Annotated in this window: 45 protein-coding genes and 1 pseudogene (1 of these 46 cut by a window edge); 22 read left to right on the top strand and 24 right to left on the bottom strand. The window is 71.4% G+C overall.

Features of this window, described 5'->3' with window-relative positions:
• The 3 genes from AB0C26_RS02155 to AB0C26_RS02145 all read right to left on the bottom strand — a co-directional run.
• Positions 1–1,411, bottom strand: the 5' portion of a protein-coding gene (locus AB0C26_RS02155) for a DUF5682 family protein (RefSeq protein WP_360240097.1). Its footprint begins 1,040 nt before the window's first position; 1,411 of the gene's 2,451 nt are visible here — the first part of the coding sequence; its start codon is at positions 1,409–1,411; its stop codon lies beyond the left edge, outside the window.
• Positions 1,404–2,465 (bottom strand): AAA family ATPase, encoded by a 1,062-nt coding sequence (locus AB0C26_RS02150; RefSeq protein WP_360240094.1) that lies wholly within the window; start codon positions 2,463–2,465, stop codon positions 1,404–1,406. The genes AB0C26_RS02155 and AB0C26_RS02150 overlap by 8 nt, the downstream gene beginning before the upstream one ends.
• Before the next feature lie 94 nt (positions 2,466–2,559).
• Entirely contained in the window at positions 2,560–5,334 is a 2,775-nt protein-coding gene (locus AB0C26_RS02145; RefSeq protein ID WP_360240091.1) for a DUF5691 domain-containing protein, read from the bottom strand.
• A gap of 91 nt (positions 5,335–5,425) precedes the next feature.
• On the opposite strand from AB0C26_RS02145, the gene AB0C26_RS02140 reads away from it, so the two are divergent.
• Both AB0C26_RS02140 and AB0C26_RS02135 read left to right on the top strand, forming a co-directional pair.
• Positions 5,426–6,070 (top strand): NAD-dependent epimerase/dehydratase family protein, encoded by a 645-nt coding sequence (locus AB0C26_RS02140; RefSeq protein ID WP_360240088.1) that lies wholly within the window; start codon positions 5,426–5,428, stop codon positions 6,068–6,070.
• A 99-nt stretch (positions 6,071–6,169) separates the two neighbouring features.
• The gene (locus tag AB0C26_RS02135) at positions 6,170–6,880 is read left to right on the top strand and encodes a MarR family transcriptional regulator (protein WP_360240085.1); all 711 of its coding nucleotides are present in this window, start codon (positions 6,170–6,172) and stop codon (positions 6,878–6,880) included.
• A gap of 110 nt (positions 6,881–6,990) precedes the next feature.
• On the opposite strand, the gene AB0C26_RS02130 is transcribed toward AB0C26_RS02135, so the two are convergent.
• The gene (locus tag AB0C26_RS02130; RefSeq protein WP_360240082.1) at positions 6,991–8,028 is read right to left on the bottom strand and encodes a glutathione S-transferase C-terminal domain-containing protein; all 1,038 of its coding nucleotides are present in this window, start codon (positions 8,026–8,028) and stop codon (positions 6,991–6,993) included.
• Positions 8,029–8,244: 216 nt separating this feature from the next.
• On the opposite strand from AB0C26_RS02130, the gene AB0C26_RS02125 reads away from it, so the two are divergent.
• From AB0C26_RS02125 to AB0C26_RS02115, 3 genes are all read left to right on the top strand, one after another.
• On the top strand, positions 8,245–9,345 hold the full coding sequence (locus tag AB0C26_RS02125; RefSeq protein ID WP_360240079.1) for an ionic transporter y4hA: 1,101 nt from the start codon (positions 8,245–8,247) through the stop codon (positions 9,343–9,345).
• 615 nt (positions 9,346–9,960) lie between these two features.
• Positions 9,961–12,900 carry a discoidin domain-containing protein gene (locus tag AB0C26_RS02120; protein WP_360240076.1) on the top strand — a complete coding sequence of 980 codons (2,940 nt, stop codon included), beginning with the start codon at positions 9,961–9,963 and terminating at the stop codon, positions 12,898–12,900.
• 83 nt (positions 12,901–12,983) lie between these two features.
• Entirely contained in the window at positions 12,984–13,535 is a 552-nt protein-coding gene (locus tag AB0C26_RS02115) for a DUF305 domain-containing protein (RefSeq protein WP_360240073.1), read from the top strand.
• A 41-nt stretch (positions 13,536–13,576) separates the two neighbouring features.
• Here AB0C26_RS02115 and AB0C26_RS02110 read toward each other — a convergent pair whose 3' ends face one another.
• On the bottom strand, positions 13,577–14,926 hold the full coding sequence (locus tag AB0C26_RS02110) for a DUF1996 domain-containing protein (protein ID WP_360243463.1): 1,350 nt from the start codon (positions 14,924–14,926) through the stop codon (positions 13,577–13,579).
• A 163-nt stretch (positions 14,927–15,089) separates the two neighbouring features.
• Here AB0C26_RS02110 and AB0C26_RS02105 point away from each other — a divergent pair, with 163 nt between their 5' ends.
• Both AB0C26_RS02105 and AB0C26_RS02100 read left to right on the top strand, forming a co-directional pair.
• On the top strand, positions 15,090–16,124 hold the full coding sequence (locus tag AB0C26_RS02105; protein WP_360240070.1) for a LacI family DNA-binding transcriptional regulator: 1,035 nt from the start codon (positions 15,090–15,092) through the stop codon (positions 16,122–16,124).
• A gap of 48 nt (positions 16,125–16,172) precedes the next feature.
• Positions 16,173–16,697: a nucleotidyltransferase domain-containing protein gene (locus AB0C26_RS02100; RefSeq protein ID WP_360240067.1), complete on the top strand. Its 525-nt coding sequence runs from the start codon at positions 16,173–16,175 to the stop codon at positions 16,695–16,697.
• Positions 16,698–16,862: 165 nt separating this feature from the next.
• On the opposite strand, the gene AB0C26_RS02095 is transcribed toward AB0C26_RS02100, so the two are convergent.
• On the bottom strand, positions 16,863–17,639 hold the full coding sequence (locus tag AB0C26_RS02095; RefSeq protein WP_360240064.1) for a DUF5995 family protein: 777 nt from the start codon (positions 17,637–17,639) through the stop codon (positions 16,863–16,865).
• A 157-nt stretch (positions 17,640–17,796) separates the two neighbouring features.
• Positions 17,797–20,577, bottom strand: coding sequence for an AAA family ATPase (locus AB0C26_RS02090; RefSeq protein ID WP_360240061.1), 2,781 nt, complete (start codon positions 20,575–20,577; stop codon positions 17,797–17,799).
• Between the two features lie 177 nt (positions 20,578–20,754).
• Between AB0C26_RS02090 and AB0C26_RS02085 the strand changes: the two genes are divergently transcribed.
• From AB0C26_RS02085 to AB0C26_RS02075, 3 genes are all read left to right on the top strand, one after another.
• Positions 20,755–21,357, top strand: a complete 603-nt coding sequence (locus AB0C26_RS02085) for an adenylate/guanylate cyclase domain-containing protein (RefSeq protein ID WP_360240058.1) — start codon at positions 20,755–20,757, stop codon at positions 21,355–21,357.
• 140 nt (positions 21,358–21,497) lie between these two features.
• On the top strand, positions 21,498–23,549 hold the full coding sequence (locus tag AB0C26_RS02080) for a DNA topoisomerase IV subunit B (RefSeq protein WP_360240055.1): 2,052 nt from the start codon (positions 21,498–21,500) through the stop codon (positions 23,547–23,549).
• 14 nt (positions 23,550–23,563) lie between these two features.
• On the top strand, positions 23,564–26,083 hold the full coding sequence (locus AB0C26_RS02075; RefSeq protein WP_360240052.1) for a DNA topoisomerase IV subunit A: 2,520 nt from the start codon (positions 23,564–23,566) through the stop codon (positions 26,081–26,083).
• Here the strand turns inward: AB0C26_RS02075 and AB0C26_RS02070 are convergent.
• From AB0C26_RS02070 to AB0C26_RS02060, 3 genes are all read right to left on the bottom strand, one after another.
• Positions 26,080–26,433, bottom strand: a complete 354-nt coding sequence (locus AB0C26_RS02070; protein WP_360240049.1) for a DUF2203 domain-containing protein — start codon at positions 26,431–26,433, stop codon at positions 26,080–26,082. The genes AB0C26_RS02075 and AB0C26_RS02070 overlap by 4 nt on opposite strands.
• Before the next feature lie 819 nt (positions 26,434–27,252).
• On the bottom strand, positions 27,253–27,675 hold the full coding sequence (locus tag AB0C26_RS02065) for a hypothetical protein (RefSeq protein WP_360240046.1): 423 nt from the start codon (positions 27,673–27,675) through the stop codon (positions 27,253–27,255).
• A gap of 240 nt (positions 27,676–27,915) precedes the next feature.
• On the bottom strand, positions 27,916–28,866 hold the full coding sequence (locus AB0C26_RS02060; RefSeq protein ID WP_360240043.1) for a DMT family transporter: 951 nt from the start codon (positions 28,864–28,866) through the stop codon (positions 27,916–27,918).
• On the opposite strand from AB0C26_RS02060, the gene AB0C26_RS02055 reads away from it, so the two are divergent.
• From AB0C26_RS02055 to AB0C26_RS02045, 3 genes are all read left to right on the top strand, one after another.
• Positions 28,865–30,253, top strand: coding sequence for a PLP-dependent aminotransferase family protein (locus AB0C26_RS02055; RefSeq protein WP_360240040.1), 1,389 nt, complete (start codon positions 28,865–28,867; stop codon positions 30,251–30,253). The two genes, AB0C26_RS02060 and AB0C26_RS02055, sit on opposite strands and share 2 nt — an antisense overlap.
• Positions 30,254–30,369: 116 nt before the next feature.
• Positions 30,370–31,119 (top strand): hypothetical protein, encoded by a 750-nt coding sequence (locus tag AB0C26_RS02050; RefSeq protein WP_360240037.1) that lies wholly within the window; start codon positions 30,370–30,372, stop codon positions 31,117–31,119.
• Positions 31,120–31,128: 9 nt separating this feature from the next.
• Complete coding sequence (locus AB0C26_RS02045) at positions 31,129–31,674, top strand: hypothetical protein (RefSeq protein WP_360240034.1); 546 nt, start codon at positions 31,129–31,131, stop codon at positions 31,672–31,674.
• Here AB0C26_RS02045 and AB0C26_RS02040 read toward each other — a convergent pair.
• Entirely contained in the window at positions 31,664–31,873 is a 210-nt protein-coding gene (locus AB0C26_RS02040; RefSeq protein WP_360240031.1) for a hypothetical protein, read from the bottom strand. The two genes, AB0C26_RS02045 and AB0C26_RS02040, sit on opposite strands and share 11 nt — an antisense overlap.
• Positions 31,874–31,929: 56 nt before the next feature.
• Positions 31,930–32,757, bottom strand: coding sequence for a class I SAM-dependent methyltransferase (locus AB0C26_RS02035; protein WP_360240029.1), 828 nt, complete (start codon positions 32,755–32,757; stop codon positions 31,930–31,932).
• A gap of 73 nt (positions 32,758–32,830) precedes the next feature.
• On the opposite strand from AB0C26_RS02035, the gene AB0C26_RS02030 reads away from it, so the two are divergent.
• Complete coding sequence (locus AB0C26_RS02030; protein ID WP_360240026.1) at positions 32,831–34,057, top strand: ROK family transcriptional regulator; 1,227 nt, start codon at positions 32,831–32,833, stop codon at positions 34,055–34,057.
• A gap of 45 nt (positions 34,058–34,102) precedes the next feature.
• Here AB0C26_RS02030 and AB0C26_RS02025 read toward each other — a convergent pair whose 3' ends face one another.
• From AB0C26_RS02025 to AB0C26_RS01990, 8 genes and pseudogenes are all read right to left on the bottom strand, one after another.
• Positions 34,103–35,485, bottom strand: coding sequence for a GH1 family beta-glucosidase (locus AB0C26_RS02025; RefSeq protein ID WP_360240023.1), 1,383 nt, complete (start codon positions 35,483–35,485; stop codon positions 34,103–34,105).
• On the bottom strand, positions 35,482–36,519 hold the full coding sequence (locus AB0C26_RS02020) for an ABC transporter ATP-binding protein (protein ID WP_360240020.1): 1,038 nt from the start codon (positions 36,517–36,519) through the stop codon (positions 35,482–35,484). The genes AB0C26_RS02025 and AB0C26_RS02020 overlap by 4 nt, the downstream gene beginning before the upstream one ends.
• A 20-nt stretch (positions 36,520–36,539) precedes the next feature.
• Positions 36,540–37,532: pseudogene (locus tag AB0C26_RS02015) on the bottom strand (ABC transporter permease); the annotation flags it as partial.
• A gap of 3 nt (positions 37,533–37,535) precedes the next feature.
• Positions 37,536–38,516 (bottom strand): ABC transporter permease, encoded by a 981-nt coding sequence (locus AB0C26_RS02010; protein WP_360240017.1) that lies wholly within the window; start codon positions 38,514–38,516, stop codon positions 37,536–37,538.
• Positions 38,513–39,556: an ABC transporter ATP-binding protein gene (locus AB0C26_RS02005; RefSeq protein WP_360240014.1), complete on the bottom strand. Its 1,044-nt coding sequence runs from the start codon at positions 39,554–39,556 to the stop codon at positions 38,513–38,515. The genes AB0C26_RS02010 and AB0C26_RS02005 overlap by 4 nt, the downstream gene beginning before the upstream one ends.
• A 63-nt stretch (positions 39,557–39,619) precedes the next feature.
• Positions 39,620–41,308 carry an ABC transporter substrate-binding protein gene (locus AB0C26_RS02000; protein ID WP_360240011.1) on the bottom strand — a complete coding sequence of 563 codons (1,689 nt, stop codon included), beginning with the start codon at positions 41,306–41,308 and terminating at the stop codon, positions 39,620–39,622.
• Between the two features lie 123 nt (positions 41,309–41,431).
• Positions 41,432–42,433, bottom strand: coding sequence for a LacI family DNA-binding transcriptional regulator (locus AB0C26_RS01995; RefSeq protein ID WP_360240008.1), 1,002 nt, complete (start codon positions 42,431–42,433; stop codon positions 41,432–41,434).
• 181 nt (positions 42,434–42,614) lie between these two features.
• Positions 42,615–43,460, bottom strand: coding sequence for an NAD-dependent protein deacetylase (locus tag AB0C26_RS01990; RefSeq protein ID WP_360240005.1), 846 nt, complete (start codon positions 43,458–43,460; stop codon positions 42,615–42,617).
• A 93-nt stretch (positions 43,461–43,553) separates the two neighbouring features.
• Between AB0C26_RS01990 and AB0C26_RS01985 the strand changes: the two genes are divergently transcribed.
• The 4 genes from AB0C26_RS01985 (at position 43,554) to AB0C26_RS01970 (ending at position 46,609) form a co-directional block, all read left to right on the top strand.
• Positions 43,554–43,868, top strand: coding sequence for a hypothetical protein (locus tag AB0C26_RS01985; RefSeq protein WP_360240002.1), 315 nt, complete (start codon positions 43,554–43,556; stop codon positions 43,866–43,868).
• Positions 43,869–43,935: 67 nt separating this feature from the next.
• Positions 43,936–44,643, top strand: a complete 708-nt coding sequence (locus tag AB0C26_RS01980; RefSeq protein WP_360239999.1) for a hypothetical protein — start codon at positions 43,936–43,938, stop codon at positions 44,641–44,643.
• Positions 44,644–44,764: 121 nt separating this feature from the next.
• Positions 44,765–45,766: a phosphatase domain-containing protein gene (locus AB0C26_RS01975; protein ID WP_360243460.1), complete on the top strand. Its 1,002-nt coding sequence runs from the start codon at positions 44,765–44,767 to the stop codon at positions 45,764–45,766.
• Positions 45,767–45,934: 168 nt separating this feature from the next.
• Positions 45,935–46,609 carry a hypothetical protein gene (locus tag AB0C26_RS01970; protein ID WP_360239996.1) on the top strand — a complete coding sequence of 225 codons (675 nt, stop codon included), beginning with the start codon at positions 45,935–45,937 and terminating at the stop codon, positions 46,607–46,609.
• Here AB0C26_RS01970 and AB0C26_RS01965 read toward each other — a convergent pair.
• A complete protein-coding gene (locus tag AB0C26_RS01965) occupies positions 46,606–46,893 on the bottom strand; it encodes a hypothetical protein (protein ID WP_360239993.1) in 288 nt (95 codons plus the stop codon). The two genes, AB0C26_RS01970 and AB0C26_RS01965, sit on opposite strands and share 4 nt — an antisense overlap.
• Positions 46,894–47,548: 655 nt before the next feature.
• Between AB0C26_RS01965 and AB0C26_RS01960 the strand changes: the two genes are divergently transcribed.
• A complete protein-coding gene (locus tag AB0C26_RS01960; protein WP_360239990.1) occupies positions 47,549–50,179 on the top strand; it encodes an AAA family ATPase in 2,631 nt (876 codons plus the stop codon).
• A gap of 35 nt (positions 50,180–50,214) precedes the next feature.
• On the top strand, positions 50,215–50,739 hold the full coding sequence (locus tag AB0C26_RS01955; RefSeq protein ID WP_360239987.1) for a YceI family protein: 525 nt from the start codon (positions 50,215–50,217) through the stop codon (positions 50,737–50,739).
• A gap of 89 nt (positions 50,740–50,828) precedes the next feature.
• Here the strand turns inward: AB0C26_RS01955 and AB0C26_RS01950 are convergent, their stop codons facing one another.
• Positions 50,829–52,388 carry a DEAD/DEAH box helicase gene (locus AB0C26_RS01950; RefSeq protein WP_360239984.1) on the bottom strand — a complete coding sequence of 520 codons (1,560 nt, stop codon included), beginning with the start codon at positions 52,386–52,388 and terminating at the stop codon, positions 50,829–50,831.
• Positions 52,389–52,684: 296 nt separating this feature from the next.
• Between AB0C26_RS01950 and AB0C26_RS01945 the strand changes: the two genes are divergently transcribed.
• Positions 52,685–53,524, top strand: a complete 840-nt coding sequence (locus AB0C26_RS01945) for a sigma-70 family RNA polymerase sigma factor (protein WP_360239981.1) — start codon at positions 52,685–52,687, stop codon at positions 53,522–53,524.
• Positions 53,525–53,531: 7 nt separating this feature from the next.
• Here AB0C26_RS01945 and AB0C26_RS01940 read toward each other — a convergent pair whose 3' ends face one another.
• The gene (locus AB0C26_RS01940) at positions 53,532–54,047 is read right to left on the bottom strand and encodes a hypothetical protein (protein WP_360239978.1); all 516 of its coding nucleotides are present in this window, start codon (positions 54,045–54,047) and stop codon (positions 53,532–53,534) included.
• Between the two features lie 151 nt (positions 54,048–54,198).
• Here AB0C26_RS01940 and AB0C26_RS01935 point away from each other — a divergent pair, with 151 nt between their 5' ends.
• A complete protein-coding gene (locus AB0C26_RS01935) occupies positions 54,199–56,523 on the top strand; it encodes an ATP-binding domain-containing protein (RefSeq protein WP_360239975.1) in 2,325 nt (774 codons plus the stop codon).
• A 36-nt stretch (positions 56,524–56,559) separates the two neighbouring features.
• On the opposite strand, the gene AB0C26_RS01930 is transcribed toward AB0C26_RS01935, so the two are convergent.
• Positions 56,560–57,489 (bottom strand): sigma-70 family RNA polymerase sigma factor, encoded by a 930-nt coding sequence (locus tag AB0C26_RS01930; RefSeq protein ID WP_360239972.1) that lies wholly within the window; start codon positions 57,487–57,489, stop codon positions 56,560–56,562.
• Between the last annotated feature and the right edge of the window lie 182 nt (positions 57,490–57,671).

Raw genomic sequence — 57,671 nt, 5'->3', positions numbered from 1 at the left:
CGAGGCGGATGGCGAACTCCGGCTGCCACCGCAGCCGCCACTCCTCGCGGAACGTACCGGTGCCCCGCCGTGTGGCCGTCGGCTCGCCCCAGGGCACGTCGAATGTGCGGAGCCTGTGCAGCAGCCGGCTGCGCCGCAGATCGGTCTCCTTGCGCAGGTCGAGGTCGAGGGCGCGCTCGAGGGCTTCCGGTTTGAGCCGGGCCGCCCGCTGCTGCGCGGCGAGGTCTTTGGCGAGCGGCACAGCCGGCATGTCGTCGGGCACGGCGCCCAGGCGCTCACCCACCACGAGCTTGCGGTTGATCAGCTCGACCCGCAGCGGCTCGCCGTCGCACATCACGGCCTCGGCGGCCTCGGTGACCTCGGCCAGCCCGGCGAGGGGCCGTCCGCGCATGGTCGCCAGCGCCTCGGCCAGCCGCGCCGCCTCGATGACGTGCGCCGACGAGGTCGGCACACCCTCGGCCCGCAGTACGCCGGCCGCGTCGACCAGCCAGCGCGGCACCACCTCGTCGGCCGAGGTGAACAAATGGTGGTACCACCCCGGGGACCGCACGCCGGCGCCATAACCGGACCACGAGGCCAGCCGCCCGTACGTCCACGGGACCCAGGTGAAATCGACCTTGGCTTTCCGGCGCCCCTTGAGCAACGCGGCGTCGTCCTTGATCGCGACCTTCCGGGTCAGCGCGGGCACATGCCAGGCGCCGCAGACGACGGCGATCTCGTCGTACTGCTTGCGGGTCTCTCGCAGGACAGTACGCATGTACGCCTCGCGCACCAGGTCGTCGGGATCCTCGGGAGAGCTGTCCCGGATCGCGGTCATGGCTTCGGCGATCGCCTCGAACGCCGGCATGCCCCGGTGCTCGACGACGTCTTCCCACCAGCGCTCGGGATCGTCGTACCCGGCCGCCGCGGCCAGCTCCCCGATCGGGTCGACGGGCCGGCGAGGGCCCGATTCCCCGTCCGGCGGTGATCCCGAGTGGTCGTCCGGCCCGGCGTCGGCGGGCTCGGACCCGTCCGTGTCCGGCTCCGCGTGGTCATCCGGCCCAGCCGGGTCGGCGTCGGGTTTCGCCGGGGACGGCGTCGGCCCGGGGCTGTCGCCGGTCAGGCGGTAGGCGAAGGGAAGGTCGAAGAAGCGGACCGGCACGTCGTGTTCGACGGCCCATCGGATCGCCTGCCACTCGGGGGAGAAGACGGCGAACGGCCAGAACGCCGCCCGCCGCGGATCGTCGGCGGCGTAGCCGAGCAGCGCGACCGGCGGCTCGAGTCCGTTACCGGCGACCCACCGCACCAGCCCGTCGGCTTCCGGCGGGCCCTCGACCAGCAACACCTGGGGGCGCTGCCGGGCGAGCTCCTGCACCACGGCCCGCGCCGATCCGGGGCCGTGGTGACGGATGCCGTAGAGCCGCTCAGGCATCGCGGGCGGCCCGATAGAAATCGCGCCAGTTGGCGCGCTCGCGCACGACCGTCTCGAGGTATTCGCGCCAGACGACGCCGTCGGAGACCGGGTCCTTGATGACGGCACCGACGATGCCGGCGGCCACGTCGCCCGGGTGCAGACGGCCGTCGCCGAAGTGGGCGGCCAGCGCCATGCCGTTGGTGATGACCGAGATCGCCTCGGCCGTGGACAGGGTGCCGGTCGGAGACTTCAGCTTGGTGCGGCCGTCCTCGGTGAGGCCGCTGCGCAGCTCGCGGAAGACGGTCACCACCCGGCGGATCTCATCGAGCGCCGCCGGAACCTCGGGCAGGTCGAGCGAGCGGCCGAGCTGCTCCACACGCCTGGCCACGATCTCGACCTCGTCGTCGGCGGAGGCCGGGACGGGCAGCACCACCGTGTTGAAGCGTCGGCGCAGCGCGCTGGAGAGCTCGTTGACCCCGCGGTCGCGATCGTTCGCCGTCGCGATCAGGTTGAATCCGCGCTCGGCCTGCACCTCGGTGTTGAGCTCCGGCACCGGCAGCGTCTTCTCGGAGAGGATGGTGATCAGCGCGTCCTGCACGTCGGAGGGCACCCGGGTGAGCTCCTCGAGGCGGGCGATCGAGCCGGTCCGCATCGCCCGCATGACCGGGCTCGGCACGAGCGCCGCGTCGGTCGGGCCCTCGGCCAGCAGCCGCGCGTAGTTCCACCCGTAGCGGATCGCCTCCTCAGCCGTGCCGGCCGTGCCCTGCACCAGCAGCGTCGAGTCGCCCGAGACGGCGGCGGCCAGGTGCTCGGAGACCCACGTCTTGGCCGTGCCGGGCACGCCCAGAAGCAGCAGCGCCCGGTCGGTGACCAGCGTGGACACCGCCACCTCCATGAGGCGGCGCGGGCCCACGTATTTCGGAGTGATCTTCGCGCCGTCGCCGAGCAGGTAGGTGACCACGGCCTGCGGCGACAGACGCCAGCCGGGCGGGCGGGGACGGTCGTCGGTGGAGGCGAGCAGAGCCAGCTCCTCGGCGTACTGATCCTCGGCGTGCGGGCGCAGTGCGGTCACGCGAACTCCTCATGTCTGACGGCCCGTCCGGCCGGTCTTTCCGGTGAAAACGCTACTGGGTACCTCTGACAAAAATTCCGTTGTGGATCTCGGTCTAGGTCGTCAATTCGTCGAACATCTCCTGGCGGAACGTCAGCGTGCGGGCCAGGTCGGCGACCGGTCTGACCCGGGACGCGTCGGCGGGCTCCTGGTCGAGCTGAAGGGCGAGGCGGCCGACCAGATCCGCATATGCCGGGGGCATGGCCAGCGCGGCCGCGCGGCACAGCTCGCCAAGCTGCCAGCTGTGCCGGTCGTTACGGGCCCGGTGGGCGATGGTCTCGAGGACGGCGACCGACAACTCGTCGGGCCAGCGGCCCGGATGAATGGCGAGCAGCCGATTGGCCATCGGGTCCTCGCGGCGCAGCGCGTCGGCCGCGAGCCGGCCCAGCTCGGCGGCCGGCAGCACCAGGTGCAGGTCCCACCGCACCGACTCGCGCAGCGTCCCGCTCACCTCGTTGAGCAGGATCGTTGCCCAGGCGACCTCCTCCTGCGCCACCGCGGCCTTGGCCCAGCCGTGCAGCAGCGGGGACTCCCAGTCGTTGCCCCGCGCGAGCCGCAGCATCGTGGCGGGGTCGGACCACGTGTCGAGCGGCGCCCCGGCGACGATCTCCTCGAGCAGCCAGGCGCTCACACCTGTGCCGCGCGCCGGCGTGGAGGCCACGCCGTCACGCCGCAGACCCGGGTCGAGTTCGCCGGGCGGGGTGACGATCAAACGGTCGGACCCGATCACGCGGCGTTCCCGTCGCACGGCGGCGCGGGCCCGCTGCGCCATCCGGTCGCGAAGGCCGGAGCCGGGCAGGCGGCGGAGCAGCTCGAGCGCGGCCTCGCGGACCTCCTTACGGCGATCGTCGAGGGCGCGCTCGAGGAACGGATCGTCGGCCATGGACAGGCCGGTGGCGAGCGCGGCGATGAAGCGCGCGCGGTCGTCGGAGGAATCCCGCGACCACGTGCTCTCCACCAGCTCGCGGGCGCCACCGGGATCAGTCGCCCGCAGTGCGGTCAGATGGCCGAGCCGCTCGCCGGAGCTGCCCGTCTGCCAGTCGAAGGCGGCGGCCGGTGACGGCGACTGCGCCTCGTCACGCAGCCAGCGCCACTCGTCGCGCATCCCGGCCAGCCACACGCCCCGCGCGCCGGCGACCTGGGCCAGCGCGGGCCGGATGATCGAGTTGCGGCGGCCGGCGTCCAGCAGCGCCGGCAGGGCGACCGGTGGAACGTGCGCGCCGAGCTCGCGCGCGGCCGCGAGCCACTGGCTCAGCAGTTCCTGTGCGAGCTGCGCGCCACCGGGCACGCCCTCGCCCAGGATGCGCATCAGCCTCGCCCCGGCGGGACCCGGCAGCGGGGCCGTGGTCTCGACCGGGGCGGCGGCCACGGCCGGATGGCCGGTGGTGGCGGGCTGGACGCCGGCCCGGCGCCGGGTGAGCGCGACAGCGGCGGTGTCGAGCAGCGGCGAGTCACCGGACCACGGCCGCCGGTTCGTCCCGACCAGTGCGGCCGCGAGCAATTCGGGTGGCAGCTCGGGCCGCCGGGGAGCGCCCGCGGTGGGCATCGGCGGGCCGGCGGCCACGAAACCGCCGTCGGCCCACGCGGCGAGGGGGCGAAGACCGGCGGGCGACCACTCGCCGGCCACTGTCGCGGGCCGGCCGCCGGCCGCGGCGAGCAGCCACCACGGCTCACTGTGGCCGGGCGCCAGCGGCAGGGCGGCGCCCGTGCTGTCGACCAGCCAGCCGTCGTCGCTCGGCGTCACTCCGGAGAGCAGAACGGGAGCGTCGAACCGCCAGGGCTCGGCGGCGACCGTGACGCTGTAGCTCAGGAGCGCGTCGGTGATCGTGGCCGCGCCGTCGGGAGCGCTGAAGGGTTCGGCCGCGCTGTCGCGGCTCGCGACGAGCGCGCGCAGTGGGGCCGCGCCCGGGTAGAACGCCAGCTCGCCCCGGAACTCCGTGCCCGGCACGAGGTCGGAGGTGAGCGGCTGGCCGGGCGCGGCGAACGAGAGGATCAGCGCGAAGTGGCCCCGCGACCCGCGCAGCCACGTGCGCCGGGTGGTCAGCGCGCCGTCGTCGACCTCGACCTGGCCCAGCACCTGCCAGCGGTCGGTGACGTGCGGGCCGGCCAGAACGTCCTCGGTGGCGACGGGAAAGCCGATCCGGGTACGGACCGTGGCGGCGAGCTCGGGTGGCAGCTCGGCGAGGCGGTCGTACCCGGTGACCAGCAGGCGGAGGAGGGCCAGCTCGCCGAGCAGACGGTCGGCCCAGTGCGGCCCGATGCCGGCCACGGTGCCGAGGCGGCGCACGGCGCTCGCTGCGGTGGGCGCCTGCGCGTCGACCAGGCGGGCGGCCATCGCCTCGAACGGCTGATGGCCGGCCCGCTGGGCACCGGCCAGGCCCTGGCGTATCTGATCGTCGAGCCAGCGGCGCAGCTCGGTCATGCCGCCGGCCACCCGCTCGGCGCGCTGCTCGGCCCGCTTGGCCGCGGCAGCCGGATCGGGAGTGGCGGCGGACCGCGGCTTGGCCGTCGCCTTGGCCGCGCGGGCCGCCTGCCATTCCCGGGCGAAATCGGGCGCCGGTGCCGTCGCCACGCCGGTGTCGGCCCAGAGCAGCAGCAGACCGAGGGCGTGCTTGCACGGGATCTTGCGGCTGGGGCAGGAACACCGGTAAGCCGGGCCGGTCAGGTCGACGCACACCTGATAGCCCCGGCACTGTCCCCAGAGGATGTCGTCGAGCCGCCCGGTCGCCGACCACGACAGGGGCGCGGAGAGGCCGCGGCCGGCCTTGATCGAGGCGGCGTCGGGGGCGAGCGTCTCGACTTGCGCGGTGGACCATCGTTCAACGGACACGAGAAAACCCTAGGCCGCGGGTACGACAGTTTTCCCGGCACCGGATCGCCTCGGCGAGTGCCATGATCGAACCGACCGAGAAGGAGAAATGATGAAGGTCGTGGTCTTCGGTGCGACCGGCATGGTCGGTCAGGGCGTCCTGCGGGAGAGCCTGCTGGCGCCGGACGTCGAACAGGTGCTCGCGGTGATCCGTACGCCCACGGGGGTCTCGCATCCCCGCCTGCGGGAGGTCCGGCTGGACGATTTCGCCGATCTGAGCCCCATCCGCGACGAGCTGCGGGGTTACGACGCCTGTTTCTACTGTCTCGGCGTGTCGTCGGTGGGCATGGACGAGGCGAAGTACGCCCGGATTTCGTACGACTATCCGATGGCCGCGGCCCGTACCTTCGCCGAGCTCGACCCGCAGACCACCTTTGTCTACGTGTCGGGCGCGGGCACCGCTCCGCAGGGCCGGCAGATGTGGGCGCGGGTCAAGGGCCGTACCGAGCAAGAGATCATCGACCTGCTGCCCAACGGCTATGCCTTCCGGCCCGGCATCATCCAGCCCACGCGGGGTGTCCGGTCGAAAACCGGCTGGTACAACACCGTCTACACGCTCCTGGGGCCGGTGATTCCGCTCCTTCAGCGGGTCGCTCCCCGCTACGTCACGACCACCGACCGGGTCGGGCAGGCCATGCTGAGGGCGGTCCGGGTCGGCTTTCCCCAGCACATCGTGGAGAACGCCGAGCTGCGCTGATCTCATCGCCAACTCCCTCGACGGAAAGTATCTCGACATCGAGATAAAAGCCCGCTAGCCTCTCGTTGTCAAGAAGCTCGACATCGAGACAATGGTGAGGTGGAGACGGATGGACACCTGGCTGATGACCTGGCCGCAGGGCTCGACCACCCTCACGAGCGCGTGCCGCTCTCGCACCCGTCCGCCGGTGGTTTCCATGGCCCACGCGATGGGGGCCAGACGGCGAGCCGCGACGGCGTCGACTGGATCGTCGACCAATGGGCACACGAGCGTCCCGACCTCGATACGACGGCCATGGCTGTCTTCGACCGGATCGCCGACCTTTCCCGCATCGCCGGTGAGCGGGTGGAACGGGCCTACGCCGAATTCGGGATAGGCCGTCCCGAGTTCGACGTGCTCGCCACTCTGCGCCGCGCCGGCGATCCCTTCCAGCTCTCGCCGGGCGAGCTCGCCGCCTCGATGATGCTGAGCACCGGTGGCACCACGGCCCGCCTCGACCGGCTGGAGAAGGCCGGACTCATCGAGCGGCTGCCGTCGCCGAGCGATCGCCGGAGCGTCCTGGTCCGCCTGACCGAGGCGGGCTACGAGGTGGTCGAACGGGCGGTCGGAGCCGGGCTCGCCGAGCAGCAACGCCTTCTCGAGGAGTTGCCCTCCGAGAAGCTCCAGCAGCTCGACGAACTGCTGCGAGAGGTGTTGCGCGTTTCGGGCGGCGCCCGCGTCACCGGTGACGCGCGCTGGTGGGGTCCGGCCCGCGACGGTGGGCCGGGCGACGCGCGCGGCGGACGGGGCCGCGGGCGGGGCCGGTCCTGACCGGCCGGCGCGGCCTTCACCACCGCCGCGCCCTCGACGTCCGATCGGGTGGCTGCCACCGGGCAGCAGCCTGTGCGGTGGCTACCCGGTCGGCAGCCGCCCGGTCGGCATCAGCCGTCGGCGTTCGTGCCGGTGAGGCCGCCGGCGTCGGGGCCGTGTCCAGCGGGGACGGCCTCGGCGGGCTTCGGTGGGGGTGGGGGAGTGCCGTCGCCGAAGGGGCGGCCGCCCAGCTTTTCGCGGCCGTGTTCAGTCAGCCAGTTGGTGAGGTCCGGTCCGGCCGGAACGATTCTGGTGGGGTTGATGTCCTTATGGACCACGTAGTAGTGCTTCTTGATGTCGATGAAATCGATCGTGTCGCCGAAGCCCGGCGTCTGGAAGAGGTCCCTGGCGTAAGCCCACAGGACCGGCATCTCGGTCAGCTTGCTCCGGTTGCACTTGAAGTGGCCGTGATACGCGGCGTCGAAGCGGGCCAGCGTCGTGAACAGCCGCACGTCCGCTTCCGTGATCGTGTCGCCCGCCAGGTAACGCTGGTTCGCCAGAAGGTCCGACAACTTGTCCAGGCGGGCGAAAAGGCGGGCGTACGCCTTCTCGTAGGCCTCCTGCGTGCCGGCGAAACCCGCGCGATAGACGCCGTTGTTCACGTCCGCGAAGACGTACCGGTTGATTTTGTCGATCTCTTCCCGCAGATGCGGCGGGTAGAGCTGCGGCGCGCCCGTGCGGTGGTACCGCGTCCACTCCAGCGACAGGTCGATGGTGATCTGCGCGAAGTCGTTGGTGACGACCTGCCCGGTCGGCACGTCGACGATCGCCGGCACGGTGATGCCCTTGTCGTAATCGGGGTAGCGGGCGAAGTAGGCCTCCTGCAGGCGCTCGATGCCGAGCACCGGGTCCCGGCCGCCCGGGTCGAGGTCGAAGGTCCAGCTGCGCTCGTCGTGGGTCGGGCCGGCGATGCCCATGGAGAGCACGTCCTCGAGGCCCAGCAACCGCCGCACGATGATCGCCCGGTTCGCCCACGGGCAGGCCCGGCTGACGACCAGGCGGTAACGGCCGGGCTCCACCGGATATCCATCGCGGCCGTCCTCGGTGATGCGGGTCGGGATGTACCGCTGGTCCCGGTTGAACTCGCCGGACGGGTTCACGTAAGCCATGCCCTCATCCTGCGACGGCGGCGCGCGGCCCGCAGGCTGAGCCGCCGAATCCGGGCACGGTGGCGCGCGGCGCGCAGGCTGAGCCGCCGAATCAGGGCACGGTGGCGCGCGGCGCGCAGGCTGAGCCGCCAAATTCGGGCATGGCGGCGCAACGGGGCCGCAGACGAAATCCCGGCCCGGGCGGTGCCGGAGCGTCCGGTCTGGCAAAGTTGCCGGGTGGAGGCCAAGATTCGCAGCAATCTAGCTCATTGGACCGTCGTCGTCCCGGTCGTGGCGATCGCCGCCCTGGTGCTCACGTGGGGGCGGGACCTGCCGCCGCCCGCCGTCGTCATCGTCGCCCTGCTGCTCGGCGGCGCTGTTCTGGCTGCGGTCCACCACGCCGAGGTGGTCGCGCACAAGGTCGGCGAACCCTTCGGGTCGCTGGTCCTCGCCGTGGCGGTCACCATCATCGAAGTCGCTCTCATCGTCACGCTGATGATCAGCGGCGGCGAAAAGACGCAGTCGCTCGCCCGGGACACCGTCTTCGCGGCCGTGATGATCACCTGTAACGGGCTGCTCGGTATCTCCCTGCTCGTCGGGGCGCTCCGCCGGCACGTCGCGGTGTTCAACGCTGAGGGCACCGGCGGAGCCTTCGCCACGGTGGCCACCATCGCCACCCTCAGCCTCGTCCTGCCGAGCTTCACGACCAGCCGGCCCGGCCCTCAGTTCTCGCCGGCCCAGCTCGCGTTCGCCGCCGTCGCCTCGATCGCGCTCTACGGTCTGTTCGTCACCGTGCAGACGCGACGTCACCGCGACTACTTCCTTCCGATCACCACGTCGGGCAAGGTGATCGACGCCGAGGAGCACCTCGAGCCGCCGAGCAAGCGGGCCGCGCTCACCAGCGTCGGGCTGCTTTTGGTGGCGCTGGTCGCCGTGGTCGGTCTGGCCAAGGGCGTGTCACCGTCGATCGAGTCGGCGGTGCAGAACGTCGGCCTGCCCAACGGGGTCGTCGGCGTGGTGATCGCCCTGCTGGTTCTGCTTCCGGAGACGATCGCGGCCGTTCGGGCGGCCGCGCGCGACCGCATTCAGACCAGCCTGAACCTGGCGATCGGTTCGGCGATGGCGAGCATCGGGCTGACCATCCCGGCGATCGCGCTGGCGATGATCTGGCTGCCCGGCCCGCTCCTGCTCGGCCTCGGCGGCACCCAGATGGTCCTGCTGGCCCTCACCGTCGTCGTCGGCACTCTCACGATCGTCCCCGGCCGAGCCAACGTCCTCCAGGGAGGCGTCCACCTGGCGCTGCTGGCCGCCTTCCTCTTCCTGGCCGCCAGCCCGTAGCGCGTCTTTGGCCGCCGGCCCGTGATGCGTTTCTGGCCGCCGGCCCGTGATGCGTTTCTGGCCGCCGGCCCGTAGCGCGTTTCCGGCCGCTGGCCCGTCGTGCGTTTTTGGCTGCTCGTAGTGCGCCCAGCCCGGGGCCTTGCCGGGGTTGGCCTTGCCGCAAGTCGGCTTGCCGCAGGGTGGCATCGCCTCGCTGTGGCATGGAAGTCGCGCGTGGTGGATGACGGTGCTCCCCGCGCGCGAGAGTGGGCCGCTCGGATCGTTGCCGAGGCGCGCGAGAGTGGGCCGCTCGGATCGTTGCCGAGGCGCGCGAGAGTGGGCCGCTCGGATCGTTGCCGAGGCGCGCGAGAGCGGGGCGCTCGGATCGTTGCCGAGGCGCGCGAGAGCGGGGCGCTCGGATCGTTGCCGAGGCGCGCGCGAAGGTGGTCAGGCGGGCGAAGAACCTGTTTCGGCGTGAGAAGGCGGTCTAAACCGCGGGAGACAAGAACCTCCGTGCAGCGGGAAATCGCTCTCCGAAGGAGGACCGGAACCGGCGGATTCTATTGACACGCGTGAAACTGCGGGGCAACACTGCGGGCACTGTCGGAGAGCGCTTTCCCATCCCCAGGAGTCCCCTTGCGCACTCGCAAAGTCATCCCCATTGTCCTCTTGTCGCTGGTGGCGGCGTTCCTGACCGTTGCCTCAGGGCCGGCCCGGGCCGCGGCCGACACCCTGCTCTCTCAAGGCCGGCCGACCACCGCCTCCTCGCAGGAGGGTGGGGACACCTCCGCCGCCAATGCCACCGACGGGAACGCCGGGACGCGGTGGTCCAGTCAGTTCGCCGATCCGCAATGGCTGCGGGTCGATCTCGGTGCCGTCGCCACCATCAGCTCGGTGAGCCTTCAGTGGGAGGCCGCCTACGGACGGGCGTACGAAATCCAGACCTCGACCGACGGCACCACCTGGACCAGGGTCTATGGCACCTCGCAGGGCGCCGGCGGGACCGAAACCTTCGCTGTCAGTGGCAGCGGGCGCTATGTCCGCCTCTACGGCACCGCCCGTAGCGGCGGCTACGGCTACTCGCTGTGGGAGTTCAAAGTCTTCGGCACCCCCTCGACGCCCGCCGACGCCTTCACCACCGTCTGGTCGGACTCGTTCGACGGCACGTCCCTGAACACCGGTAACTGGCTCGTCCGTACCGGCACCTCCTATCCCGGCGGCGCCGCGAACTGGGGCACCGGGTCGGTCGAGACGGCCGCCACCTCGAACGTCACGCTCGACGGCGCCGGCAAGCTCACCATCCGGGCCGTCCGCGACGGGTCCGGTGCCTGGACCTCCGGGCGCGTCGAGACGCAGCGCACCGACTTCGAACCGCTCGCCGGGCAGTTGACCCGGTTCTCCGCGGTGATCAAGCAGCCGGATGTGGCCAATGCTCTCGGTTACTGGCCGGGTTTCCGGGCCACCGGCGCCGCGTACCGCGGCAACCACACCAACTGGCCGCAGGTCGGCGAGACCGACATCATGACCGACGTCAACGGCCGTGGTCAGCTCGCGCAGACGCTGCACTGCGGGACCGCGCCGGACGGGCCCTGTGGTGAGTACAACGGCCGCTCCTCCGGGCTCGCCTCCTGCACCGGCTGCCAGACCGGGTACCACGAGTATTCGCAGGTCATCGACCGGACCAGGACCGATGAGGAGATCCGGTTCTATCTGGACGGCCGCCAGACCTGGGTCGTCCGGGAATCCCAGGTGGGCGTGGCGGCGTGGCAGGCCGCCGTACACCACGGCTTCTTCCTCCGCCTCGATCTCGCGATCGGCGGCTCCCTGCCGAACGCGATCGCCGGCCGCACCACCCCCACCGCCGACACGACCTCCGGCGGCGTCCTCAGCGTCGACTCCGTCTCCGTCGCCCGTGCTTCCGGTGTCACGCCCACCCCGATGACCGATCCGGCGCCGCCCGCCGGCCCGTCCGTCGTCAAGGTCACCGGCACCCGGGGCAACTGGCGACTTCAGGTCGACGGCGCGAACTTCCAGGTCAAGGGATTGACGTACGGGCCACCGCAGGCGGCCGCCGACGGCTACATGCGTGACCTCAGGAACATGGGCGTCAACACGATCCGTACCTGGGGAATCGACGACGCCAACACGCCCACACTGCTCGATCGGGCCGCGCGGCAGGGCGTCAAGGTGATCGTCGGGCACTGGCTCAACCAGGGCGCCGACTACGTCAACGACACCGCCTACATGAACTCGGTCAAGAGCGAGATCGTCAACCGGGTCAATGCCCTCAAGAACCAGCCCGGCGTCCTGATGTGGGACGTCGGCAACGAGGTCATCCTCACCATGCAGGACCACGGCCTGCCGGCGTCCGAGGTCGAGGCGCGCCGCGTGGGGTACGCCAAGTTCGTCAACCAGGTCGCGCAGGCCATCCACGCCGCCGACCCGAACCACCCGGTCACCTCGACCGACGCGTACACCGGGGCCTGGTCCTATTACAGGCAGTACGCGCCCGACCTCGACCTGCTCGCCGTCAACTCGTACGGCGCGATCGGCAATGTCTACAACGACTGGGTCGCGGGCGGCTACACCAAGCCGTACATCGTCACCGAGGCCGGACCGGCCGGTGAGTGGGAGGTGCCCAACGACGTCAACGGCGTACCCACCGAGCCCTCCGATCTGCAGAAACGCGATGGTTATACGAACAGCTGGAATGCGATCGACGCGCATCCGACGGTCGCGCTCGGCGCCACCGAGTTCCACTACGGCCTCGAGAACGACTTCGGTGGCGTCTGGCTCAACACCTTCACCGGCGGCTGGCGGCGGCACGGCTACTACTCGCTGCAGCGGGCCTACACTGGTCAGGCTCCCGCGAACACCCCGCCCGAGATCACCTCGATGACGGTGCCCACCTCGGTGCCGGCCGGCGGTGATCTCCCCGTCGCCGTCAACGTCTCCGACCCGCAGGGCGACCTGATCCGCTACAACCTCATGTACTCCGAGAAGCACATCACCGGCGCCACCGGCCTGGCCAACGTCACCTTCACCGAGACCGGACCCGGCTCCTTCACCGCCAAGGCCCCCGACAAGCTGGGCGTTTGGAAGATTTATGTGTACGCCTTCGACGGCCACGGCAACGTGGGCATCGAACAGAAGTCGGTCCGCGTGGTCCCGCCGGTCATCGCCGGCACCAACCTGGCCCGCGGCAAGCCCACCACGGCCTCCAGCTATCAACCCACCGGCACGAACGGACCACAGCTTCCGTCGTACGCCGTCGACGGCGACTACGGAACACGATGGGCCAGTGAGTGGGCCGCGTCCGGGTGGCTCCAGGTGGATCTGGGCTCGGTCCAGCCGATCCGGCACCTCCAGCTGGCCTGGGAGGCCGCCTACGCCACCGGCTACCGCGTCGAAACGTCCACCGACGGCACCACGTGGAGTCAGATCTACGCCACGTCGAGCGGTGACGGCGGATTCGACGATCTGACAGTGACCGGGTCGGGCCGCTACGTGCGAGTAACGGGAACCGCGCGGGCCACCACCTACGGCTACTCCCTCTGGGAACTAGGCGTCTACTGACTTTTCGGCCGGGTCTATTTCGTTACCCGAGATGAATATCAACTCATTGACACCACGACCGGAAAAACGCCAGACTCGCGAACGTGAATGGAATTCCCCGTCTCCTTCTGGCCACCACCCTCGTCCTGGGCGGCTGTTCCGCAACGGGAGACGCCGCTGAGACCCCCGCACCCAGCGCCTCGATCCAGGCCTCGTTCGGTGGCACCGACCTGGCCTGGATCGAGATCAACATCGCGATGGACGAGCAGCTGCTCCCCCTGCTCGAGCTGCCGCCCCGGCGTACCACCGATCCCGACACCCTGGCCCTGACCACGCAGGTCAAAGCGTTCACGCAGGCCGAGCTGGGCACGCTGCGCCAGCTGCACACGCGGGCCGGGCTGCCCGCCGAGAACCCGCACGAGGGCATGCCGATGCCGGGCATGGTGACGCCCGAGCAGGTCACCGAGGCGTCCAAGCTCGCCGGCCCGGCGTTCGACGTAACCGTCACCAAGCGCATCCGGGAACATCTGGTGCAAAGCCAAAACCTGGCCCGCAGCGAGAGCAAATCCGGGATCGAAGGCCAGACCCGGCAATTGGCTCTGCAAATTCTGCGGACCAGGGAAGTGGCGCTGTCCACAATCAGCACCACTGATTGAGAAGGGCGCCGATTTTTGGTTATCGGCGCCCTCGTCGTACGTCAGGGAAGTTGATAGTTCTCGTTGAGGGCGGCGCCGCGGTCCGGCTTGTAGAGGTCGAAACCGCGCGGGTCACATTGCAGGCCGCCGTTGATGCAGTGCCTGGTGAGGGCGGCCAGGGTCGGGGCGTCCCAGGCGTTGAAGACGTCGTAGTGGAACGAATAGCCGCGGCCGCTGGAGAAGTGGACGTTGCGCATGTCGCCACTGACCGGCCAGGCCATCTTGAACTCGATCATCGGAACGGCGACCGGGTGGTCGGCCGGGCAGACGCCGAGGACCGGGTACGCCATGTGGCTCTTGTGGTCGGGCGTGTCCAGGTGCAGGCCGTCCCAGCAGCTCGGGGCCTGCATGCGGGCGTTGAGCTGGGTGCCCGGGGCGCAGGTGGCGGGGATGTCCCAGTTGAAGGAGCTGTCGCCGCACTCGAAGCCCTCGACGGCGCCGGGGCTGTTGCGGAAGTCCTCGAGGGTGGCCTGCGGGCTGCCGACGACGTAGCGCAGGCCGGCCGGGAACGGCCGCACGCTGCGGTAATCGATCACGCCGGACTTGTAGTAGATGACCTGACGGCCGATGGGCTGGACGGCGGTGTCGCCGTTCAGCAGGGTCGGCATCCAGTAGCCGGTCTTGTCACCCGGCGTGATGCACGAGGTGCCACCGGCCTGGAGCGTGGCGAGGGTGGTTCCCGCGTACGTGGTCGTGTTGCCCATGAAGGTGTGTGAGTGCGAGGCGCCCGGCAGCTTGGGGAAGACGATCGGGTCGTCGTTGAGGTTGGAGCGGCTGACCGAGCAGTTGGCCTGGAACTCGTGGTGGGTGGTGGGCGGATTGGTGTCGGGCGGTACAGCGGTTGAGGGGGTCACGCCGGTGACCGGGGGATCGGCCGGGACGTATCCGGGGCCGTCGGTCGGGGGCGGGCTCGTGTACGAGCCGTACACCTGGAACTCGTACAGCGAGTAGCCGTAGCCGGTGCCACGTTGCGTTCCGTAGACGCGGACGTAGCGGCCCTGGCCGGTCACCGGGAGGGTCTGGGTGCCGCCGGCGCCGTTCGCGGTGCTGTAGATCGTGGTCCAGGCGGTGCCGTCGGCCGAGGTCTGGAGCTGGAAGGCTTTGGCGTACGCGGCCTCCCACGTGATCTTCACCGACGAGACGGCGGCCGTGGCGCCGAGGTCGACGCGCAGCCATTGCGGGTCGGACCAGGCGCTTCCCCAGCGGGTGGCCGGGTTGCCGTCGACCGCGGCGGCGGCCGGGGCGCCGCCGTTCTCGGTGGACGAGGCGAGGGTGGGGCGGTTCTGGGAGAGCAGGGTGTCGGCGGCTTCGGCTCGGGGTGCGGCGACGAACACGAGGGCCGCGGCCAACAGGACGGTGGGGATCGCTCTGTGCGGGGTCACAGACTTTCTCCTCTCGTGGAGAGCGCTTTCCGAGTCTGCGCTCCACGCGCACGACCGTCAATGTCCCGTTGGTTCCGGAACCGGCGATCGCGCAGACTCGGGAGAGCGCTCTCCGTGTGCTATAAAGACGGTCATGCGAAGCGGAAGGGCCCCGACCCTGGAGGACGTGGCCCGGGTCGCGGGGGTCTCGCGGGCGACGGTCTCCCGTGTGATCAACGGCATTCGCAACGTCGACCCGCAGCTGCACGAGGTGGTGTGGGAGGCGGTCGGCCAGACCGGCTACGTGCCCAACCGGCTCGCGCGATCCCTGGTCACCCGCCGCACCGGCACGGTGGCGCTGATCGTCTCCGACTCCGAGACCCACGACGACGACCCGTTCATGGGCCGTTTCTTCGCCGACCCCTATTTCGGGCGCGTGGTCGGCGGGCTGATGAGCGTGCTGCGCCGGGAGGGCGTACAGCTGGCTCTGCAGATCGTCGGTACCGACGAGGGCAAGAAGCGCCTCGTCGGCGACCTGCGCAGCGGCCAGGCCGACGGCGCGATCGTGCTGTCCCTGCCGGCGGCCGACCCGCTCCCGCGGATGCTGGCGGAAGCGGACGTCCCCGCCGTGATGATCGGCCGTCCGGCCGAGCCGGTACCGGTCGACTACGTGGACCTGGCCAACGACACCGGCGCCGCCATGGCCGCCGAACACCTGCTGTCCCGCGGCTGCCGCCGCATCGGCATGATCTCCGGCCCGGCCGACGTCCCCGCCAGCAGCGACCGCATCTCCGGCTTCCGCCGCGCCATGGCCCGCCACGGGCACGGCTGGGTGCCCACGGCGGCGGGCAACTTCACCCAGGCCAGCGGCGAGACGGCCATGCGTACGCTGCTGGCGGAGAACCCGGCCCTGGACGGCGTCTTCGTGGCCAACGACCTGATGGCCCTGGGCGCGTTACTGGCCCTCCGCGAGGTCACCCGATCCGTACCCGGCGACATAGCGGTGATCGGCTTCGACGACAGCAGCGCCGCCACCGCCGCCGCCCCCCAGCTGACGACGATCCGCCACCCCCTGGAGGACATGGCCGCCGAGGCGGCCCGCCTGCTGCTGGCCCGCGTCGAGGAACCATCCCTGCGCGTCGCCTCGGTGATCTACGAGCCGTCCCTGATCCGCCGAGGCTCCGCCTGAGATCAAAATGCCTGGACGCCGACCGGTGACGTCGCGTATCCCCACTGCATGGACCGCTACATCATGTCGGCCCCGGACGCCGTCCGGCTCGTGGACAGCCTGGACGCCGCGCAGGTCGAGTTCGCCGTCTCCGGCGGGTGGGCGGTCGACGCCCTGCTCGGCGAGCAGACGAGGGAACACGCGGACCTCGACCTGTTCCTGCCCGCCGAGGACCTGGCCAAGCTGGTCACCGCCCTCGGCCACCACGGCATCGACCGGATCGAGCCCCGCCCCGACACGCGACCATGGAATTTCGTCCTGCACGACGGCCGCCGCCTGCGGGTGGACCTCCACCTCTACGAGCCGCTACCGGACGGAGCCCTGCACTACGGCCCCGCCACCGAGAACTTCTCGTTCCCGGCCGAGGCCCTGACCGGCGTGGGCACGATCGCCGGCCGCCAGGTCCGCTGCGAGACCCCGGCCTGGTCCGTCCGCTGGCACACCGGCTACCCACCCCGCCCCGCCGACCACCACGACGTGCCGCTGCTGTGCCAACGCTTCAACCTCGCCTTACCGCCCGGCTTCCACGCTTGAGGGCGGTCGGACGACCGTCATGCTTCACGCGCCCTCGCGGACGATCTGACGGATACGCTCCCGGCTGTAACCGGTGGCAGCGACGATGTCCACCTGACGCATCCCCGCTTCGCGGGGCGGATTCGTGTGGTTGTGGGCGTGCTCCCGGCGTACGGGGAATTGGGTTTATTGGAGGAAAGCGCCCAGCGGGGAGAGCAGCAGCCGGTTGAGGTCGGTGGCGACGCGGTCGAGGCCGGCTCGTTCCTTGTCGAGGGCGCCCATGTCGTTGCGCAGTCCCCACAGCTTCTGGGCGTTGCGCCAAGCGACATTCCGGGTGTATTCCACCGCCTCGCCCTGCCACCAGTCGTCCAGGCAGCCGTTCATCATGTCGATCAGCAGCTGCCATTTCTCGAGATAGCCGCGGCGCAGGCCGGGGATCGAGTCGGCGAAGATCTCGTTGATGACCAGGTAGTCGTGGTGTTGGTCGCTGTCGTCGACCGGCTCGGTGCCGATGTGGTCGAACGTCGTGACCAGCGCGAACGGCAGGTCGTAGTTGATGTGCGCGTTCACCCCGGCGCAGGCCGACGGCAGCGGACGGCAGTCCGGGCCGGGGATGCGCGCGAACAGGCTGGACCACACCTGCGGGCAGCGTGGGCTCAGGTCGGCGCCGGCCCAGGCGCGTAGCGCGTCGAAGTAGCGTGCCGCGAACTCGACGTCCAGCCGGGACAGGAACGCCGGATCCTTGAACTCGCCGTCGTAGAGCTTCTCGAGAACGCCCTCGGTGATCGTCAGATACAGCTTGTTGAAGTCACAGAGCGGGTTCTCCAGCAGCAACGGGGGCACCCGCGTCAAGATGTCCTGCAGCTTCGTCAGCTGGTCGACAACGGCGGGCACGTCGTCGGGGTATCCCTGCAGGAGATCGGTCATCTCCCGCTGCATGGGTCCCCAGACCGACTGTGTCATCGGTTCCTCCACGGCGATTCTCGGCGGAGGGCCCCCAGCACCATCCCGGTGGCGGTGGCCACCGGGATGGTGCTCCCCCGTGCGGACAGCCTTTCACCGGCTACCTACGTAGGGATCTGTAGAACTACCTATTCGCGCGACGTTTATAACGAACAGGTCACGCCGCGGTCAGAAAGACCCGGCTTGCCTGTACGCGCGTACGCACCTGAAGCTTGTCGAAGATGTGCCCGACGTGCACGCCGACCGTGCGCTCGCTGATGAACAGCCGCTCACCGATCTCACGGTTGGTCAGGCCCTCGGCCAGCGCGGCCAGCACCTCACGCTCGCGCTGGGTGAGAGCGCCCAGCTCATCGCCGGTGTCGGGCTCGGGCGGGGCCATCGGCACCGTGTCCGCGTCGTCGGCCAGGGCCACCCGGTAGCGCTGCGCCACCGAGACGATCTCGGCCGCGAACGGGCGGGCACCCATCGCGATCGCCGTCGCGTACGCCTCGCGCAGCGGCGTGACCGCCGTGGCCCGCTTGACCTTGCGCTGGAGGATGGCCTCGGCCTGGCGCAGCCGGGCGTACGCGGCCGGGTAGGGCTGCTGGCGCTTGTCCCAGGCGCCGGCCGCACGGGCCCAGGGCGTCGGATCGGGGCGGCCCTCGACCCGGCTGATCTCGGCGTTGCAGAGGTCGATGTACGCGTCGACGACGGCCCTGACCTGCACGGCGGCGTTCGTGACCCCGGCCGCCATGCGGTTGACCGACGCCTTGAGCCGGCGCAGGGCCAGCGGGTCGACCGGGTCGCCGGCCGCGTGCGCCTCGGCCTCGGCCCGCAGGCCGTGCCAGGCCAGGATGCCGATCAGGACCAGGTCGTCGGAGCGGGTCTCGAGCAGGCCGCGCTGCACGGCGGCGCGGGCCTCGGGCCAGCGGGCCAGCCACATCGCGTTGCCGGCGCGCAGGGTCAGCATGGGCAGCACGTGCCGGGCGCCACCGCCGGCCAGCAGGGTGGCGACCGCGTCGAGGTCGCGGTCGGCCTGCTCGGCGTCGCCGAAACCGACCCAGAGGCGGCAGCGGGACAGCAGCAGCTCGACCGCCTCGGCCCCGGACGGGCGGTGCCGCATCGCCGTGTCCAGAACGGCGTCCGCCTCGGCCCACTGACCGACCCGGAACAGGCCGTTGGCGGCGATCGCGAGCAGGCGCGACGCGTACGTCCGGCTGGCCTTCTCGGCGCCGCGGCGGGCGACCAGCACACCTTCCTCGATGCTGTTGAGCGGGCCGGCCAGCAGCTCGGCCAGGTGCAGGTAGGCCACGCCGATCTCGTCGGGGTGGCCGCTGCGCTCGGCGATCTCGACCGCCTGCCGCAGCACGGCCAACCCGGCCGCCGGGTCCTCCCGGAAGGCGGCGCTGTAACCGAGGGCGGCGCTGGCCCGGACCAGGTCGGCGCTGTCGGCGCCGGCCATCTCGAGGGCCTCGCGGGCGCGCACGTTGGCGTCGGCGTAGCGGCCCAGGTGGACCAGCAGCTCGGCCAGGTGGGCGGCGGCCGAGGCGCGCCGGGCCGGGTCGCAGTCGGGCGCCTCGAGCGCGAGCACGTACTCGGCCTCGGCCGGCGCCGAGCGGCCGGCCGCGGTCAGGTAGCGGGCGCGGCGCAGGTGCAGGTCGCAGGCGCTGGGCGCGTCGGCCCGGGCGGCCAGGTCGTCGAGGCGGGCCAGGGCGCGCTGGTGCTCGCCGCAGCGGTGGGCCGACTCGGCCGCGTGGGCCAGCAGCTCGGTGCGCTCGGGCGCGTCGCCGGTGGTCAGATCGAGCGCGGTCGACCAGTAGCGATGGGCCTCGGTGAAGCCGTAGAGGGCCTCGGCGTCGCGGGCCGCGGCCACCACCGAGGGCAGGGCCCGGGCCGGTTCGCCGGCGCGCTGCCAGTGGTGGGCCAGGCGGGCGTGGTCGGGGGCGGTGTCGCCCGACTCCAGGGCCTCGGCGTACCGGCGGTGCAGGGCGGTGGCCTCGGCCGGCAGCACCTCGCCGGCCAGGATCTCGGAGACCAGGCGGTGGCGCAGGCGATAGCCGTCCTGCTGGCTGATCACGAAGCGGTGGGCCACGGCGGCCCGGACCGCCTCGATGAGCTGGTCCTCGGGCAGCGGCACGATCCGGGCCAGCACCTGGTGGCCCACCGGCTCGACGCCGGCCGCTATCGCGCGGACCACCGAATAGGCCGCCGGGGGCAGCTCGTCGACGCGGGACAGGAAGATCTCGCGCAGCGTGTCGGAGAGCTCGACGCGGCCGTCGCGCAGGTCACGGGCCAGTTCCTCGGCCACGAACGGGTTACCGCCGCTGCGCTTGTACACCCGCTCGGCGTCCTCGGGGTCGACCCGGCCACCGGCGATCGCGGACACCAGCTCGACCGTCTGCTCGCGGTCGAGGGGGGCCAGGTCGACGACGCGTACGGACCGCAGGCGGCGCAGCTCGGCCAGGACCTTGCGCAGCGGGTGGGCGCCGTGCATGGCCTCGGCCCGGACGGCGGCCAGCACGGCCAGCGGCACGTCGCCGAGGCCGGCGAGCAGGTAGAGCAGCAGCTGACGGGTGCTGCGGTCGGCCCACTGGAGATCGTCGAGGACCAGCAGCAGCCGGCGGCCACCGGCCACCTCGCGCAGCGCCTGGGACACCCGGTCGAGCAGGTCGCCGGCGTCGGCGGGCTGGACATTGTGGTCGAACTGCCGCAGGGCCTGAAGAACCGGGTGCAACGGGGAGGCGTCACCGATGTCGAGACAGGTTCCGGACAGCACGGCGAAGTCCGCGTCGCGCATCGCGGCGGCGGTCTCGCGCAGCAGCCGGCTCTTGCCGACCCCGCTCTCCCCGGTGAGGAACACCGCGGAGGTGCCACCCGGTCCCGCGTTGCGCAGATCGGACTGGATCTGGGTCAGCGTGCCGGTACGCCCGACAAGCGGCCCGTCCTCCTCGCTGGCCATGCAGGGCAGCCTAGTGCGAATCGACCTAGCACGTTGTCGGCGGTTCGGTCTGTTCTGCGTCACATAAGCGACGGGGTCTTGAAGTGTCAGAGATACGTCGTTCAGCAGATCCGCCGGGTGGACGGCGGCTGGCACCGTTCTCCCGGGGCACAGCAAGGAACTGGGGGAGCGTGAGACATGACCGCAATCGCTATGGCGGAGCAGGAGCGGCGTCAAACCGTGTCCGTCCTCTTCATCGACATCGTGGGCTTCACCTCGTTGATCGACGACCTGGACTGCGCGGTGGTCCGTGCGTTGCAGCGCGACTACTTCGGGATCGTCAGTGAAGTGGTCCGCTCCGGCGGAGGAGTGGTGGAGAAGTACGTGGGGGACGCGGTCATGGCGGTGTTCGGCACCGACGAGACCGGGTTCGGCCCGGAGGCGGCCGCCTCGGCGGTACGGGTGGGCCTGTCGGTCCAGGAGGCGTTGAGGGGGCAGCTCCTGGCCGGCAGGTTCGCTGTACGGACGCGGGTGGGCATCGCCACCGGCGACGTGATCGTGGACGTCGCGGCGACCCGCGACTTCGGGCACGGCATGATCAGCGGCAGTGTGGTGGCCACGGCCGCCCGGTTGCAGGCGTACGCGCCGCACGACACGGTGGTGGTGTGCGCGTCGACCCGGGAGGCGTCCGACGAACTCATCGCCTACCAGGAGCTGCCTCCGGTACGGGTGGCGGGCAAGCCGTACCCTCTGGACTTGTTCCGGGCGCTGGAGCCGCAGGGGGCGCTCTGCGTGGCGTAGGTCACCCCGCGTTACCTTTGTCGGTATCGTCCGGTTCTTCGGTGGGCCGGTACCGGCTCGGTTGGCGGGAAGTGTCAGAGGCTCCCGGTAGGCTCGCCGCGACCTGACCACCCACCAAGGCCGATCGGGAGTGCCACCTCGTGACCGCGGAGATCCTGTACGGGGCCGATGACCTCACGCACCTGGAGGGGCTTGACGCCGTCCGGAAGCGTCCGGGCATGTATATCGGCTCCACCGACAGCCGGGGCGTCAACCACCTCGCCAACGAGATCATCGACAACTGCACGGACGAGGGCGTGGCCGGCCATGCCACCAAGGTGGCCGTCACGCTTTACGCCGACGGCTCGGTGCAGGTGGAGGACGACGGCCGGGGCATCCCGACCGACGTCAACGCCAAGTCCGGGCTCAACGGCGTCGAGCTGGTGCTGACCCGGCTGCACGCCGGCGGCAAGTTCGGCGGCGCCGGCTACAAGACCTCCGGCGGCCTGCACGGCGTCGGCGCGTCCGCGGTGAACGCGCTCTCGCTCCGCTACGACGTGCAGGTCAAGCGCGACGGCAAGGTCCACGAGATCTCGTTCCAGCGCGGTGTGCCCGGCTCGTTCGACGGCCCCGGCCCGCAGGCCAAGTTCCACCCCGAGTCGGGCCTGCGCATCGTCCGGCGGATGAAACGCGGCGAGCCCAGCGGCACGACCACCCGGTACTGGTACGACGCCCGCTACTTCGAGGCCGGGGCCAAGCTCGACGCCGACGTGGTCCGGGCCAAGCTGCGCAACACGGCGTTCCTCGTCCCCGGCGTGATGTACACGTTGCGCGACGAGACCGGCGAGGAACCGACCACCGAGACGTTCCACTTCCCGCGCGGGCTCACCGACATGGTCGAGTTCCTCACCCACTCGGGCGACAAGCCGGTCTCGGGCATGCTCCTGGTCAACGGCGAGGGGACGTACAAGGAGAACGCCGCCGACGCGAACGGCGTCATGCAGTCCAACGTCGTGCGCCGGGCCGAGGTGGAGATCGCCTTCAGGTGGGGCACGGGCTACGACCGTACGGTCGAGAGCTTCACCAACACGATCCGCAACGTGCACGGCGGCACCCACCGCAAGGGCTTCGAGCGGGCCCTGGTCCGCGCGCTCGGCGAGGCGATCCGCAACACCCGCGGGCTGCTCAAGCCCAAGGAGGAGGTGCCGGTCCTCGACGACATCCTCGAGGGCATGACGGCGGTCATCCATGTGCGCGTGCCCGAGCCGCAGTTCACCTCGCAGACCAAGGACGAGCTCTCCACCGCCGGCGTCACCCGGGTGCTCCAGGGCCTGGTCGAGGCCCACCTCAAGGGCTGGATCGAGGACCGCAAGACCAAGGCCGAGGCCCGGACGGTCCTGCAGAAGATCGTCGACGCGGCCCGGGTCCGGCTGACCCAGAAACAGCAGAAGGACGCGGCCCGCCGCAAGACCGCGCTCGAGGGCGCGTCGATGCCGCCCAAGCTGGTCGACTGCCGGGCCACCGGCATCGCCCGCAGCGAGCTCTACATCGTCGAGGGTGACAGCGCGCTCGGTACGGCCCGGATGGCCCGCAGCTCCGAGTACCAGGCGCTGCTGCCGATCCGCGGCAAGATCCTGAACGTGCAGAAGGCGTCGCTGCAGCAGGTGCTCGACAACGCCGAGTGCTCGGCGATCGTGCAGGTGCTGGGGGCCGGCTCGGGGCGCACCTTCGAGATGAGCGCGATGCGGTACGGCCGCGTCATGATCATGGCGGACGCCGACGTCGACGGCTCGCACATCCGGACGCTGCTGATCACCCTGTTCGCGAAGTACATGCGCCCGGTGATCGAGCAGGGCCGGCTGTACGCCGCGATGCCGCCGCTGCACAAGGTCGTCACCAAGGGGCGCAACTCCGAGACGATCTTCACGTACACGCAGCAGGAGATGGACACGACGGTCGCCCGCATCGAGCGGGGCGGCGGGTCGGTGCACAAGCCGGTCAGCCGGTTCAAGGGCCTCGGCGAGATGGACGCCGACGAGCTGTGGGACACCACGATGAACCCGGCCACCCGCACCGTCCGGCGCATCACGCTCGACGACGCCGAGCGGGCCGAGGCCACCCTCGAGCTGCTGATGGGCGAGCGGGTCGAGCCCCGCAAGAACTGGCTGATCGAGGCGGCGGGCCGCATCGACCAAGAGACGATCGACGCCTGAGAGGCTCTGTCACAATGGCACGCCGTAAGAACACCGACAACCGCGTCGACCTGTCCGCGTTCGACCAGGCCGGCGCCCGCGTCATCGACAACCCGCTCACGACCGAGGTCGAGGACTCCTACCTGGAGTACGCCTACTCGGTCATCCACTCGCGGGCGCTGCCGGACGCGCGGGACGGTCTCAAGCCCGTACACCGGCGCATTCTCTGGTCGATGTCCGAGCAGGGCCACCGCCCCGACCGCGGGTACGTCAAGTCCGCTCGCGTGGTCGGCGACGTCATGGGTAAGTACCACCCGCACGGCGACGTCGCCATCTACGACGCCCTGGTCCGGCTCGCGCAGGACTTCTCGCTCAACGCGCCGCTGATCGACGGGCACGGCAACTTCGGCTCGCCCGACGACGGCCCGGCCGCGTCGCGGTACACCGAGGCCCGCATGTCGCGTGAGGCGATGCTGCTGGTCGGGGAGATCGGCGAGGGCACTGTCGACTTCAAGCCGACGTACGACGGCAGCGACGTCGAACCCAAGGTGCTGCCCGCCGCGTTCCCCAACCTGCTGGTGAACGGTACGTCGGGCATCGCGGTCGGCATGGCCACGAACATGATCCCGCACAACCTGGGCGAGGTCGTCGGGGCCGCGCGTCACCTGATCACCCACCCGGACGCCGATCTCGACGAGCTGATGCGCTTCGTGCCCGGGCCCGACCTGCCCACCGGCGGTCAGCTGCTCGGGCTCGACGAGGTGCGGCGGGCGTACGAGACGGGCCGCGGCGTGGTGCGCATGCGGGCCAAGGCGCAGACCGGGCTGCTCGAGGGCGGCCGGGGCCGGCAGGCCATCACGGTCACCGAGTTGCCGTACGGCGTCGGCACCGAAAAGATCATCGAGGCCATCACCGACGAGGTGAAGGGCAAGATGATCACCTCGGGTCCCAAGCGCGGCCAGCGTCAGGCGGCCCGGCTCCAGGGCATCGCCGACGTCAAGGACCTGACCGACCGCGAGCACGGCACCCGGCTGGTCATCGAGTGCAAGGTCGGCGTCAACCCGCAGGCCCTGCTGGCCGACCTCTACCGGCTCACCCCGCTGGAGACGTCGTTCGGCATCAACAACCTGGTGCTGGTCGACGGCCAGCCGCAGACGCTGGGCCTCAAGGCGCTGCTCGAGGTCTTCGTGCAGCACCGCTACGACGTGGTCACCCGGCGGACGACGTACCGCCGGACCAAGCGCCAGGACCGGCTCCACCTGGTCGACGGCCTGCTCATCGCCCTGATCGACATCGACCGGGTGGTGGCCATCATCCGTGGCAGCGACGACGCCGCGTCGGCCAAGGCGTCGCTGATGAGCGAGTTCTCGCTCTCCGACATCCAGGCCACGTACATCCTGGACACCCCGCTGCGGCGGCTCACCCGTTTCGACCGGATCGAGCTCGAGACCGAGCAGGAGAAACTGCGCGCCGAGATCGCCGAGCTGTCCCGCATCCTCGACAACGAGGACGTGCTCAAGCAGGTCGTCTCGGACGAGCTGGCCGAGGTGACCAGCTCGTTCGGCGCGCCCCGGCGCACCACGCTGATCGGCGGTGACCTCAAGGAGGTGCTGGCCGCCTCGGTGCCGGCCGGCCCGCTCGAGGTCGCCGACGACCCGTGCCAGGTGATCCTGTCGGCCACCGGCCTGATCGCGCGGACCGCGGCCGAGAGCGAGGAGGCCGCCGAGGGGCGCCGGCGTTCGGGCCGGGTCAAACACGACGCCGTACGGGCGGTGGTGCACTCGACCGCACGCGGGCGGATCCTGCTGATCACGAGCCGGGGCCGGGCCTTCAAGACCGACGTGCTGCCCCTGCCGGTGCTGCCGGAGCAGATCGGTACGGTCTCCCTGCGGGGCGGGGTGTCGGCGTCCGAGCTGGTCCCGCTGGAGAAGGGCGAGCGGGTGGTCGGCCTGGCGCCGCTGGTGGGCGAGGGTCTGGGCATCGCCATGGGCACCCGGCAGGGCGTGGTCAAGGTGGCCGCCCCCGAGTGGCCGGTGCGCTCCGACGAGTTCGAGGTGATGACCCTCAAGGAGGGCGACGAGATCCTGCAGGCCACGTGGATCACCGACCCGGCCGTGTGGCTGACGTTCGTCACCTCGGACGCGTCGCTGCTGAAGTTCCAGGCCAAGAACGTCCGGCCGCAGGGCCTCAAGGGCGGCGGCATGGCCGGCATCTCGCTGTCGTCGGGGGCCGAGGTGATCGGCTTCAACGCGGTGTCGACCACCGACGACGCCCACGGCGAGCCGATGGTCGTGACGTCGACCGGCACTCAGGTGAAGGTCTCGCCGTTCGCGTCGTACCCGGGCAAGGGCCGGGCAACCGGCGGCGTACGGGTGCAGCGTTTCCTCAAGGGCGAGACGAGCCTGACCGTGGCCTGGGTCGGCCCGCGCCCGGTCGGCGCGAGCAAGACGGGCGATCCGATCGAGCTGCCGGAGCCGGACGCGCGCCGCGACGGCTCGGGCGAGGCGGTCCTGATGGGGCCGCAGATCATCGGCCACTTGATCGAGCGAGGCTAGCCCACCGGCAGGCGCCTCCGAGCGGCGAAACCGAGATCACCGCGGTGATACCAGGCGATCTCGGTTTCGCCCTCCAGCCAGCACAGGTCGACCGGCACGCCGTCGAGGTCGGACGGAAAATCGACCAGCAGCGGGGCCAGGCTCTTGAGTACGGCCCCGGTCTGCTGGATCTCGGTCATCAGGTCGTCGAGGCGCGCGGTGGCCGCCTTCCACTCCGGCAGCCCCCGGCCGCCGGCGTTGACCACGGCGCCGACCTCAGCCGCGTCCGCGCGCACAGTAACGATCTCGTCGAGGACGGGCCGCAGGCGGTCGAGTTCCGCGCGCGCCTCGGCCAAGGTGAACAGGCCCATGGCGACAAGCATGTCTCATCGACCGCCACCTCCCCGCAGCGGTTCTCACCGGAACCGCGCTCGCTCTCATCGTCGCCGCGCCGGGATTCGCCGCCTTCACCGAGGCCCTGACCGAAGGGCCTCCGACCCACCCCGCTTCCGGCCACCCACTTCCACCGCCCACGGCCCGGACCGGGTCACCCGGGCGTCGTCCCGTTCGCCGCAGCGCCCCGCGGCCGGCAGCGCCCGCCACCCGACGGCGGAGCGGGAACCGCAGTGGCGCAGCATCGCCGGACCGCGGCGGCGCGACCACAGTGGCGCAGCATCGCCGGACCGCGGCGGCGCGACCACAGTGGCGCAGCATCGCCGGACCGCGGCGGCACGACCACGGCGGCGCAGCATCGCAGGCCCACAGAGGCGCAGCCGGTTGTGGCAGGGGACCACGGCAGTGCCGAACTTCAGAGCGCCGGATCGCAGCGCCGCAAGTCCAACGGGCCACACGCCCGCCAGGCCGCGGAGCCGCCGAACGCGGTGCCGCAAGTTCGCCGGGCCGCGGAACCGGAACGCGGTGCCGCAAGTTCGCCCGGGCCGTGGAGCCGGAACGCAGTGCCGCAAGTTCGCCCGGGCCGTGGAGCCGGAACGCGGTGCCGCAAGTTCGCCGGGCCGTGGAGCCGGAACGCGGTGCCGCAAGTTCGCCCGGCCGCGACGCACAGCGCAGCCGGCGGTCAGGGGCGGGCGCTGCGGCGGCGTTGTGGGGGCGGCCCGCGTTCAGCGTGAGCCACTCGCGCTCGAGCGCCGCGAAGGTCTGCACCTGCGCGGGCGACGGGACAGGAGCGAACGCTACCGAGGGGGTCCGACATTTTCGGCGGTACGCGGACGCCCGGCACCCAGAAGCAGGGAGGGAGCTCCGGCCGCGGCAGGCGGCTGGGTGGGTGGGGACCCCGGCGGTCCGCCGCCGGGCTGTCCCGCGTGGGGAGTGGAGGCTCGCCGGCCGCCGGCGGTCTGGGGAACCCGGGCCAGGTGCAGCGAGCCGTCGAACGAGTTCTCCAGCAGCAGCCGACGGCCGGGCCAGTAGATCCAGAACTCGGGTGACCTCGTGACCATCGCCGGAACCGCCGCGAGGGCGATTCCGGCGTCGAGGCGGACACCGGGAAGCGCGAGGCTGCCCCACGCGATCACGACCCCGCCGCCGTTCTCGAGCAGGGCCGCCTCGACGCCCGCGACGCTTGCCTCGGCCGACTCGATGACCAGCTCCGGCCGCACCTCCGCCCACCGGACGGCCCCGTCGGTACCCCGGGGAAACGACGGAGACCGGCCTCTTCGTACACGACGTACTCGGTCAGTCCCAGCAGTTCGACGCCGGGACGGCCGACCCACTCGATGGCCTTCGGCCCGCCGGAGCGGCCTCGGGCGGGCCGCGCCAGTCCGGGCGGCGGGAGATCCGGCCGGGACCCGTAAATCTGTCCCAGGCGCACGCGACGTTCCTCCGCAAAGTTTTGCCGTTCAGGTTAGTTGTGACTGGGCGATGGCCGCCTTTCCCGGCTCGCTCGACGGGCGCTGTCGACGGGTTCGCTGGGTCAGGAAGACGCAGGCCAGGACGACGGCCGCGGCGGCTAGCGACGCGGGGCTGACCGATTCGCCCAGGAGCAGGGCCGACCAGGCCAGGGTGAGTACCGGCTGGGCCAGCTGGATCTGGCCGACTCGGGCTATGCCGCCGCGGGCCAGGCCGGCGTACCAGGCGAAGAAGCCCAGGAACATCGAGACCGCGGTCAGGTAGGCGAAGGACGACCAGGCGCCGAAGTCGGCGTGCGGGGGAGTGGCCGCGGCGGCGACGATCGTCACCGGGATGGTGACCGGCAGCGAGAGCAGCAGGGCCCAGCAGATCGTCCGGGCGCCGCCCAGGCTGCGGGCGAGGGCGCCGCCCTCGGCGTACCCCAGACCGCAGAGGATGACCGCCGCCAGCAGGAACAGATCGGCGGGGTTGAGGGCGCCGCTGACGGCGCCCGTGGTGACCAGGAAGGCGATCACGGCCAGCAGACCGGCCGAGCTCGCGGCCCAGAAGGCCAGGGGTGGGCGTTCGCCGGCGCGCAGCACGGCGAAGACCGCCGTCATCGCGGGCAGCACGGTGATGACGACGGCGCCGTGGGCCGAGGTCTGCGTGGTCAGGGCCAGCGACGTGAACAGGGGGAACCCCACGACCACGCCGAGCGCCACGATCGACAGCCGGCGCCACTGGTCGCGGGCCGGGCGCGGGGCCCGCGTCGCGAGCAGGTAGGCGCCGGCGAGGGCGGCGGCGCCCACGGCCCGGCCGAAGGCGACGAACCACGGGTCGATCTGCTGCACGGCGACCCGGGTCATGGGCAGCGACAGGCTGAAGGCCAGCACTCCCAGGGCGCCCAGCGCGAAGCCCGCTGTTATCGAACCGGGGCCAGTAGCGCTACTCTCATCTTTCATGAATGACGGTAACGCAGCCGACCGTGTTATCCAAGATCTGCGGGGGCGGGTGCGGGGGATGGCGGCCGGCGCGCGGCTGCCGTCGGTGCGTGCGCTGACCGCCCGGCATCAGGCGTCTCCCGTGACGGTGGCCGAGGCGATTCGGCGCCTGGTGGCGGAAGGCGTGGTCGAGACGAGGTCGGGGCGGGGCACCTTCGTGGCGGCCCACCCCGCGTACCGCGAAAAGCCCGATCTGTCCTGGCAGACGGTCGCCCTCGGGCCACGGCCGTCCGGTGAGAGCGAGATGCAGGCGTTACTGGCGTTACCGCCGGCTGGGGCGATTCCGCTGACCGGCGGTTATCTCGACGCCGATCTGCAGCCGACCGCGGCCCTCGGGGCGGCGCTGGCCCGGGCGGCCCGGCAGCCCGCGAGCTGGCAGCGCGGGCCGGTCGAGGGACGCGAGGACCTGCGCGACTGGTTCGCCCGGCAGGCCGGTGGCGGTCTGCGCGCGGCCGACATGGTGATCTGCCCGGGCGGTCAGGCCGCGCTGTCGACCGCCTTCCGCGCGCTGGCCTCGCCCGGCGACACTGTGCTGGTCGAGTCGCCGACCTATCTCGGCGCGCTGGCCGCCGCCCGCGCTCGCGGGCTCCGGGTGGTTCCGGTTCCCGCGGACCCTTCCGGTGTGCGGCCGGAGCACCTGGCCGCCGCCTTCGCCCGCACCGGAGCGCGGCTGTTCTATTGCCAGCCGCTGTACGCCAACCCGACCGGCGCCACCCTGTCGGCCGACCGCCGGCCCGAGGTCGCCGCGGCCGTCCGCGACGCCGGAGCGTTCCTGATCGAGGACGACTACGCCCGCGACCTGACCATCGACGGCGAGCCGCCGCGGCCGCTGGTGGCCGACGACTCGGACGGCCATGTGGTCTACGTGCGCTCGCTGACCAAGTCGGCCGCTCCGGGGCTGCGGGTGGCCGCGATCGGCGCGCGCGGGCCGGCCGCCGCCCGGCTGCGGGCGGCCCGGCTGCTGGACGACTTCTTCGTGGCCGGCCCGCTGCAACAGGCCACAGTGGAGCTGGTCACCGCGCCGTCGTGGGCCCGGCATCGGCGCGGCTTGCGGACGGCGCTCGCGGCGAGGCGGTCCGCTCTGGTGAGCGCGCTTCACCGGCACCTGCCCGGCATGGTGCCGCCGGCCCTGCCGCGCGGCGGCCTGCATCTGTGGGTGGCCCTCCCGGACGGCGCCGACGACATCGCCACGACGGCGGCGGCCGCCGCCTCCGGAGTGACCGTCTTCCCGGGCCGCCCGTGGTATGCGGCGGAGCCGCCGGGGCCGTACCTGCGCCTGACCTACGCCGCCGCCCCGGCCGAGGAGATGGACGAGGCCGTACGCCGCCTGTCGCACGCGATGGCCTGAGGCTCCGCCGGACGGGCAGGACCGGGCGCCGTTCGGTCCGAAACCGGAACCCCAGCCGTTGCCGCTGTCCGATATGTGCGTTTATCGGGGGAGTGGCTATCGGACGGGGGAAGGTAATGGAGCGCAGACAACTGCTGGCCGGGGCGGCTCTGATCGCCGCCGGTGTGCTGGTTCCGGGTGGGGTGGCCGAGGCGGCGTACGGCAATGAGCCGGTTGTCCTCTACTCGGAAGGCGGCGGCTTCGTGCCGGCCGGCTACGACCAGATCCGGCCGCCGCAGCTGGTCGTCTATCGAGACGGCGCGGCGATCGTCGACGCGGAGCGGCGGCTGCGGCTGCGGCCGAGTGAGACCGACGCCCTGCTGCGGCACTCGGTGCGGGTGCTGCGTGACCCGGCCAACGGCAAGCTGCTGCTCGGGCCGGGCGATCCGCAGATCGCGGACGCGCCGACCAGCCACTTCGAGGCCCGGTCGCGAGGGCGGACGCTGAGGCTCGACGCGTACGCGTTCACCGCCTACCGCGAGCACCACGGTTACGCGGCCGCGACGTACGGCCTCTACGACGACCTCATGGCGTGCAAGGCGCGGGTCCGCAAGCGCGGCACCGTCTTCCGGCCGGACGCCGTCCGGCTGGTCGCGATACTGGCCGGTGGCGGCCCGGCCGCCGAGACCCGGCCGTGGCCGGACGGTGTCACGCCGCCCGCGTTCGGAAAGGACGCGTGGTGGAGCAATCGGGACGTCCGCGGTCGTCAGGCTCGGGCCGTGCTCCGCGCGCTGCCGCGCAAGGACGTGTGGGACTGGCGTTCGTACCGGCTGCCGGACGACCGTGTGGTCAGCGTGACCTGGCGCTACCTGCTGCCGCACGAATAGTTTGGGCCGATGACGGCCGAGCCCTTCGATCTGACCCGGCATCTCGGCGAGGGCTGGTGCGTCACCGTGACAGTGCTGGCCCCGGCCCTGACGCTCGACATGATGGGCGTGCGGGACGTGGCCGAGGCGCCGGACGGGCTCACCCGGGCCAGCCGGCGGATCCCGCGACGACTGCCCGAGGTCATGCTGCTGGCCCGGAGCGCGGGTGAGGGATCGCTGGTGCTTCAGGTGGAGGGCACGCTCGGCTGGATCGGCGCCGACCCGGACATGCTCGGCGAGCTGTCCGAGGCCGGGCGGGCCTGCACGATCCACCGCGACCCCAACAAAATCCAGCTGTCGGTGGCCGAGGACGGCGACGTGGTCGGCGGGATGAGCGCGGTGAGCCTGCGGACGTGGGGCCGCTTCGACGACGCCTGGACCCGTGAACTGGATGAGAAGTGGACGCCGAGCCAGTGTGCGGCGCTGGCCCTGAAAGCGATCACCGGCGTCGAGATCGACGCCGGTGTGCTCGATGGACCGTGGCTCGGGGGATTGACCAAAGGGCCTACTTACTAGGCTCGGGGACGTCGCACTTGATCTTCGGGTTGACGCCCAGCCAGTTGAGCGGCCCGGCCGCCACGGTGACGACGATCGTGCCGAACTCGGCACAGCTCGTGTCGCCGGTGTCCTTGAAGTAGCCGCGCTCGTAGGCGGCCACGCCGCCCAGAACGAGCCAGAGAATGACGATCAGCCCGCCTATCGTTCCGAAGCGCATCGGGGCCTCCTGAGTCTGTGGGGATGACCGCCGACGTACCCCGAAGGCTTTGATCTCTAAACGGGAGTGCGGACCGCTTGGAGGGTGTACGTGTGCGGCAGCCGGTTCGGTTTGTCGCGCAACTGGAACTCACCGTCGCCGATGTCCACCATCGTGCGCTCGAGAGCGTGCCACGGAACGCTGGTGTGCTCGACCAGCCCGGTGATGGTCATCCCGGCCTCGAGCAGGGCCGTCACGATCTCGCCCAGGCCGTGGTTCCACTCGTGGGTGACGCTGTGGGTGAACGCGGTGTCCGTCTCGACGTACGTCCCCGGCTCGTCGTAGATCTGCGGCGCGGCCGTCTCGAAATAGGGCTCGGTCAGCACGAGCAGGTCGTCGTCGCGCTCGTAGTCGAGCGCCCACAGCACGGGATGGCCCTCGCGGATGAACAGGCGCCCGCCGGGACGCAGGAGGGCCGCGACCGTGCGGGCCCAGCGGCGGATGTCGGGCAGCCAGCACAGCGCGCCGACTCCGGTGTAGACGAGGTCGTAGCCGTCGCCCACCGCCTCGACCGCGTCGTAGACGTCGGCCTGGACGAACCGGATGTCGGCCTTGGCGTCGGCGGCGATCCGGCGGGCCTGCTCCAGCGACTTCGGCGAGAAGTCGAGGCCGGTCATCGTGGCGCCCAGGCGGCTGAGCGACACGGTGTCGGTGCCGATGTGGCATTGCAGGTGTACGCCGCGCAGCCCGGACACGTCGCCGAGCAGCGGCCGGTCGAAGCGGACGGTGTCGCTCAGGAACGCCGGATCGTCGCGGAGCCGGTGGGCGTTGTAGCCGGGGGAGGCGGCGTGGGCGGGCGCCCGCTCGTCCCAGTTGGCCCGGTTCACTTCACGGTAGTCGGTCACTCGGGCACGATATGCCGACGCCCTCGACCCGCGCCTTACGTTTTCGCGCGGTGATGGCGTTGAATGTCATGTCATGGAGAGCAGGCGGGCGACCGTCCGGGACGTACGCCGGGCGAACCGGGCGAGTCTGCTGACCGACCTGTTCCGCGGCGGCATGCAGAGCCGCCAGCAGCTCGCCGCCACCACGGCGCTGAGCCAGGCCAGCGTCAGCAACCTGATCGGCGAGATGATCGAGGAAGGTCTCGTCGAGGAGGCCGGCCTGGTCGGCTCGGACGGCGGCCGCCCGCGCGTGCTGCTGCGGGTGCGGCCCGGCTTCCGGTACGTGGTGGGCGCCGACGTGGCCGAGACCCGGGTGCTGGTCGAGCTGTACGACCTGTCGATGTCACGGCTGGCCGCGGCCACCCTCGAGCACGACGACGACCCCGCCCAGGTTGCCGCAAGGCTCCTGGAAGGCCTGGCCACGGTCGTGGCGGAGGCCGGGGTGGCGGTGAAGGACGTGCTCGGCTTCGGGGTGGGCGTGCCCGGCGTGGTCGAGGTGGACGACGGGGTCGTCGACTCGCAGTCGACCGGCTGGGACGCGGTGCCGCTGGGCGCGATGCTGCGGGCCGGAACCGGGGTCCCGGTCTTCGTGGAGAACGGCGCCAAGACCCACGGCCAGGCCGAGATGTGGTTCGGCGCCGGCCGCGGGGCGCGGCACGCGGTCATCATCATGATCGGTACGGGGGTGGGCGCGGCCGTCGTCATGGACGGGCGCTCCTACCGCGGCGCGAACAGCAACGCCGGCGAGTGGGGACACACCACCTTGATGTACGACGGTGAGCAGTGCCGCTGCGGCGCGCGCGGCTGCCTCGAGGCGTACATCGGAGCCGACCGGATCGGCGCCCGGCTGGCCGCGGCCCTCGGGGTGGAGCACACGCCGGAGCTGCTGCCGGAAACGCTCGCGCGCGACGATCTGGAGCCGGCCGCGATCGAGGTGTTCGAGCAGACCGCCGGCTACCTGGGCGCCGGCCTGGCCGACCTGATCAACCTGTTCAGCCCCGAGCGCATCGCCGTCGGCGGAGAGACCGGAACGGCGTTCGCCGACCGCTTCCTGCCCGAGATCCGCCGCGCCGCCGCCCGGCACGCGCTGCGCCGCCCGTACGCGTCCACCAGCATCGACGTCTGCCAACTCGGCCGCGACGCCGTGGCCATGGGCGCCGCCACCCTGCCGATCGCACGGCTGCTGGCCGACGGCGGCCTCCCCGAGCCACCGGCCGAGCCGGTCCTGTCCTTCGCCCCGAGGCAGCGGGCGAGAGGCTGACCTGCGGGCCCGGCCGGTCCGAAAGGGATCGGCCGGGCCCCACGGTCAGTTCGAGCGCAGGGCGGCGATCGAGTCGCGGAGCCAGAGGGCGCTCTGCTTGGGGATGCGCTCCTGGGTTTCGTAGTCGACCCGGACGATGCCGAAGCGTTTGGCGTAGCCCTCGGCCCACTCGAAGTTGTCGAGCAGGGACCAGGCGAAGTAGCCGCGGATGTCGGCGCCCTGGTCACGGGCCGCGGCTACGGCCGCGATGTGGGAGGCCAGATAAGCGGTACGGTCGTCATCGGCGACAAACCCGGACTTGTCGGGTGCGTCGTCGAAGGCGGCGCCGTTCTCGGTGATCACCATGGGCAGACCGGGATAGTCGCGGGCGAGCCGGGTGAGCAGCGAGGTGAACCGGGACGGCGTGATCGGCCAGCCCATGGCGGTCCGGGGCGTGTCCGGCAGGACGGCACGCACCACCGGGGCGCCGGTGGCATCGACCGTGCTCCCGTCGACATCCGTGCCGGCGAAGTCCTGGCCGAAGTAGAAGTTGACGCCCAGCACGTCGAACGGCTGGGAGATGATCTCCAGGTCGCCGTCCTGGACGGGCAGCGCCGAGCCGCGGGCGGCCAGATCGGCCACCACGTCGGCCGGGTACGTGCCGTGCCGCAGCGGGTCCAGATAGAGCCGCAGCCCCATCCCGTCGGCCCGCCGGGCCGCCTCGTGGTCCAGATCCGACGACGACAGTGGGTCGGCCGTGCCCATGTTGAGCGTGATGCCGAACGTGTGCGCGGGCGACCGCATCGCCTGCAGCGCCAGCCCGTGCCCCAGCAGCAGGTGGTGGGTGGCCGCGAGCGACGCGTCGAAGTCGCGGCGGCCCGGCGCGTGCACGCCCACGTTGTAGCCGAGCCAGGCCGAGCACCAGGGCTCGTTCAGGGTCGTGAACGTGCCGACCCGGTCCTTCAGCTTCTCGAAGACGATCGCCGCGTAGTCGGCGAACCGGTAGGCAGTGTCCCGGTGCGGCCAGCCGCCCGCGTCCTCCAGCTCCTGCGGCAGGTCCCAGTGGTAGAGCGTCACCCACGGGTCGATGCCGTTGGCCAGCAGCTCGTCGACCAGGCGGTCGTAGAAGGCCAGCCCGGCCGGGTTGGCCGGGCCGCGGCCGCCCGGCTGCACCCGGGGCCACGCCACCGAGAACCGATAGCTGTCCAGGCCCAGGCTTTTGATCAGCTGCACGTCCTGCGGCATCCGGTGGTAGTGGTCGCAGGCCACGTCGCCGGTGTCGCCGTTGTGCACGGCACCCGGGGTGCGGCTGAAGGTGTCCCAGATGGACGGCGTGCGCCCGTCCTCGTCCACGGCGCCCTCGATCTGGTACGAGGCCGTGGCCACGCCCCAGGTGAACGAGGGCGGCAGGCCGGTGATCAGAGGCGCGAGATCGGTTACGGATGTCAACGGTTCTCCAGGGAAAGGTCGAGGGCGCCGGTGGGAAGGTCGGCCGGAGGGTGAAGCCAGCAGGCCACGGAACGGCCCACGGCGTTGGCGTCGGCGGGCGGCCCGAGAACAGGGATCTTCGTCGGGCACGGCTCGAACGCCTTGGGGCAGCGTGGATGGAACGAGCATCCGCTGGGCATGCCGGCCAGATCCGGGGGCGAGCCGGGGATGCCGGCCAGTTCCCGCTTCGGGCCGCGCAGGGCCGGGAAAGAGGCGAGGAGCCCGGCCGAGTACGGGTGGAGCGCGTCCCGGTAGATCGTCGCCGCCGGCGCCTGTTCGACGATCCGGCCGCCGTACATGATGGCGATCCGGTTGGAGAACTCCACCAGCAGCGACAGGTCGTGCGTGATGAAGATGACCGAGAAGCCGAGCCGTTCGCGCAGCTCGATCAGCTGGCCCAGGATCTGCCGCTGCATCACCACGTCGAGGGCGGTCGTCGGCTCGTCCATGATGACCACCTGCGGTTGCAGGATCAGCGCCATGCCGATCATCACGCGCTGGCGCATGCCGCCGGAGAGCTGATGGGGGTACGCGTCCATCCGGTCCGGCGAGATGCCGACCAGCTTGAGCATCTCGCGGGCGCGGGCGTTGCGGGTGTGTTCGCTCATCTTCGGCTCGTGGGCCCGGAGCACGTCGGTGAGCTGGGTCGAGATCTTGTGTACGGGGTTGAGCGAGTTCATCGCCCCCTGGAACACGATCGCCGTCTCGGCCCAGCGGAACTGCCGCAGCTTGCGGTCGGAGAGCGCCAGGACGTCGTACGGGGAAGCGCCCTCGGGGTGATAGACGACCTCGCCCCCGGTGATGACACCGGGCGGGGGCAGCAGCCGCGTCAGGCCGTAGGCCAGCGTCGACTTGCCGGAGCCGCTTTCGCCGGCCAGGCCGAGGACTTCGCCGCGGTGCAGGGTGAGGCTGACGTCGCGTACGGCGTGAACTGCTTTGTCGCCCAGGCCGTAATCGACGTTCAGATTGCGGATCTCGAGCACGGGCTGGCTCACGAGGGCTCGCCGCCTTTCGACGAAAGAACGGGGGTGAAACCGATCCGCATCCGTACGGTCCGGCCGGCGGCGGTCTTGACCTTGGTCTTGCCGGCGCTGCGCAGGCGCGGGCTGACGAACTCGTCGATGCCGAAGTTGATCAAGGAGAGGGCGGTGCCGAGGAAGGCGATCGCGAGACCGGCCGGCACGAACCACCACCAGGCGTTCTGCGCGAGCGCCTGCTGGCCCTGGGCCCAGAACAGGATCGTGCCCCAGTTCCAGCCGTTGTTCGAGACGATCCCGATGAAGGCCAGGGTGATCTCGGAGAGCACGGCGAAGATGACCGTGCCGACGAAGCCGGAGGCGATCACCGCGGTGAGGTTGGGCAGCAGCTCGAAGCCGATGATGCGCCACGTCTTCTCGCCGGTGGCCCTCGACGCCTCCACGTAGTCGCGCCGGCGCAGCGACAGGGTCTGCGCGCGCAGCACCCGGGCGTTCCACGACCACGAGGTGAGACCGATGACCAGCGCGATCAGGGTGTCGCTGGCGTTGTTCAGGATCGACGTGATGATGATCATCAGGGGGACGGCCGGGATCACCAGGATCACGTTGGCGAACGCGGACAGCACGTCGTCGGTCTTGCCGCCGAGGTAGCCGGCGGTCACCCCGATCAGCACCGACAGCACGGTCGCGATCGTGCCGGCCAGCAGGCCGACGTACATCACGCTGCGGGTGCCGACCAGGATCTGGCTGAACACGTCCTGGCCCAGGTGGGTGGTGCCGAGCCAGTGGTCGGCCGAGGGCGGCTGTACGAGGTCGTTGCCGCGGGCGCCGGGGTCGTACGGCGCCACCCACGGCCCGATGATCGCGAACAGGATGTAGAGCCCGAGGATGGTGAGGCCGGCGGCCGCCTTCTTGTTGCGGATGAAGGTGAACCGCTGCCGCTTGCGCTTGCTCGGGTGCGCTTCTTCGGGCTGGGCCATCGAGCCCTGCCCGGGGATCACCTGCTCGATGCTCGAGGTGGGAATCGTCATCGCTCAGCCCTCCTTGCGGGTGCGCGGGTCGAGGAGCAGGTACGCCACGTCGGCCAGCAGGTTCGCGACCAGCACCGAGATGGTGATGACGAGGAAGATGCCCTGCATGAGCGGGTAGTCCTTGGCCCCCAGGGCCTGCAGGAGCGTGAAACCCAGGCCGGGGTACGAGAACACGATCTCCACCAGCAGCGTGCCGCCGACGATGAAGCCGAGCGACAGCGCGAACCCGGAGACGTTGGGCAGCAACGCGTTGCGGGCCGCGTAGCTGACCGCGACCCGCCGCTCGGACAGGCCCTTGGCGTGCGCGACGGTGATGTAGTCCTCCGACGCCACCGTCACCATCATGTTGCGCATGCTCAGGATCCAGCCGCTGACCGACGAGATCAGGATGGTCAGCGCCGGCAGCAGGCTGTGCTGGATGGCGCTGGGGATGAAGTACTGGTCCCAGGCCGGCACGAGCCCCGAGTCGAAACCGCCGGACGACGGGAAGAAGCTGTCCGGCCCGGCCAGCAGGTAGATCGCGATGATGCCGAGCCAGAAGTACGGCACCGACGAGAAGAAGGTGGTGACCGGCAGCAGGCCGTCGGCCCACGAGCCGCGCCGCCAGCCGGCCAGCACGCCCAGCCCGGTGCCGAGCAGGAAGCTGATGATGGTGGTGACGCCGACCAGCATCACCGTCCACGGCAGGGCCTGCGAGATGACCTGCGAGACCGGGGCCGGGAAGAACGTGAATGACAGACCCAGGTCACCGGAGAAGATCTGCTTCCAGTAGTCCAGGTACTGCTGCCACAGGCTTTCCTGCTTGTCGAGGCCGAAGAGCACGTACAGCGATTGGATCGCGTCGCTGCTGAGCTGGCCGCGGTATTTCGCGATGAGCGACTGTACGGGGTCACCGGGCACCAGGCGCGGGATGAAGAAGTTCAGGGTGATCGCGGCCCAGGCCGTGAACAGATAGAACGCGATGCGCTGGAGGAAGTACCTCACTTGGCCGCCTCCTCGGCGGAGGAGTAGAGCCAGCAGGCGGCCCAGTGGCCGGGCGCGTCGCCGATCTGAAGGGGCACCGGCAGGTCGGTGGAGCAGCGCGGCATGGCGGCCGGGCAGCGCGGGTGGAAACGGCATCCCGAGGGCGGCCGGATCAGGCTGGGCGGCTCGCCGTTGCCCCGGTCCTCGTCGAGGGGGTCCACGTCGCCGATGAGCCGATCGGGATCGGGTGCGGAGTCGATCAGGAGCCGGGTGTACGGGTGAGCCGGTGTCTGCGTGACGGTCTCGCTGTCGCCACCCTCGACCATCCGCCCGGCGTACATCACCAGGGTCTGGTCGGCGAAGTAGCGGGCCGAGGCGATGTCGTGGGTGATGTAGAGGATGGCCAGGTTGAGGCGTTCTTTGAGGTCCCGCAACAGGTTCAGCACACCGAGACGGATCGAGACGTCCAACATGGACACCGGCTCGTCGGCCAGCAGGGCCTCGGGGCGGGCGCCGAGCGCGCGGGCGATCGCCACCCGCTGGCGCTGGCCGCCGGAGAGCTCGTGCGGGAACTTGTCCAGGTAGCGCTCGGGCGGCGTGAGGCTGACCCTGGTCAGCAGGTCGTGCAGGGCGGCCTCGAGGTTCTCGGCGTTTCCGTGGATCTTCAGCGCCCGGGTCAGGTGATAGCGGATGGTGTGCACCGGGTTCAGCGACGCGAACGGATCCTGGAAGATCATCTGGACGCGGGCCGCGTACTCGCGGAAGGGCCGGCCGCCCTTGACCCGGGTGCTCACGCCGTGGAGCCGGATGTCGCCGTCCGTACGGGGATAAAGCTGGGCCAGCAGGCGGGCCACAGTGGACTTGCCGGAGCCGGACTCGCCGACGAGGGCGACCACCTCGCCCCGGCGCAGCGTGAGGTTCACATCGTCGACGGCGTGAACCGCGTCGTGCTCGCGGAAGATCTGTCTGAGTTGCCGGCGGACCGGGAAGTGCTTGGTCAGGCCTACCGCCTCGAGCACCACCTCGCCGGAAGGAGCCTCGGCTTCCTTTGTCGACGTCATGCGCTTGTTCCTTCGTTGAGGTGCCGCTCCCCGCGGACGGTGCGGGGAGCGGCAAGTCGGGCGTCAGGCGCCGGCGGGCTTGAGCTTCAGGACGATCTGCAGGGCGTACGGCTGGGTCGGCTGCGCGCCCGAGTACGGGTCGGCGTCGGTCGGCCAGCCGGTCCAGTTCTTGTCGCTGTAGGCCGCGCCCACGTTGTCGGCGCCGACCGGCAGCATCGGGGCCTGCTCGACGAAGATCTTCTGGATGATGTTCATCTGCTTGGTGCGCTCGACGTCGCTGGTCGCGTTGGCGTACGCCTTGAGCGCGGCCGTCGCCTCCGGGCTGTTGAAGCGGCCGAAGTTGCCCTGCTGGGCGGCGGTGCCGATCGGCTTGGTGAGGGCGCCGTCCATGACCGTCTGGTAGATGTCGTACGGCGTGGCGCCACCGTTGGTCCAGCGCATCGAGGCCTCGAAGGCGCCCTTCTGCACGTTGGCGTCCCACACGTCCTGGTTCGGCTTCTCGACGGTGGCCTCGATGCCGATCTCGGCGAAGTTGCTCTTGATGATCTCCAGCGTGGTCTGGTAGTCCGACCACGGCGCCGGGTCGCTGAGCTTGATCTTCACGGGCTTGCCGCTCGGGTCGCTCAGCGTCTTGCCGTTGAGCTTGTAACCGGCGCCCTGCAGAAGCTTCTTGGCGCCCTCGACGTCGACCGAGAACTCCTTGCCCTTGTACTCCGGGGCGATGTACGCGTCACCGGCGCCCGGCGGCAGGCCGGTCACGCTCTTGATCTCCGGGTGGAAGTAGCCGGCCTCGGCCTGGTTGAAGATGTCCGCCCGGTTGATGACCATGTTCATGGCCTGGCGCAGCTTCGGGTCGTCGAACGGCTTCACCGTGGTGTTGATGTACAGGCCGTGGATGCCGAGCACGCCCGGGGCCCACAGCTTGTGGTGCGCCGGGTCCTTGGCCACGAAGGTCTGCTGCGCGTTCGGGATGAAGACGAAGCTCCACTCCGACTCGCCGTTGGCCAGCGCGGTCGACTGGGCGCTGTTGTCGGCGTACGAGACGTACCGCAGCTCCTTGACCTTGGGCAGGTCCTGCCAGTAACCGGAGTCGCGGACGCTGAGCGTGACGCCGGCCTGGGTGAAGGACTTGAGCGTGTACGGGCCGGAGCCGATCGGGTTCTTGTTGACGTCCGTGGCGGGGTCGGCGATCTTCTCCCAGACGTGCTTGGGGACGATCGGCGTGTTGGCCAGGATCTTGTTCTGGTTGACGAACTGCGACGACTTGAAGGTCAGCTTGACGACGTTGCCGTTCGCGGTGATCTGGTCGTACGGGACGGCGTACTGGTTGAGCGCGTCGTTGCCCTTGATCAGCGTGTACGTGTAGACGACGTCGTCGGCGGTCAGCTTCTGCCCGTCCGACCAGGTGGCGCCGTCGCGGACGGTGATGTCGACCGACTTGTAGTCGTCGGCCCACTTGACCGCGCTGGCCAGCCACGGGGTGGCGGGGTCGGCCGGCTTGACCGGGTTCCACTGGGTCAGCGGCTCGTAGATCATCCACTTGTAGCCCAGCGCGTTGGCCGAGGAGGTGCCGGCGAACGGGTTGTGGTTCTCGGTCTGCGTGCCGTTCGGCATGCCGATCTTGAGGAAGTCGACCGACGACTTGTTCGCGTTGTTGGCGTTGTTCGCGTTCGGCGAGTCGCCGCACGCGGCCAGGCCGCCGGTGGCGACGACGCTCGCCAGAGCGACCGCGAACAGTTTCCTTCTCTGCATCGCTGTATCTCCTCTTATCTGCTGAAAAAAGGGCGTAAGTCATCGCGACGCGTGCCGGAGGCAGGCGTCGATGGGCGCGTTTGTACGGCCGGCCAGCCGGCCGGCGATTTGTGCGGTGACGCTTTAGAGGGTGGTGGAGGAGCGGGGGGTGAAGGTGGTGGGAATGACGGTGGGGCGGTTGGGCAGGGGTGTGCCCTCGAAGTGACCGAGCAGCGCGCGGGCCGCCGCCTCGCCCATCTCGCGCAGCGGCTGGTGCACCGTGCTCAGCGGCGGCTGGGTGTGCGCCGCGGTCGGTATGTCGTCGAAGCCGACCACGGCGACGTCCTGCGGCACCCGCTTGCCGTTCTCGAGCAGCTCCCGCATGGCGCCGATGGCGGCCAGGTCGTTGTGCGCGAAGACGGCGTCGAAGTCCACACCGGACTCCAGCGCGGCCCGGACGCCGGCGGCGCCGGCGGCGGTCGTGAAATCGCCGGGATGCACCCGGTCGGTGGTGATGGGGTGGCCGGCCTCGGCGAAGACGTTGGCGAAGCCGGTGAGCCGCTGCTGGGTGCAGCCGAAGCGGTCCGGTCCGGTGACCATCAGCGGCCGGGTACGGCCGATCTCGAGCAGGTGGCGCGCGGCCGAGCCGGCGCCGTCGTGGTTGGTCGTGCCGATGCTGGGGATCTGGCCGGAGGCTTGGTGGCGGTCGTCGATGAGCACCACCGGCAGTCCCCGGGCGTGCAGCGTGGCGATGTAGTCGAGAGTCCCCTCGGGCTCGATGACCAGCAGGCCGTCGAACGACTTGGCGGACACCTGCGCGCCGAACTGGCGCATCGACTCCTCGCCGCGGTTGCAGGTGAACAGCAGCAGGCCGTACCGCTCGGTCTCGAGCACGTCGACCGCGCCCTGGATGACCTCGCCGATCCACGGCCAGGTGAGCGACGGCACGAGCATGCCGACCACCCGGGTGCGGCCGCGGGCCAGGCCGACAGCGCGGGCGCTGGGCACGTAGCCGAGCTCCTCGATCACCGCGCGGACCCGCGCGGCGGTCGACTCGTCCAGCTCGCCCTTGCCGTTGAGCACCCGGGACACGGTCGTCTTGCTGACCTTGGCCCGAGCCGCGACGTCGGCGATGGTGATCGGCACTTGTCCTCCGTTAGTTCTCGCCGCTGAGGTCACCGGTTCTTTACTCAGAGGTTTCGGAACCGGTTTCGGAAGCGGTTCCGGCAGTTAACGCCAGTGAGGCCGGTCACGTCAACGGGCGTCAATCAATATTTAGGTTTCAGTGCGATTACGGCCGTCGATGGGAGCGCTCCATCGACGGTCATCAGGACGAAACGGTCTCAACCGTCGATGCCAGATGGGGCAGCACGATGCCCAATGGGGCATCGACCACGACCCCCGCGTACGGCTCGCCGCGCGTCACGCCGCGATTGACGATCGCCACCCGGATGCCGTCCTTGACCGCCCGCAGCACGAACCGGCGCCCCGACATCACGGTCAGGGAGGAGCCCAGCACCAGCAGGGTCCGCGCCTCGGCGACCAGGCCGAAACTGCGCGAGACCCGCTCCGGCGGCACCGTCTCCCCGAAGTAGACGACGTCCGGCTTCAGCATCCCGCCGCAGGACGTGCAGTCGACCACCACGAACCCGTCCAGCTCGGTGTCGTCGAGCTCCACGTCGCCGTCCGCGTTCACCGCCGTGGCCACGCCGGCGAACCGCGGGTTGGCCTCCTCGAGCCGGGCCGCCAGCACCCCACGCGGGGTCAGCTCGCCGCAGTCCAGGCAGACGATGCGGGCCAGGTTGCCGTGCAGCTCGACCACGTCGCGGGCGCCCGCCGCCTGGTGCAGCCCGTCCACGTTCTGCGTGATGACACCCTGGACCGCGCCCGCCTCCTGAAGGCGCGCGACCGCCCGGTGGCCGTCGTTCGGCCGGGCGTCGCCGATCGTGCGCCAGCCCAGGTGGCTGCGCGCCCAGTAGCGGCGCCGGGCGATCGGGTCGCGAGTGAACGTCTGATAGGTCATCGGCGTCGAGCGCCGGGCCGAGCCCGACGGGCCCCGGTAATCCGGGATGCCGGAGTCGGTGGAGAGCCCGGCCCCGCTGAGCACCACCACGCCGCCCTCGGAGATCCAGCCCTCGAGCTCGGCCACCTGCCGCACCACCTGTAGGTCCACGAGTCAATAGTCCCTCTTTCGGTGAACAGAGTGTCGGCGGCGTAACTCCTGCGAGGCCGTGCGCGTTTCCGCCCGATTCGGTACGTTGGTCGCGTGGCAGCAGTGACGCGAGTGCTTCCCCGTCAGTGGGACGGGCGCCGCTTCCTGCGCTTCCTCGCCGGGCTGGCGATGCTGGCGCTCGCCTTCACCGTGCCCGCGACCCCGGCGGCCGCGCCGGCTGCGCCTGTCGCGCTTGTTTCGTCCGTACGGGCGGAAGCCGCGAGCGAGACGCGGACGGCGGCCCTCGTCGCCGAGCCCGAGCCGGCGCCTCCCGTGACCGTGCCGGTGCTGATCGCGGCGACCGTGATCGTCCTGCTCGCCGGCGTCGCCCTCCGGGTCCGCCCGGTCCGTGGTCCACCGGCTTTCTGAGCCCTCTGCCGCGCCTGTCGTACGTCACCTTTCCGATATCCGCCCACGAACCGATCGTGAGGTTGCGATGGAAACCGCCCTGGAAAGCTTCTTCGTCTCCCTGCCCCTGGCCGTCGCGCTCTGGCTGCTGCTGTTGCTGGGCATCGCGATCGCCGTCGCCGCCATGGCGATTCCCCGGCACGCGCCGGCACCCTCGCCGGCCGAGGCCGAGGCCGAGCGTTACGCCGACGAGGTCACCGTCGCGGCCGGCCGGGCCGCCGCGGCCGCCGCCCGCAGCCGGGCCGAGTGGGAGGCCGCACAGAGCGAACTGGACGCGGCCTGGGCCGCCTTCGACGCGGCCGACCAGGCCGCCCGGCGTACCACCCGGGCCGGCGCCTACCCGCTGATGAGCCGCCGCCGCAAGCCCGGCGAGAACCAGGTACGCCAGCGCTACCTGCACCACGCGGCCACCGTCGCCTGCCGCAACCGCGAGCTCTCCATCGCCCAGCTCAACGACATCCTGGCCCACCGCGGCTGGAACCCCCGCCTGCACCCGGTGGTCCAGGAAGCCGCCCTGCGCAACGCGATCCGCCACCACCGCCTGGCCGAGTACCAGGCCCTCCAGGAGCGCGAGCGCGCGCTGTGGGAGACCGCCGAGAAGGACGCCGACGCCCTGCGCGTCCTGCGGGCCGAGGCGGCCACCGCCATCGCCCGCGCCGGCCTGCGCCCCCGCCCGGCCGACGAGCAGTGGTTCGCCGACCAGTGGTCCACCGGCGAGATTCCGGCCACCGCTTAGTAATCCGCTGTGGTCTGCGTACGGACCAGGGTGGGCGGGTACCGTAGCCGGGCAGGCCGATTGACAGGGCAGGAGGACCGGCGTGGCGACAACCCCGGCAGCGCAACCGCCGGTGATCCGGATGCACCGGGCCGCCCGGGTGGAGGACGCGCTTCACGAGATCGTCGAGCGCCGGCTGCGCAACCGCGGCTGGCAGCCGGTGATCACCGCCTACACGGGATACGGTGCTCCCGGCTGGGCCCGCGTGATGGCCCGGGTCGTGCTCACCCGCGGCCCGCAGAAAAGCAAGAGGCTGGAGAAGGTACGCGGCTGGCGCAGCTTCACGACCTCACCGGTGAACGGCGCCATCGTCAAGATCCAGGTCGGGGACAGCATCACCGAGACCCGCACCGACCGCAGCGGTTACGTCGACTGCCGGGTCAAGGGTGACCTCGAGCCCGGCTGGGGCAAGGTGCGGCTGTTCACCGAGGGCGCGGCGCCGGCCGAGGCCCCGATCCGGGTGGTCGACCCGGACTGCCGCTTCGGGCTCATCTCCGACATCGACGACACGGTCATGGTCACCGCCCTGCCCCGTCCGCTGCTCGCCGCCTGGAACACGTTCGTCCTCGACGAGCACGCGCGCATGGCCGTGCCCGGCATGGCCGTGCTCTACGAGCGCCTGATCACGGCGAACGCGGGCGCGCCGGTCTTCTACCTCTCGACCGGCGCGTGGAACGTGGCGCCCACCCTGTCGCGCTTCCTGTCCCGCCACCTCTACCCGGCGGGCCCGCTGCTGCTGACCGACTGGGGCCCGACCCCCGACCGCTGGTTCCGCAGCGGCCAGGACCACAAGCGCACCACTCTGCAACGGCTCTCGCAGGAGTTCCCCAAGATCAAGTGGCTGCTCATCGGCGACGACGGCCAGCACGATCAGGAGATCTACTCCGAGTTCGCGCACGCCCACCCGGACAACGTGGCCGCCGTCGCCATCCGCCGGCTGTCACCCACGCAGTCGGTGCTGGCCGGCGCGGTGCCCGGACCGTCCGGTGATCCCGAGGCGGTCGGCTCCGGCGGCAAGACCTGGTTCTCGGCGCCCGACGGCGCCGGCCTCTGGTCGCTACTCCGGGACACCGATGTCGTCTGAGGCGGCGGCTTCGGCCACCCTCTGGTGCAGTCGTTCCCGGATCTCCTCGGGCGTGTACTGCCTCCGGCGGCGCTCCGCCCGCGCGACAACGGCGCCCGTCGCGGCGACTCCCGCCAGACCGGCCAATCCCACTACCTTCCACCAACGCATCACCCGAGGATAGACACCGTGGATGCCGCCATCAGCCTCGACGAGGCCATCGACCTGACGCGCACAGGGGACATCTGGATCTTCCGGGGACGATCCGGTCCCGACCGGGCGATCCAGACGCTGACCAACAGCCCGGTCAACCACGTCGGCATGTCGATCGTCATCGAGGACATGCCACCCCTGATGTGGCACGCCGAGCTGGGCAGGTCGCTGCCCGACCTGTGGTCCGGCACGTTCCAGCGCGGCGTCCAGCTGCACGACCTGCGCGACGCGGTCACGGTGTGGGCCCAGCGCTACGGCCAGCGCGGCTGGCTGCGCCAACTGGAACCCGGCGTCACGCCGGCCATGGAGGACAAGGCCCTGAAGACGGTGGCCCGCCTCGACGGCACCCCGTTCCCGTCCTCGGCCCAGCTCGCCTGGCGCTGGGTACGCGGCCGGGTCCCCCAGGTCCGCCCCCGCTGGCGCCTGCGCGGCGGCCACGGCCCGGCCGACGACGCCGCCCTCGAGACCGCCTACTGCGCCGAGGTGGTCGCGGTGACGTACGAGGACATGGGTCTGCTCCCCAAGGGCCGCCAGCCCAACTGGTACGACCCGGGCCGCTTCTGGAGCGGCGACGAACTGGAGATGTGCGCCGGCTTCAACCTCTCCGACGAGATCCAGGTGTCGGTGCCCTCCTCCTCATCCTCCTCCTAGACGGCGGTTCCGGGCGGCGACTTGAGGTGCTCGGCGGCCTCGCTCAGGTAGCCGCCCCGGTGCTCCCGCCGGGCGATCGCGGCCAGCCGGATCAGATCGAGCGCGAACGCCGCGACAACCTCGAGGTCGCCGACCCCCAGCCCACCGATGTCGGCCCGGCGAATGCCGACCAGGCTGCCGGTGTTCCGATAGAAGTTGATGCCTTGAACCAGCGCCGAAGTGTTGTTCCCGACCCCACGATGGCGAGCTTCACTTTGTCGATCACGCCAGAGGCGTAGAGACACCGCACACCCTCACGATCCCCCAGCCGCCGCGGGGCGCTGGCGCTCTTGGTGTCGCGCCTGGACCTTTGATGGCGGGCCTCCACAGGCGACGTCGCCCTTGTTCCCTCCTGACAGCCTTCGACCCCATCCACCACCAGCCGAGCCATCTTCGTGAGGGGCCGCCTTCGCGCGAGGCCGCCTTTGCGTGACGCTGCCTTCCCGCGGGGCTGCCTTTCCGCGGGGCTGCCTTCCCGCGAGGCCGCCTTCGTGTGGGGCCACTTTTGCGTGGGGCCACTTTTGCGTGGGGCCACTATTGGCGAGGCCATTTTCGCGTGGAGCCACCCCCGCGCAGGGTCGGTCCGCCTGGTTGTGACTTCGCCGGCCGCATTTCGAAGGGCTGGCGGTCGGCAGCGGTGCCGATGGCGGTCGGGACCGGATCCGAGGTGGGGAAGCGGCCTGACCGGGACTGAGTCGTGGCTGGGACTGACTGGGTCGTGGCTGGGGACTGTAACTGGGAACGGAGCGGGCGCCGGGACCCGGGCCTGGGACTGGGGTTCGGGGCTGGGGTGAGGGTCGGGTCAGGCCTGCGACTGGGACCGGGACCGGGAGCGGAATGAGGAACGGCCAGTCTTTCCGGGGGTCGACATCGCGGCTGTCGCGGGGGAGGGTGGACGGCGTGGGCGCCGCGCTGGTCGGCCGGGTGGCTGAGGTGGTCGCGCTCGACCGGCTGCGGGCCGGTGCCGAGCGGGGCGAAGGCGCCGTGGTCCTGGTGACCGGTGAGGCCGGGGCGGGCAAGACGGCGCTGGTCGAGGAGGCCGCCGCGCGGGCTTCGGCCGCGGGGATGGCGGTATTGGCCGGCCGGGCCGATCCGGACGAGGGCGCGCCCGCCTTCTGGCCGTGGACGCGGCTGCTCTCATCGGCCGAGGCGATGCAGCTATCGCCGGCCGATGTGAGAGGGCTGTCGCCGGAGCTGTTGGTGCTGTCGGGGGAAGGGGAATCTGTTGCGGCGGCGCGGTTTCGGGCTGTTCAGCGGACCGTTGTGGCGCTTCGGGAAGCGGCTGAGGTGCGGCCGGCGCTCTTGGTGATCGAGGATCTGCACTGGGCCGACGAAGGGTCGCTGGCGCTCATTCGGGCGCTGGGGCGTGAGATCGGGCGGACGCGTCTGCTGCTGATCGGCACCAGCCGGACGGACGTCGATCTGGACGGGGCCGAAGTGTTCGCCCTTCGACCGTGGGATGTCGGCTCGGTCGGCGCCTACCTTGACGGGCTGGGGCACCGTGCGCACGGCACCTGGGCGGCCGAGATTCATCGGCTCGGTGGGGGGAATCCGCTCTACACCAGGGAACTGGCCCGGCTTCTGGTTCGCGAAGGGCGCCTCGGCCGGCCCGTGGGCGACCTTGAACTGCCGGCGGGTCTGCGGCGGCTCGTGGCGCGGCGGACCGCGCCTCTGAGCGCCGCCTGCCGGGGGATGCTCGGTGTGGCCGCCGCGTACGGGTCCGAGCTTGACGTGGTGGTGCTCGACCGGGCCGTCGAAGGGGGCGGTGGCGAAGTTCTGGCCGAAGCGGTCGCGGCGGGCGTGCTGGTCGACGATCCCTGGGCGCCGTCGCGGGTGCGGTTCGTGCATGAGCTCGTACGGGAGGCGCTCTATGAAGAGCTCGGCCGCGATGAGCGGATCCGGGCGCACGAAGCGATCGCCGGCGCCCTCGACGGCACCAAAGCCGAGATCGCCCGGCATCGGGTGCGGGCGGCGGTCGACGCCGCGTCGCGGGAACGGGCGGTGGCGGCCTGTGTGGCGGCGGCCCGGGAAGCCGTGCGGGGGCTCGACTATCGGGAGGCCGTGCACTGGTTCGGGCGGGCGCTCGAGAACAATCCGGGTGACGCCGCGCTGCGGTTGCAGCGGGCCGAGGCGGCGTACCGGGAAGGCAGTCTCGAAGTCGCCCTCGCCGACTGTGCGGCGATTGTGGACGAGGTGGGTGCGCCGGCGGCGCTGGTGATCCGGGGCGTGGCCGGTCCGCTTGCGCCGGCCCTGATGCGGCTGTGTGAGCGGGCGCTCGAGCGGGATCCGGCCGGGCCGCGACGGGCCGAATTGCTCGCCCAGTACGCGTTTCTGCTGGCCGACGAGCGGGATCCGGCGGCGGCGCGGCGGATCAGTGCGGAGGCGATGCGGCTGGCCGAGGACTCGGGGCGGGCGGACGCCCTGGTGGCGGCCGTCCACGCGCGGCATCAGGTGCTCGATCCGGCGGCCGACGGCGACGAGGTGATCGAGCTGGCCGAGCGCAGCTGCGCGCTGGCCGGGCCCAGCGGGCGGCCGGACGCCGAGTTGTGGGGGCGGGTCTGGCTGCTCGACGCGCGGCTGATCCGGGGCGAGCTGACCGAGTTCGACGCGGAGACGGCCCGGCTGGCGGGGCTGGCCGACCGTCTCGGGTGGCCGGTGGCCCGCTGGCATCTGCTGCGGGCGCGGGCGGCCCGGGCGCTGATCGGCGGCCGCCTCGCCGAGGCTCGTGAGCTGGCCGAGCAGGCCCGGGAAGCGGGGGAACGGGACAGTACGGCGTACCACCTCTACCTGGCTTTCCGATGTGGACTTTCGGAGCACACCGAGGACTGGTCGTGGGCGGATCCGGCGGCCTTCGCCCACGACGACATGCCGATCGCGGTGGCCCAGGTGGGCATCATGGCGCGGGGGACGGGGGACCGGGACGTCGCTACCGAGTGCACGCGCCGGCTCCGGGTCGCCCTCGACCGGCTCCCGGCCGACCCGCGCCGGCCCTTCGTGGTGGTGATGACCGGTGAGCTCGCGGCGTGGACGGGCGATCGGGAACTGGTCCGGGACTGCTATGAGCGGGCATTGCCGTACGCGGGCCGGTATCTGAACTCGATGTCGAGTTGTCAGGGCGCCGTCGACCGGTCGCTCGGGATCATGGCGGGGGCGCTCGGCGCGGCCGGCGAGGCGGAGAAGCACCTGGCGGCGGCGGTCGCGATGGAGGAGAGGATCGGCGCGCCGTCGTTCGCGGCGCTCGCGCGTCTCGCGTACGCCAAGCAGGTGCGGGAGAGCGACCCGCGCCTCAGCCGGAGACTGGCGGCGGAGGCGCCGCAGCTGAAGGGCGCGGCGGAGCTGGCCCGCGACGATCTGACGCCCCGGGAGCGGGAGATCGCGGGGCTGGTCGCGGAGGGACTGTCCAACCGGGCCGTCGCCGAGCGGCTGTTCCTGTCCGAGCGGACGGTCGAGACGCACGTACGCAACGTCCTGGGCAAGCTCGGGCTGACCCGGCGCACCGACCTACGTGCCGCATCTCAGTACCGGCACTGAGGTCCCACGGCGCGCGGGGGGCGAGGCTCGGGGGCATGACAACCGACGTACACACCGAACTCGTCCCTGGCACCTACACCATCGACCCGGCACGCTCGGCGTGCCGGCTGACCGCGACGCATGTCTTCGGCCTCAAGCCGGTCGCGGCGACCATGGCCTTGCGCGGCGGCACCGTCACGGTCGCCACCGATCCGGCCGCGTCCACCGCCTCGGCGATGCTGGAGGCGAAAACCTTCACGTCCGATGATGTACGCCGTAACGCCGACATCACGGGCAAGCGGTTCCTGGACGCCGAGCGCCATCCGGTGATCGGCTTCCGCAGCACCCGCGTCCACCGCGACGCCTCGGGCTGGCTGCTGACGGGGGTCCTGCGGGTCCGCGGCCACGACAGCCAGGTGACGCTGACCGTGGAGACGGCCGAGCCGTCCGCCGGCGGATGCCACTTCATCGCCACCGGTGTCGTCGACCGCGTCGCGGCCGGCGTGAAAACCGGCCGGGCGATCATCGCCCGGCCGGTTCGGATCACTCTTGACCTGTACGCCGCCGCCTCAGCGGCTTGAGCGGCGGCCGTCAACCGGGTGCCGGTGCCGTCAAGCCCGCGCGGGTGGCCGTCAACCGGGTGCCGGTGGCGTCAACGGGCGCCGGTGCCTCAGCGGCTTGAGCGGCGGCCGCCGACGCGGGTGCCGGCACTGAACGCGGCGGCGCCGCCCGACGAGGCGGAGCGGCCCTGTGCGGACGAGCCGGCGCCACGGGACTGGCTGGTGTGCACCGGTGTCGAGCCGGTGCCACCGCGACGGCCGCGGCCGCCGCCGGTGCCCTGCGGCTGACGGCCGCCCGCGCCCTGCTCGGTGCGGGGACGCTGGGCGCGCCCCTCACCGTGGCGGGTCGTGCTCGCCGTCTGCTCCGGGCGGGACTCGGCCGGACGTCCCGCGCCCCGTCCACGGCCCCGGCCACGGCGGCTGCGGCCGGCACCGGCCGGAGCGCCGGCGTCGGTGCCGGGCGCGGTCGCGGCGGGCGCCTCGACCGCCGCCTGGCGCGGGGCGACGAACACGCGCTCGCCCGGGGCCAGCTCGGCCAGCAGCGGGTCGCCGGGCCGGGTGCGGCTGGTCGTCGGGCGGACGCCGGCCTTGCGGGTCAGGTCGCGCACCTCCGACTGCTGGTCGTCGGTCATCAGGGTGATGACCGTGCCGCGGGCGCCGGCGCGGGCCGTACGGCCCGACCGGTGCAGGTACGCCTTGTGCTCGACCGGCGGGTCGGCGTGGATGACCAGGCCGACATCGTCGACGTGGATGCCACGGGCCGCGATGTCGGTCGCCACCAGGGTCTCCGCCGTACCGTCGGAGAACGCCGCCAGGTTGCGGTTGCGGGCGTTCTGGGCGAGGTTGCCGTGCAGCTCGACCGCCGGCACGCCGGCCTGGTTGAGCTGGCGGGTCAGCACCTTGGCCCGGCGCTTGGTGCGGGTGAACACGACCGTACGGCCGGGCGCCGCCAGCAGGTCCACCAGGACCGGGAAGCGGTCGTCACCCCGTACGTGAAGGACGTGGTGGTCCATCTGGACCGGGGTCTCGGTGGCCGAGTCGACCGAGTGCGTGACCGGCTTGTGCAGGAAGCGCTTGACCAGCACGTCCACGCCGTTGTCGAGGGTCGCCGAGAACAGCATCCGCTGGCCCTCGCGCGGCGTCTGGTCCATCAGGCGGCGGACCACCGGCAGGAAGCCCAGGTCGGCCATGTGGTCGGCCTCGTCGAGCACGGTGATCTCGATCGAGTCGAGCGACGCGTGCCCGTTGCGCAGGTGGTCGTCGAGGCGGCCGGGGCACGCCACGAGCACGTCGACGCCGGCCTTGAGGCCCTTGATCTGCGGGTTCGCGCCGACCCCGCCGAAGACGGTGAGGGTGCGCAGGCCGAGCTTGGCGGCCAGCGGGGCCATCGTCGCCTCGATCTGGGTGGCCAGCTCGCGGGTGGGCGCCAGGATCAGCGCGCGCGGGCGGCCCGGCTTGCGGGGCGACTTCGAGGCGGCCAGGCGGGCCAGGACGGGCAGGACGAACGCGTACGTCTTGCCGGAGCCGGTGCGGCCCCGGCCCAGCACGTCACGGCCGGCGAGCGAGTCGGGCAGCGTGGCGGCCTGGATCGGGAAGGGGGTGGTGATGCCGAGGTCGGCGAGGGCCGCGGTCAGCACGGCGGGCACGCCGAACTCGGTGAAGGTGGTCATGTAGCGGTTGCTCCAGATGGGTCGAGGGGTCGTCCTGCCCGGCGCAGACCTTGTTCTCAGTCGCGGCGCGTGGTGGCCGATCCGGCGGACGGTGCGGCTGTGCCGAAGCACCTGGTGGCACTCGTCCAAAGGCGGCCCGAGGCAAGACAGTGCGGACCGCGAGATCAAGTGTACTCCCCCGGTGGATGCAACCGCCCTGCACCCGAACGGGACCCGAATAGCACTCCGCGCGGATCACCTTTCTCCTCAGCGCCGGAACTCCCCCCACCGGCCGGTACGCGAGGAGACCCCCCATGATGAGCGGAGACGATCGCCGTCGCGCCGACATCGTCCAGGAGCACATGCCGCTCGTCGGCCACCTGGTCCGCGAGATGCTCGCGAGGGTTCCGGCCCACGTCAACCGGGACGACCTGATGTCCGCCGGGTACGCCGCGCTGGTGCACGCGGCCCGCGGTTTCGACGACTCACGCGGTGTGCCGTTCGCCCGGTTCGCCGCGGCCCGGGTGCGCGGCGCCCTGCTGGACGAGCTGCGCGGCCTCGACTGGGCCAGCCGTTCGGTGCGCCAGCGGGCCCGGCGCACCGACGCCGCCCGCCAGGAGCTCACCGCCGAGCTGGGCCGCAACCCCACCGCGCCGGAGGTGGCGGACCGGCTGGGCTGCTCGGTCGAGGACATCGAGTCGGCCGACGACGACGTCCAGCGGGCCGTGGTCTTCAGCCTGCAGGGCTTCACCACGGCCGGCGCCGACGACATGGTGACCGAGCCGAGCGCCGGCCCGGAGGAGATGCTGATCCGCCGCGAGCGCCTCGGCTACCTGCGCCACGCGGTCGAGGCGCTGCCGGACCGGCTGCGGGCGGTGGTGCAGGGCTACTTCTTCGAGGAGCGGCCGATGGCCCGGATCGCCGAGGAACTGGGCGTCACCGAGTCACGCGTGTCACAGCTGCGGGCGGAGGCGCTGTTGCTGCTGCGCGACGGCCTCAACACCCATCTCGACCCGGCCCTGGCCGCTCCGGCCAAGGACGGCTGCGTGGCCCGCCGGCGGACGGCCTACTACGACCAGATCGCCAGCCGGGGGACGCTGAAGACGCGCCTGGCCGTCACCGGACCGGACGGACTGCCGGTACCGGTGGCGGCCTAGACAGCGGTTACTGGTTGGCGCAGGTGCCGGCCTTCTTCTGGGCCGCGATCGCCTTGGCCGCGCCCTGCTTGTAGAGGGCCAGGCCCTCCTTGGCGGGCTCCAGCTTCCAGGAGCCGTCCTCGTACACCATGGTGTACGACTGGGCGGCCACGAGCTGCTTGGCGATGACGATCGCGCGGTCCGTGCCCTCCATCCGGGCGCTGGTCAGCTGGATCGCCAGGCCCTTGCGGGAGCAGGCCACGTTCAGCTTGACGTAGTCGTCCTTGCTGATCGCCTGCTTGCCGGCGGCGGTGTACATCTCCCAGGCGCCGGCGAAGTCACCGCCGGAGAAGCGGTCGAACACGGTCTGCGCGGCGGCGCGGGCGCCGTCGATGGTCTTGGCCTCGGGGCCGCCCTGAGCGGCCTGGGCGGCGTTGCCGGCGGGGGCCTCGTCGTCGCCGGTGCAGGCGGTGGTGAGGGTGAGGGAGGCGGCGGCGACGAGGGTCAGCGCGCCGAGACGTCGGAACGGGTGGTTGCGGTTCATGACCGGGTTAATCCAGATCGGCCGTTCTCAGTAACGGCTCGCCGTTAACAGTGACCGATAGCTGACACTTTCCGGAGCGACCGTAACCTGCGCTATCCTGACCGTTTGCTGGAAACGAAAAAAGCGACCACATAGGGTCGCTGACCCGGGAATGATACCACTAAGGGGAGTGGCATTGTCAAGCTCCGCATCGGACGACCTCCGTTCCGAGCAGGCGTACCTCACCACCCTCTACGGCCGGCTGGACAGCCTGCGCGCCCAGGCCGACGATCGGCTCCGGGGCATCCTGCTCGAGTCCGGCGGCACGCCGCAGGGCCGTACCCAGCGTGAGGCCCAGCGCGCCCACTACGCCGAGCAGCTCGCCCAGATGAACGCGGTGGAGAACGGCCTGTGCTTCGGCCGGCTCGACTTCGCCGGCGCCGAGGCGCCGCTCTACATCGGCCGCCTCGGTCTCTCGGCCGAGGAACACGACCGTGACCCGCTGCTGGTCGACTGGCGCGCTCCCGCCTCCCGGCCCTTCTACCTGGCCACCGCGGTCTCCCCCGACGGGGTGACCCGCCGCCGGCACCTGCGCACCAAGGGCCGGGTGCTGACCGGCATCGACGACGAGGTGCTCGACCTGCAGGACGGCGCCGCCGCCGGCGGCCGCGAGGACGTGACGGGTGAGGCCGCGCTGCTGGCCGCCCTGACCGCGAACCGCACCGGCCGGATGCGGGACATCGTCGAGACCATCCAGGCCGAGCAGGACGAGGTGATCCGGGCCGGGCTGGCCGGTGTCATGGTCGTGCAGGGCGGGCCGGGCACCGGCAAGACGGCGGTCGCGCTGCACCGTGCCGCCTACCTGCTCTATACGTACCGGCAGCAGCTCACCAAGCAGGGTGTGCTGATCCTCGGCCCCAACCCGACGTTCCTGCGCTACATCTCGCAGGTGCTGCCGTCGCTGGCCGAGACCGGTGTGCTGCTGGCCACGCTGGGCGACATGTTCCCCGGCGTGCGCGCCCGCGGCGCCGAGCCGTCGGCCGCGGCCGCGGTCAAGGGCCGCCTGGCCATGCTCGACGTGCTGGCTCAGGCGGTCGCCGACCGGCAGACCGTGCCCGAGACCTTCGCCGAGGTCGACCACGACGGCTACCCGCTGCGCATCGAGCGGGCCGTCCTGGAGGACGCGCGGGCCGCCGCCCGCCGCTCCGGCCGCCCGCACAACGTGGCCCGCGCCATGTTCGTGACCGAGGCCATCCACGCGCTGTCGCTGCAGATCGCCGAGCGCATCGGCACCGACCCGCTCGGCGGCGAGAACCTGCTGTCCGAGGCCGACCTGGCCGAGACCCGCCGCGAGCTGCGCGAGGACGTCGACGTGCAGCGGGCGCTGTTCGAGTTCTGGCCGGTGCTGACCCCGCGCCAGGTGCTGCGCGACCTGCTCTCGGACGCCGAGCGGCTGGAGTCGGCCGGTGCCGGGCTGACCGCCGACGAGCGGGCGCTGCTGCTGCGCGACCGCGACGCCAAGTGGACCCCGGCCGACGTGCCGCTGCTCGACGAGCTGGCCGAACTGCTCGGCGTCGACGACACGCTGCGGGCCCGGGAAGCGGCCCGTCAGCGGCGCGAGGCCGTCGACTACGCCGAAGGTGTGCTCGAGATCCTGGCCGGTTCCCGCTCGCTGGACTTCGAGGACCAGGAGGAGGAGATCCTCTCCGCGCTGGACGTGGTCGAGGCGGGCGCCTTCGTCGAGCGGCACGAGGTGCTCGACACCCGTACGGCGGCCGAGCGGGCCGCGGCCGACCGCACGTGGGTCTTCGGTCACGTCATCGTCGACGAGGCCCAGGAGCTGTCGCCGATGGCGTGGCGGCTGCTGATGCGCCGCTGCCCGAGCCGGTCGATGACCGTGGTCGGTGACGTGGCGCAGACCTCCGAGCTGGCCGGCACGACGACCTGGGAGCAGGTCTTCGAGCCGTACGTGGGCCAGCGCTGGAACCTGGTCGAGCTGACCGTCAACTACCGGACGCCGTCGGAGGTGATGGCGGTGGCGGCCGACGTGCTGGCCGCTGTCGACCCGGCGCTGGAGCCGCCCCGCTCGGTGCGGTCGGCCGGCGTCGAGCCGTGGTCGCTGCGGGTGCCGCCGGTCGCGCTGGCGGCTGAGGTCATTGCGGCCGTACGGGTGGAGGCCGCCGAAGCCGGCGAGGGCCGTGTCGGTGTCCTCGTGCCGGAGGGCCGCGAGGCCGACCTGGGCCGGGCCCTGGTCGAGGCCGTGCCCGGCGCGGCCGTGGGGGAGCAGCCCGACCTGCTCAACCAGGTCGCCCTGATGACCGTGCGGCAGGCCAAGGGCCTGGAGTTCGACGCGGTGATCGTGGTCGAGCCCGACGAGATCATCGCCGAGAGCCCGCGCGGCCTGTCGGATCTGTACGTGGCGGTGACCCGGGCCACCCGCCGGCTGGGCGTCCTGCACACAGCCGACCTGCCGAAGGTGCTGAGCTCGCTGGCATGAGAAAAGGGGCCCCGTCATGGGGCCCCTTTTTCCAGGTCAGGCGGCGGTTGCGGGCGTACGCAGAAGGCCGTTGCCGTACTTGGTGTGTCCGTGCGCGTTGGTCAGCTCCAGGCGTGAGCGGACCGACGTGCTGCTGGCGATGTTGGCGTAGTAGTTGGCGCGGCGGCGGGCGACGATGCTCTCCGGGTTGTCCGGCACCGGGGCCAGCTCCGGGTCGAGGTGGGTGTTGAGGCCGTCCTTGAGCAGCGACAGGGCCTCGGCCCGCAGCTGCGACACCCGCGACTCGGTGACGCCCAGGTCGGCCGCGATGTCGGCCATCGGCCGCTCGTGCAGGAAGTACTCGGTGATGACGACCTGCAGGCGCTCCGGCAGCGAGCCGATCGCGTGGTGCAGGTAGCCGATCTGCTCGCGGCGGATCAGCATGTCCTCCGGCCCCGGGTTCTTCTCGGTGACCAGGTCGTCGGCCGAGCTGGTGGTGAAGCCCTGCAGCGACAGCACGGTGGCGCGCTGCACGTCGGTGTCGGTCTGCTTGAGGTCGGTGGCGGTGGTGCCGAGCGCCTGGGCCAGCTCGTCGGTGGTCGGCGTGCGGCCGAGGGCGGTGGTCAGGGCCTGGCGGGTGGTGTCGGTGGCGCGGGCCTTGGTACGCACCGAGCGGGTGGCCCAGTCGAGCGAGCGCAGCTCGTCGAGGATGGCGCCGCGGATGCGGGTGCTGGCGAAGCGGTGGAACGGGATGCCGCGCTGCGGGTCCCAGCCCCGGGCGGCGGTGACCAGGGCGTGCAGGCCGGCGCTGGTCAGGTCGTCGCGGTGGATGTGGTTGGGGATCCGGCTGAGCATGTCCCGCACCAGGTGGCCGACGAGCGGCATGTGAGCGCGGATGAGCTCCTCTTGCTCGGCGGCGGACAGCACCGTGATGGCGGGCGCGTTGTCGGCGTTGATGTCGGCAGCGTTCGTCGCGATGCTGGTCATGTGCGTTTCCCCCATGTGTGTCGGCGGCCCGGTCCATCGGGCTCTCCGGCGTACATGGGGAAGTTCGACCGCCCCCGGTTCCCGGTGCAGTCGTAAAGAGGTGCAGGGTGGTTGCTGTACTACTGGCTCCGCTTCGCTTCGCGGGCGATCGCCTTGTAACCGGTGAGATGGCAGGCGGTTTT

Origin of the sequence: Actinoplanes sp. NPDC048796 (genome assembly GCF_040650035.1) — a bacterium.
GTDB lineage: Bacteria > Actinomycetota > Actinomycetes > Mycobacteriales > Micromonosporaceae > Actinoplanes.
The sequence above is the reverse complement of the archived record's forward strand: the minus strand, read 5'-3'. Positions and strand labels throughout refer to the sequence as shown.

Coding starts and splice junctions, on each gene's coding strand:
- AB0C26_RS02000 (WP_360240011.1), bottom strand. CDS start 41,308: ATGCAGAGAAGGAAACTGTTCGCGGTCGCTCTGGCGAGCGTCGTCGCC.
- AB0C26_RS02070 (WP_360240049.1), bottom strand. CDS start 26,433: ATGGGCCTGTTCACCTTGGCCGAGGCGCGCGCGGAACTCGACCGCCTG.
- AB0C26_RS01930 (WP_360239972.1), bottom strand. CDS start 57,489: ATGACCAGCATCGCGACGAACGCTGCCGACATCAACGCCGACAACGCG.
- AB0C26_RS01940 (WP_360239978.1), bottom strand. CDS start 54,047: ATGAACCGCAACCACCCGTTCCGACGTCTCGGCGCGCTGACCCTCGTC.
- AB0C26_RS01980 (WP_360239999.1), top strand. CDS start 43,936: ATGGAAACCGCCCTGGAAAGCTTCTTCGTCTCCCTGCCCCTGGCCGTC.
- AB0C26_RS02075 (WP_360240052.1), top strand. CDS start 23,564: ATGGCACGCCGTAAGAACACCGACAACCGCGTCGACCTGTCCGCGTTC.
- AB0C26_RS02105 (WP_360240070.1), top strand. CDS start 15,090: ATGCGAAGCGGAAGGGCCCCGACCCTGGAGGACGTGGCCCGGGTCGCG.
- AB0C26_RS02045 (WP_360240034.1), top strand. CDS start 31,129: ATGACGGCCGAGCCCTTCGATCTGACCCGGCATCTCGGCGAGGGCTGG.
- AB0C26_RS02085 (WP_360240058.1), top strand. CDS start 20,755: ATGACCGCAATCGCTATGGCGGAGCAGGAGCGGCGTCAAACCGTGTCC.
- AB0C26_RS02060 (WP_360240043.1), bottom strand. CDS start 28,866: ATGAAAGATGAGAGTAGCGCTACTGGCCCCGGTTCGATAACAGCGGGC.
- AB0C26_RS02130 (WP_360240082.1), bottom strand. CDS start 8,028: ATGGCTTACGTGAACCCGTCCGGCGAGTTCAACCGGGACCAGCGGTAC.
- AB0C26_RS02095 (WP_360240064.1), bottom strand. CDS start 17,639: ATGACACAGTCGGTCTGGGGACCCATGCAGCGGGAGATGACCGATCTC.
- AB0C26_RS02040 (WP_360240031.1), bottom strand. CDS start 31,873: ATGCGCTTCGGAACGATAGGCGGGCTGATCGTCATTCTCTGGCTCGTT.
- AB0C26_RS02050 (WP_360240037.1), top strand. CDS start 30,370: ATGGAGCGCAGACAACTGCTGGCCGGGGCGGCTCTGATCGCCGCCGGT.
- AB0C26_RS02100 (WP_360240067.1), top strand. CDS start 16,173: ATGGACCGCTACATCATGTCGGCCCCGGACGCCGTCCGGCTCGTGGAC.
- AB0C26_RS01975 (WP_360243460.1), top strand. CDS start 44,765: ATGCACCGGGCCGCCCGGGTGGAGGACGCGCTTCACGAGATCGTCGAG.
- AB0C26_RS02005 (WP_360240014.1), bottom strand. CDS start 39,556: ATGACGTCGACAAAGGAAGCCGAGGCTCCTTCCGGCGAGGTGGTGCTC.
- AB0C26_RS01935 (WP_360239975.1), top strand. CDS start 54,199: ATGATACCACTAAGGGGAGTGGCATTGTCAAGCTCCGCATCGGACGAC.
- AB0C26_RS02140 (WP_360240088.1), top strand. CDS start 5,426: ATGAAGGTCGTGGTCTTCGGTGCGACCGGCATGGTCGGTCAGGGCGTC.
- AB0C26_RS01950 (WP_360239984.1), bottom strand. CDS start 52,388: ATGACCACCTTCACCGAGTTCGGCGTGCCCGCCGTGCTGACCGCGGCC.
- AB0C26_RS01945 (WP_360239981.1), top strand. CDS start 52,685: ATGAGCGGAGACGATCGCCGTCGCGCCGACATCGTCCAGGAGCACATG.
- AB0C26_RS01955 (WP_360239987.1), top strand. CDS start 50,215: ATGACAACCGACGTACACACCGAACTCGTCCCTGGCACCTACACCATC.
- AB0C26_RS02055 (WP_360240040.1), top strand. CDS start 28,865: ATGAATGACGGTAACGCAGCCGACCGTGTTATCCAAGATCTGCGGGGG.
- AB0C26_RS02090 (WP_360240061.1), bottom strand. CDS start 20,577: ATGGCCAGCGAGGAGGACGGGCCGCTTGTCGGGCGTACCGGCACGCTG.
- AB0C26_RS02030 (WP_360240026.1), top strand. CDS start 32,831: ATGGAGAGCAGGCGGGCGACCGTCCGGGACGTACGCCGGGCGAACCGG.